The sequence below is a fragment of the Acinetobacter sp. X9 genome (genome assembly GCF_054889255.1).
The window spans coordinates 2,133,845-2,191,515 of record NZ_CM142679.1 but is presented as its reverse complement, the minus strand read 5'-3'; the positions used below and the strand labels follow the sequence as shown (position 1 = coordinate 2,191,515).

Here is a 57,671-nt window from a genome sequence, read left to right as displayed (position 1 = left end):
CCAAAAGATATCCCGCTTTTATTAAGTGGAAATATTTATCTTGATCATGCTCAGCAAAAACAAACGTTAGATGGTGAATTTGCGCAAAATATTTTTGATACGGCGAAATTCTTAAAAGGTCAGGGCAAAGTCGATCAACTTAAAGCCGATTATAAAGGCAATGTGAATTCTTCATTTTTGCAGCCTTAAGGAGTTGTCATGAGTGTATTAGAAGCCAAACATATTCATCTGACTTTTCCTAAACAGCAAAAGCCAGTTTTACAAGACATTAACCTAACGATTGAAGAAGGTTCTTTAACCGTAATTTTGGGCGAGTCTGGTTGTGGCAAAACAACCTTGCTTAATATCTTGGCAGGCTTTCAAAAGCCGAGTTCAGGTGATGTGCTTGTAAATCATGAAGTGGTAACTGGACCAGATGTAACTCGCGCTGTTGTATTTCAGGATCATGCCTTACTTCCTTGGTTGAATGTTGCAGATAATGTTGGCTTCGCTTTGCAGTTAAAAGGTTTAAAGCGTGCAGAGATCGAGAAACAAGTGAGTGCAATTTTAAAAATTGTGGGTTTAAGTCACGTTGAAAAAGCCAATATCTGGGAACTTTCCGGTGGTATGAAACAACGTGTTGGTATTGCCAGAGCTTTGATCAGTCACGCGCCGTTTATTTTATTAGATGAACCTTTTGCCGCATTAGATGCTTTTACGCGTGAAAACATGCAGCAGTTAGTGCTCGATTTATGGATTCAACAAAATAAAAGCTTCTTTTTGATTACTCATGACATTGAAGAAGCATTATTGCTCAGCAATCAGTTAGTACTGATGACAGCGCATCCGGGCAAAATTGTAGAAACTCTACATCTCGATTTTGCTAAACGATATCGTCAGGGCGAGTCTATTCGTTCGATTAAGTCGGACCCTCAATTTATTCAGCTCAGAGAACAGCTGTTTGAAAGTTTAAGGGCACAAAAACAAAACGGTAAGGAGGCGTTACCTACATGAATACTAAAGATAACGTCTATGAATATGACAAAGCAGAGCTAAAACTTAAGCCAGATGTACAAACAGAAAATGCTTCATTTCTATCGTCATTTTTTGAGAAGCATCGAACTTTGGCAGTCAGCATAATTAGTGTGGGAAGTGTGGTTGCACTCTGGTTGCTCATTACTGCTTTGCATGTCGTACCTGAACTGTTTTTACCGAGCCCACAGGCAGTCTGGCAAAAATTTATATCGGTCAGCCAAGAAGGCTTTATGAAGGCGACTTTGTGGCAACACTTGGCCGCTAGTATCTCGCGTGTGTTTTTAGCTTTGATTGCTGCCGTGGTGATTGGCGTTCCGCTAGGCTTATGGATGGGTCTGAACAAATGGGTTCGTGCTGTTCTAGATCCTTTAGTTGAATTATTACGTCCAATTCCGCCGTTAGCTTATTTACCCTTACTCGTAATTTGGTTCGGTATTGGCGAAACCACAAAAGTACTTTTGATTTTCTTCTCGATTTTGGCGCCTGTGATTATTAGTAGTGCGCATGGCGTGTTAAGTCATCAGTTGAATCGTGAACGTGCTGCATTGTCGCTAGGGGCAAGTCAGTCACAAGTCTTTTGGCATGTCATTTTGCCAACAGCTTTACCTCATATTATTACCGGTATTCGTATTGGTCTTGGGGTTGGTTGGTCAACATTGGTTGCAGCAGAGTTGGTTGCAGCGGACCGCGGTATTGGTTTTATGGTGCAATCGGCAGCGCAGTTCTTAATTACCGATACGGTGATTCTGGGCATTATTGTGATTGCGATTGTCGCAGTTAGTTTTGAGCTGTTTTTACGTTGGTTACAAAAACAGTTTTCTCCTTGGTATGGTCAGCAGTTGTAGTAAAGAAGATGAATACAGAAGTAGCAAACTTAAATATTGAAGTGATCAAGCCTACCATTGGCGCAATTATTCACGATATTGATTTGAATGCGTTAAATGAACAGACAACGCTACAAATCCAGCAGGCTTTGCTTGATCATCAGGTTATTTTTTTTCGAAAGCAACAATTAGCGCCGCAAGCACAAGCAGACTTGGCACGCAGTTTTGGTAGCTTACATGTGCATCCGATTTATCCGTCAATTGAGGATGTACCAGAAGTGATGGTACTCGACAGTTGGAAACAAGACTTACGTGACAATGAACTTTGGCACACAGACGTGACTTTTAGTAAAACCCCGCCTTTAGGTTGTGTATTGCAAGCCATTAAAATTCCACCTGTAGGAGGCGATACATTATGGTCGAGCAACACAGCAGCTTTTAAAGGACTGCCGCTTGAGTTACAGCAAAAACTACGTGGCTTAACTGCAACCCACGATATTCGTAAGTCTTTTCCACTTGAACGTTTTGCCCATAACGAAGAAGAGCGTGAAAAGCTGTTGCAAACCTTTAAGCGTAATCCTCCAGTGGTTCATCCAGTGGTGCGTACCCATCCGGTCACAGGCGAGCCTTTGTTGTTTGTAAGTGAGGGCTTTACCACTCGCATTAATGAGTTACCTGAACAAGAAAGTGAGCAATTACTTAATTTCTTGTTTGAGCATGCGACCCAAGAGCAGTTTCATTTACGCTGGAAATGGCAAGACGGTGACGTCGCGATTTGGGATAACCGTTGCACACAACATAAAGCATTATTTGATTATGGCGATGCCCATCGAATTATGCACCGTGCAACTATTAATGGCGATGTGCCATTTTATAAAGAAGAACAACAGCCAGAGTTAGCAGAGGCTTAATTCCTTTAATTATTCTTTGTTTCAATTCCAACGTAGCGTTTTGAGTTGGAATTGAAACAGTAAGTTATCTCTATTGTGTTCCAAAACCCGACAATATACCTGCGTAGTTTTTTACAGGAGGTGGGGCCCAATCACCGACTTTGCTGGTTTTTAAATTTAATTGAACTAGCATTTCAGCTTGTTTAACGGCTGCAGCAACGCCGTCAATAACGATTACGCCTAACTCGTTTTGTAGCTTTAGACACAAATCACTCATACCTGCACACCCTAAAACAATCGCATCGCTTTTATCTTCAGCGAGTGCTTTTTTGCATTCATCTCGTATGGTTCGATAAGCATCTGAGTCAGGAAGCTCCAATTTTTCAACGGCAATGTCACAAGCTCGAACATTTTTGCAAAATGGCGTAGCCCCATAGCGTTGAGCCAGATGCCAGCTCATATTCACTGTGCGTTGTAAGGTTGTCACCACACTAAAACCGGTACTGACATAACTTGCAGTTCGCATAGCTGCTTCGGCAATCCCAATCACAGGTGCCGAAGTGATTTCACGGGCGGCATAAAGCGCAGGGTCACCAAAACAGGCAATGATATAGGCATCTACATTTTGCTGTTCACCTTGGCGAATTTCCTCCAGCACACCTACAGCACTTAATACTTCATCATAATAACTTTCAATTGTTGCAGGGCCCATTTGAGGACTCATAGCAATAATTTGAGTATCAGAATTTGCGACTATCTTGGCTGATGCAGCAATTTTGTCAGTCATGCTTTGAGTAGTATTGGGATTAATAATTTTAATTTTCATTGTACTTTTACCTTAGTCATTGCCGATTTAGCATGGGCAAGCGGTTGGTTAAGAAATCGGTAAATGACAAAACCGAATCCCATCCCAATAAACCATGTGAAATTAGCAAGCCCCGACAGTTGTGGTAAAAGTACGCAGAGAATAGGAATTAATGAAGCAGGAATTAAGGCATAAAAGGCAGAGTGGTTATAACCATTTTTATACCAATACAAGCCTTGAGCATCTAAAGTATATAGATCATCTATCACGATTTTTTGTTTTTTAACGAGGTAAAAATCGGCGAGCAATACACCAAAAAGTGGACCGATAAATGCACCTAAAATATCAATGGTGTAATGGATCACTTGAGGGTTATTAAATAAATTCCATGGAGTAATGAAAATTGAACCTACTGCTGCAATCATTCCACCCATACGCCAACTAATTTTGCTCGGTGAAACATTAGAAAAATCAAAGGCAGGTGAAACAAAGTTAGCGACAATATTAATTCCAATAGTGGCAATCATTAAGGTCAAGCTGCCTAAAATCACCACAAAGGTGTTATCAAGTTTTCCAACCATCTCGACAGGGTCTGTAATGAGCTTACCGTAGACTGGAAGCGTTGCCGCAATACATACCACAGTAAGTAAAGAAAAGCCTAAGAAATTAATTGGTAGTCCAAGAAAGTTGCCCATTTTAATAGCATTAAAACTTTTGCCATAACGAGAGAAGTCACCAAAGTTCAGCATCGGACCTGAAAAATATGAAACAACAAGCGCAATAGCACCAATCATGACTGGTACAACCGCAAAACCGTCGTATTGAACACCGCTCAAGTTTAAATCAATATTTTGCCAGCCAGCTTTCCAGATGAGCCATACTGCCATCGCAAACATCACAACGTAGACAGCCGGACCTGCCCAGTCAATAAACTTACGAATGCTGTCCATACCAGACCAAAAAACAATCGCTTGAAGTAGCCAAAGCAGCATGAAGCCAACCCATCCTAAATAGGAAAGCCCGAGAAAGCCGTAATTTGAAACATTGGCATAGACTGACCATTCTGGAAAAAATTTTAAAATAACCAATAAGAAAGCACTTGAGGCCAAATAGGTCTGAATGCCATACCATGCAACAGCAATAAGACCACGAATAACGGCAGGTATGTTTGCACCAAGCACACCAAAGGTTGCACGGCAAATAACCGGATAGGGCGTGCCAGTTTGTTGGCTAGACTTGGCAATCAGATTTGTAAAAAACTGAACTATTGCAATGCCGATGAGTAAAGAGAGAAGTACCTGCCAGCTGTTCAGCCCAAGAGCAAAGAGACTTCCGGCCATGACATAGCCACCGACACTATGAACGTCCGACATCCAAAAGGCAAAAATATTATAAGCGCCCCAAGTTTGCTTTTTTAAAGGAGCTAGGTCTTGATTTGTTAGCTTTGCATCATAAGAAGGTTTAATTATTGCTTCGGTATTATTCATCTTGAACACTCACTTCCCTATGTTGGGCGGGCACATTCTTCAGCAGCTCGAAACTCTGGCTAAAGAATGAAGTTAAAATTGTGCACAATGTGTTATTTTAATTGTGCACAATTCTATTGAGCAAAAGTTGTGCCAAATTCGGGGGTAGCATTGATGAGATTGTTTAAACTGGTACGGAATTTGGATATAAAGAGACAGCTTTATAAAATGAGAAGAGATTAATTTTTATAAAAAGTACATAAACTTAGTTATATAAGCTGATATTTTAAGGTTTATTTTTGAATTGTTCAGTAGCACATAGATGCTGTGGAAATGAGAGTAATATTCCCAAAAGGTTAAGTTAAACTTACACTACAGTTATTAGATAAAGTTTTAAAAAGAGGAGGCGTTAATACAAATGGAGAAATCAATGCCATCGAATGCACTAAAAAAAACCGTAGAAATGAGCAATGATGAAATTGATGACCATATATATAACGCTATTGTTGATGCCATTTTAAATAGGCAACTTACACCTGGGGCGCGTTTGGTTGAAGCACCCCTATGTGAGGCATTCGGTGTAACGAGGGGAGTCTTAAGACGTGTTTTCGTAAAACTTGCCCATGATAAGGTCATCGAAATTCAGCCCAATCGTGGGGCACTCATCGCAAAACATAGTGCTCATGAAACAAAAGAAGTCTTTGAAGCACGCAGCATGCTTGAAATTGTCACTGTAAAAAAGTTAGCTCAAAAGTCTCATCACTTAGATTTTAGTGAGCTTCGCGCCTTAGTCGATCAAGAGTCGCAAGAGCGATTAGCTGGTAATTGGGCTGAGTGGATTAAGCTATCAGGACAATTTCATTTGAAATTGATTGAAGCAAATCAGAATACGATCATGACTAATTATTTGCAGACACTTATTGCGAGAACTTCGTTATTAATTGGGTTATATGAAATTCCAAAACATAATAATTGTTCTGCAGATGAACACCGTGCAATTTTAGATGCAATTGAGCAAGGTGATGAAAAACGAGCAACTCAATTGATGGAAGAGCATTTAGAACACTACGCGACGACATTTATTCAAGAAGACAGCACAGCGTCAGCAGAACAAAATTTATTAAATTTATTTAAAAATAAGAAGATCGAAACGATTCAAACTAACTGAAAACCATGGGCCAATTCCAATGGAAAAGGCCCAGACCACTTATTTTATAGGAACGATTTGACGTGTTAGAAAATCAATAAATAATTTTACTTTCTTCGATAAAATCTTACGGTTTGGCCATGTGACATATAAGTGAAGCGGCTGACTAGTGTAGTCCTCCAAACATTTCTGTAATTTACCTTCTTTGTAGTAAGGCTCTGCAATAAACTCTGGAAGAAAGACAATACCATGATCTTTTAGACACATATCTAATAATAATTCACCATTATTACAGGTCATCACAGGGAAGCAATTAAAAGACACTTCTTTTTGATCTTTTTGGAAAATCAATTTCTTATGTCGGCTATCCTGATAATAAATTAGAAACTTATGTTCTTTAAGTTCTTCTAATGAATCTGGTAATCCATGCTGATTAAAATACTCAGGTGTTGCATACAAATATCGTTGATAGGTATTTAATATTTTACTATTTGCCAAATTTGGAGGAGAGCCATCAACACGAATTGTTAAATCAAATTTATTATTATTCATGTCTAATAACTGATCTGTCATGAACAAATCAATTTTGATACTAGGGTATTTTTCAATAAAGTCTGAAATTATATTTTGAAGAAAAATATTGCTAAAAGACATGGGGGTATTGAGCTTGAGTTCACCTTCAGGGTACTGCTGATTGTAGTTAATTTCATAGGCAGCCCATTCAAACTCACTTAAAATGACTTTGCTATGTTGATAAAACTTTTCTCCACAAGAGGTGAGGTTCATCTGTCTTGTGGTTCTGGTTAATAGTGTAGTTTTTAGGTCATTTTCGAGGTAGCAAACGCGTTTAGCAACCAAGTCACGAGAGATATCGAGTGCTCTGGCTGCACTACTAAAATTACCATGTTCTACGACACTTACAAAAGTGGAAATACAGTCTAATCGATCCATGGATAAGCGAAAGTTAAAAAAATATATATCAATGATTAAACTATAAAAATTAAAAAGCAATCATTGTTTTTATTGTATTCATGCAGGATACAGATTCGTGCTGATTTGCTGTCTATGCTTTTACATTTTTATCTGTTTTGATAATGACCAGTAAGCAATTTTAATGCATTACTCATAAGGAATAATGGAGTTTACCCATGAATAAGTCACTTTTAGAACAACTTTCACCAACGAATTGTCAGGTTATTTTTATTGATCACCAGCCACAAATGGCTTTTGGTGTGCAGTCAATAGACCGCCAAGTATTAAAAAATAATACTGTAGGGTTAGCAAAAGCAGCTAAAACGTTCAATATTCCTGTCACCATTACTACGGTTGAAACTGAAAGCTTCTCTGGTCATACATATCCTGAGCTTTTAGATGTATTTCCTGATGCTCCATTATTAGAACGTACTTCAATGAATTCATGGGATGATCAAAAAGTACGTGATTCACTTGCAAAAAATAACCGTAAGAAAGTGATTGTTTCGGGTTTGTGGACTGAAGTGTGCAATAACACTTTTGCTTTTGGTGCCATGCTTGAAGGTGATTATGAAATTTATATGGTTGCGGATGCTTCTGGTGGTACATCGAAAGAAGCACATGACTATGCCATGCAACGTATGATTCAAGCGGGTGTCGTTCCTGTAACTTGGCAACAAGTGTTACTTGAATGGCAGCGTGATTGGGCACACCGTGATACTTATGATGCAGTTATGGCAATTGTACGTGAGCATTCTGGTGCTTATGGTATGGGCGTTGATTATGCTTATACGATGGTACATAAGGCTCCTGAACGTATCACATCAAAACACGAAGTACTTGCACCAGTTCCTGCAAAATAAAATAGTACTTATTTAGGTAAAGGCATATCTAGTATTCAATATTGAAGTGATATTAATACGGATATGCCTTTATTTTTTAGAACGATAATTCACAAGAATGGAGTTCAGAATGACCGAAATAAACCTCATACTTAAAAACGGTAAAATCACCACACTAGATCCTAAAAATCCAGAAGTACAAGCAATTGCCATAGCAGATGGTAAAGTCGTACGCACCGGCACAAATGATGAGATCATGAAGCTGGCATCAGCGACGAGCAAAGTTGTAGATTTAAATGGTCGTCGCGTTATACCAGGTCTAAATGACAGTCATCTACATATTATTCGTGGTGGCCTGAACTACAATATGGAACTGCGTTGGGAGGGTGTGCCATCTGTAGCGGATGCACTACGCTTACTCAAAGAACAAGCCGATAATACTCCAGCCCCACAATGGGTTCGCGTAGTAGGCGGTTGGACGGAATTCCAGTTTGCCGAAAAGCGTTTACCGACTTTAGAAGAAATTAATAAAGCTGCACCAGATACTCCTGTATTCGTCTTACATCTATATGCCAGTGCTTTGTTGAACCGAGCTGCACTTGATGTATTAGGCTTTAACAAAGATACACCTGACCCACCTGGCGGCAAGATTGTACGAAATGAAAAAGGTGAGCCAACAGGTCTTTTGCTCGCTACGCCATCGGCTATGATTTTGTATTCGACCTTAGGGAAAGCACCGAAATTGCCAGTTGAAGATCAAGTCAATTCAACTCGACATTTCATGCGTGAATTGAATCGGTTGGGTATTACTTCAGCAATTGATGCGGGCGGTGGCGGTCAAAACTATCCTGAAGATTATGATGTGATTAAGCAATTGCATGACCAAAACCAAATGACAGTGCGAATCGCTTACAACCTATTTGCTCAAAAGGCAGGCCAAGAGCTTGATGACTATCGCCGTTGGACTGAAATGACATTTCCGGGTGATGGTGATGAGCTGTTTAGAATGAATGGAGCAGGTGAGAACCTGACTTGGTCAGCGGGTGACTTTGAAGATTTCTATGAACCACGTCCAGATTTACCAGACAAAATGGAAGGTGAACTAGAAGCTATTGTAGAGCACTTGGCTGAAAAGAAATGGCCATTCCGTATTCATGCAACCTATGATGAAAGTATTAATCGTTTGCTCAATGTATTTGAGAAAGTAAATTCAAAACAGCCTTTTGCAACTCGATTTATTATTGACCATGCCGAAACTGTATCTGAGCGTAATATTGAACGTATAGGTGCGTTGGGTGGTGGTATCGCCATTCAACACCGTATGGCCTACCAAGGTGAGATTTTCGTAAAACGCTATGGTGCCGAGGCTGCTCAGGCAACGCCACCAGTTAAGAAAATGTTAGAACTTGGTGTTCCTGTTGGTGCGGGGACAGATGCGACTCGTGTTGCCTCTTACAATCCTTGGGTGTGTTTGTATTGGCTAAGTACTGGTAAAACAGTCGGTGGTTTACCACTCTATGATGAAAAAAATCTATTAGACCGTCAGACAGCACTCAAACTCTGGACTAAAGGTTCGGCTTGGTTCTCTGGTGAAAAAGATGTTAAAGGCTCATTAACAGCAGGAGAACTTGCTGATCTTGTGGTATTGTCCGATGACTACTTTAAAGTAGAAGCTGAAGATATCCAGTGGATTGAGTCTGTACTTACTGTCTTAGGTGGCAAAGTGGTCTATGCCGGGGCAGAGTTTAAGCACGACGATCCGCCGTTACCACCAGCTTCACCAACATGGTCACCAGTAAAGCGCTTCGGTGGTCAGTGGCGTTTATCTGAAAACCGTAATGCTCCTTCTAATCAATCATTACAGTCACAAAGTGCTTTGTGTGCATGTGCTAGCAGTTGTGGTATGCATGGGCATAGCCATGCTTGGATGCTTGATGTTCCTGTAAATGATAAGGACAAAAAATCTTTCTGGGGCGCACTTGGGTGCTCGTGTTTTGCATTTTAAATAAAACAGTATGGAAACCTGCTTCATTAAATGGCTTAATTCTCTAAGGTATGTACGATGAAAATGTACTTGTTATCTTTGGCTGTAGGGTTGCTTGTTGGTGTCTTATATTATGTTCTAAATGTTAAGTCACCAGCTCCACCTCTTGTTGCATTAGTCGGTTTATTGGGCATGGTGATAGGAGAGCAACTTCTTCCTTTCATTAAGTCTTATTTTTAACCTGTTTAATTCAAAAAAGCTAAATGGTGTTATGCCATTTAGCTTTTTATATTAATAAGTATCTTTAATTACTTTATACGATGACCTTGCTCATCAATGATCACTTCGCCATCTTCTTTTGCGAAATAGCCTAAGTTTTCTACATCTAAAATATCAAGGACAATTTCAGAAGGGCGGCAAAGTCGTGTTCCTTTTGGTGTAACCACGAAAGGACGATTAATTAAAATTGGATACTCCACCATAAAATCAATTAACTGTTCATCAGTCCAGTGACCTTGTTCCAACTCTAAATCTTTGTATGGATCAACATTTTTACGAATTGCTTCACGTACAGTTAAGTTTGAATCCTGAATGAGTTGTACCAGTTCAGCTTTCGTTGGAGGCGTTTGTAAATATTCAATAACGATAGGTTCAAGGCCTGCATGATGAATAAGCGCTAATGTATTACGTGAGGTTCCGCAAGCAGGGTTATGGTAAATCTTCACAGGATTTGTCATGACGAATTCACAATAAGTTGAGATATTGCATTTATATATGGATATGCGTATATTTGCAATAACAGATATTAAATGAGGAGCTGACATGGTCAACCAAGTTGATTTTTTTAAGTGTCTATCCGATTCAACACGACTAAACATTCTAAAACTTGTGTTAAATCAACAAAAAATTTGTGTTTGTGATTTGACCGAACAGCTTGATTTAAGCCAGCCGAAAATTTCAAGACATTTAGCATTGCTACGCACACATGGCATCTTACTTGATGCACGACAGGGACAATGGGTTTATTACAGTTTGAATCCCAATTTACCTGAGTGGGCTGTCGACGTTTTAAAAATTATAGGCGTGCAAGATGAAGATTCGATGAAACACCAATCTTCACAGTTTTCTTCTATTTCTACCTATTGTGAGTGAGGCCATGAAATTTTTATTTTTATGCACTGGAAACAGTTGCCGTAGCATTTTGTCAGAAGTTTTATTTAACAGCCGTGCACCAGAAGGTTGGAAAGCTTATAGCGCTGGTAGTAAACCATCAGGACAGGTACATCCATTAACCATTGAAACACTTGAAAACTTAAGTCTTTCCACAGATGGATTATGGAGTAAAACTATTGATGACTGTGAACAATATCAACCGGATGTTGTTATTACAGTCTGTGACTCCGCTGCACAAGAAGCATGCCCATTATATTTAGGTGGTGCGATCAAAGCACACTGGGGTTTAAGTGACCCATCTCACTTAGATTTGCCGAAAGAAGAAAAGCTTAAAGCATTCCAAGAGACCGTAGCTCATATTAATCGTCGTTTAGATGCATTGTTTGCACTTGATGTTGCGAATCTAAACCGTTCACATTTAATTGCTGAGATTAATGAAATCTCTCATATTGAGTAAGAGAGCAGACATGACTAAGCAAAAGCTTTCCTTTTTAGACCGAAATCTGACGCTTTGGATTTTTATAGCCATGGCCTTAGGCTTGGCTATTGGAGTTTTCTTTCCTCAGGCCTCGGTTTCTTTGAACCAGATGAGTGTGGATAACGTTAATATCCCAATCGCAATCGGCTTAATTTTGATGATGTATCCACCTTTAGCAAAGGTTGACTACGCTACGTTACCAGAAGTATTTAAAGATAAGAAAACTTTAACTTTGTCATTGGTTCAAAATTGGTTGATAGCTCCAGTTTTAATGTTCGCACTTGCGATTGTTTTTCTGCATAGTTATCCAGAGTATATGACTGGTCTTATTTTAATTGGTTTGGCACGTTGTATTGCAATGGTTTTAGTTTGGAATGGTCTTGCTTGTGGTGATAACCAATATGTTGCAGCGTTGGTTGCATTTAACAGTATTTTCCAAATCTTATTTTTCAGTACCTATGCATGGTTATTCTTAACCTTTTTGCCGCCTTATTTTGGTGTGGCAGGGCAAGTCATTGATGTGAATTTCTGGACTATTACACATGCGGTTTTGGTGTACTTGGGTATTCCATTTTTGATGGGGTTCTTGACGCGTTTGATTTTAGTCAAGTCGAAAGGTTTGGAATGGTATCAAACTAAATTTTTACCAAAAATTAGTCCGATTAGTTTAATTGCTTTACTTTTTACCATCGTGGCGATGTTTAGCCTAAAAGGTGGTGATGTAGTGAGCTTACCTTTAGATGTATTACGTATTGCAATCCCACTGACGATTTACTTTGTGGTGATGTTCTTCATTAGCTTCTTTATGAGTAAACGTATGGGGAATAACTATCCACGTACCACTGCTATTTCGTTTACTGCGGCTGGTAACAATTTTGAGTTAGCTTTAGCGGTTGCCATTGCAACATTTGGTTTGGCATCACCTGTGGCATTTACCACAGTGATTGGACCATTGGTTGAAGTTCCCGTTTTAATTTCACTCGTTACCGTTTCTCTTTGGTTAAAGAAAAAGTATTTCTCAGATGAACAGTCTTAATAATGATTTATCAAATGTAGCATTAGATCTTCTTGATAAGCCTACATTTGAGCAAGTGCAAGCACAGCAGCTTGAGCATCCACCTCGCATTTTATTGCTATATGGTTCTAATCGTGAACGTTCTTATAGTCGTTTTGCTGTGCTGACTGCTGGTCGAATCCTTGAATACCTAGGTGCTGAAGTCAAAATCTTTCATCCTAAAGGTTTACCTTTACCTGAGGATGCAGGAACTGATCATCCGAAAGTTCAAGAATTACATGCGCTTTTGGCTTGGGCAGAAGGTATGGTCTGGTGCTCACCTGAACGTCATGGTGCAATGAGTTCAATTTTAAAAGCCCAGATTGACTGGATTCCTTTGGCAGCCGGAGCAATCCGTGCAACTCAAGGTAAAACCTTAGCAGTCATGCAAGTTAGTGGTGGTTCGCAGTCATTTAATGCGGTCAATCAAATGCGTATTTTAGGGCGTTGGATGCGCATGATTACCATCCCAAATCAGTCTTCGGTTGCTAAAGCTTTTTTAGAGTTTGAAGAAGATGGCAGTATGAAACCATCCTCTTACTATGACCGAATCGTTGATGTTATGGAAGAATTGTATAAGTTCACTTTATTAACACGTGGGCAAAAACAGTATTTGACAGATCGCTATTCTGAGCGCAAAGAGTCGGCAGAAGAGCTGTCAAAACGAGTAAATCAAAAATAAACAGTTTCATAAAAAAGTGCTCCACTCGGGGCACTTTTTATTGCTTAGCTTTTACACTCAGGCCATTGTGGGCAAAAGTTTTTGTAATAGTTCAATAAAATTTGAAACTTTGGCAGAGCTTTCATTTTCTCTTGTAATCAAGTAAATAGGCGCATTCATTTTTATTGAATCATCAAAATCGCGATACACAATTTCATGTTCCCAAAAGTTATGCATTGAGGCTGGCACAATCGTTATACCAATTCCAGCAGCAACTAAATTTAATGTTGCAGTTGGCCGAGGTGCTTCCTGAATAATGCGTGGACTAAAACCTGCTTGGTAGCAACTATATAAAATATTGTCATATAGACCTTGTCCTGAAGAACGACGGTATAAAACAAAATTTTCATTTGATAAGTCATTTGAGCTAATTTTTTCTTTTTGTGTAAGTGGATGGCCTATAGGCAATGCCACCATCATTGGCTCATCTAATATATGAAGATGTTTTAATCCGATGTCACGGCTGATCGGTGCTCTTAAAAAAGCAATATCAAGTTTCTCAGAGATTAAACGATCTAATTGTTTTTGACTGCCTGCTTCTTCAAGTTTGGTTTGTACCTTGGGATATATTTCTCGATATGAGCGCAATACTAATGAAATGAGCGGATGCAAGCCCGCAGAACTTGTAAAACCAATATTGAGTTGACCAGTTTTACCTTGGCTAACATCTTGGACTAATTTCGGAATATGTCTGGCATGTTCTAATAAAAGTTGTGCTTCTTTAAATAAGGCTAAACCAGCCTCAGTTGGTTCAATTCCTCGAGGCTGGCGAATAAGTAATTGTGTGCCAAGTTCTTCTTCGAGTTTTTTAAGTAAACGCGTTAGAGGAGGCTGTTGAATAAACAATCGGTTTGCGGCATGCGTAATATTCCTTTCTTCAACTACCACAACAAAGGCATGGAGCTTATGTAAATCGAGCATAGGAATACCTTTATGGTATGGTTAATGAAAATAAAAGCATTTGTAGATATATCACAAAAGTATCATTCTATCTTGGTCAGATAAAGTGAAAAGTAACGAAAATGAACCATGTTGAGATTGCTGTACAGAAGGAGAGTGTCCCGACCTGCACAGAGTTATTTTTAGGTTTTTTAACATTAGGTTTAATTGGATTCGGTGGCGTGCTGCCTTTAGCCCGTAAAGTTATTGTAGAGCAGAGACAGTGGTTAAGCCCTGAAAAATTCACTGAGTTACTTGGTCTGTGTCAATTTTTACCAGGCGGCAATATTATTAATTTATCGGTTGCGATTGGCATGGAGTTTCGCGGTGTTCGTGGGGCAGTGAGCTCACTCATTGGTCTGATCCTTGCACCTACGATAATTGTTGTACTTTTACATTATGTTTATGAGCAGTTCCAAGACAATTTAATGGTTAAGCATCTTTTTGAAGGTTTAGCTGCTGCGGCGGCTGGGCTACTAGTTGCAACAGGTTTAAAAATGCTTAAGCCATTGTTACGTAATCCATTAGCGATTTGCGTAGTGGTTGCTGCAATTATCAGTATTGCTTTTCTAAAAATCTCTTTACTAGTGACTATGCTGATTTTGTTGGCATTTTACTCGGCAATCATTTGGAGACGTGTGTAATGGGCGCAGTTCTACTTACTTTAGCGATCATTTTTACTCAATTGTCTCTTATTGCATTTGGTGGTGGAAATACGATTTTGCCTGAGATGCAACGCCAAGTGGTTGATATTCACCACTGGATGACGGCACAAGAATTCAGTGCATTGTTCGCCATGGCCCAAGCTGCACCCGGTCCGAACATGATGATTGTACCGTTGGTGGGATGGCATGTAGCAGGGTTGTCAGGTCTACTTGTAACATCTACCGCTAAATTTTTACCTTCATCTCTTATTACTGTATTTGTGATGAGAGGCTGGTCAAAATTTAAAGATAAAAAATGGAGACGTGTTTTACAGCTTGCTTTACAACCTGTCACTGTGGGAACTGTACTTGCTAGTGCTTGGATTATTTCTGAGGCAGCGGCAATAAATACGTTACTCATTATTATGGTAGTCATTGCGACTTTATTATCTTTAATTAAAAAGGTTCATCCTTTACATGTCTTGATTGCTGGGGCTGTATTTGGTGTGGTCTTACTCTAGTTTAACCAGTTTGCCGACCTGCGCTGGATGAGTTCAGGTTGGTTTTTTTTAATGAAGTAAATAATTGAATCTAAAAAACCGATCAAATATATAAAAACATACTGTTTTACCTATTTTATGTTTTCACGTACTATGCATCTATTGAAAGAATTTGGATGCATTGGAGTAAAAACAGATGTTAGATCAAAACATTAAAACTCAATTAAAAGCTTACTTAGAACGTCTAGAAAGTCCAATCGAATTAGTTGCTGCCTTAGATGAATCAGATAAAGCTGCTCAAATTAAAGAGCTGGTGAGTGAAATCGCTGAGCTTTCTGACAAAGTGACTGCCCGTTTTGACGGTAACAATACACGTCGTCCAAGCTTTGGTGTGGCTAAAGCAGGTGAACAACCTCGTGTGTTCTTTGCTGGTTTACCGATGGGCCATGAGTTTACATCTTTGATCTTGGCGTTGTTACAGGTGTCTGGATATGCACCTAAAGTGTCAAATGAAGTGCTTAACCAGATTAAAGGTTTAAACCTTAAAGCAAACTTTGATGTGTTTGTATCACTCAGCTGTCATAACTGTCCGGATGTGGTACAGGCGCTTAACCTGATTGCGATTTATAACCCGAACACTACAGCAACCATGATTGACGGTTCATTCTTCCAAGACGAAGTGGAACAACGCAAAATCATGGCTGTACCAATGGTATTCCAAGACAATGAACACATTGGTCAAGGTCGTATGACCCTTGAAGAGATTGTGGCAAAACTTGATACCAACTCAGCTGAAAAAGATGCAGCAGCACTGAATGCCAAAGATGCTTTTGATGTGTTGGTGATTGGTGGTGGCCCTGCAGGTGCAACAGCTGCAATCTATGCTGCACGTAAAGGTATTAACACGGGTATCGTGGCTGAACGCTTCGGTGGTCAGGTGATGGACACCATGGACATTGAAAACTTCACGTCTGTGCAAAAGACTCAAGGTCCTAAGTTTGCTGCCGAGATGGAAGCACATGTCCGTGAATACGATGTCGATATCATGAATCTGCAACGTGTCAGCAAAATCACGGGTGCCAACCAGACTGCAAATGGCTTGGTTGAAGTTGAACTTGAAAACGGTGCCAAACTTGAATCGAAAACTGTGATCCTTTCAACAGGTGCACGTTGGAGAGAGATGAATGTACCGGGTGAGCAAGAATACCGTACCCGTGGTGTTGCGTACTGCCCACACTGTGATGGTCCGTTGTTCAAAGGCAAACGTGTTGCTGTGATTGGTGGCGGTAACTCAGGCGTAGAAGCTGCAATTGATCTTGCAGGGATTGTTGAGCATGTAACTCTGGTTGAGTTCGATACCAAACTTCGTGCAGACCAAGTCTTGCAAAACAAATTGCATAGCTTGCCAAACACAACTGTGATTATGAATGCCTTAAGTACAGAAGTGTTAGGTGATGGCTCACAAGTGACTGGTCTTAAATATAAAGACCGTGCGACTGATGAAGAGCATGTGGTCGAGCTTGCTGGGATCTTTGTCCAGATTGGTTTATTGCCAAACACTGACTTCTTGAAAGACAGTGAAGTTGAGTTAACCAACCGTGGCGAGATTATTGTGAATGACCGCAACGAAACCAATGTTCAAGGTGTATTTGCTGCCGGTGACTGTACGACTGTACCTTACAAGCAAATCATTATTGCTACAGGTGAAGGTGCTAAAGCATCACTCTCTGCGTTTGATTACATCATCCGTTCTGGGCAATAAAATTTAAGTCCAAAACGAAAGAGCCAAAGGATAACCTTTGGCTCTTTTTCTTTTTATGGTTTATATAAACCGTGTTCGACTAAATGCTCTCGTAAAATACGACGTAACTCTAATACAGCTTGTGGTGTCAGTTGGATTGAATGACCACCTGGAAGAACTTTCTCAGATTTTGCACCTTCTAAGTGAGCACTCTTAAAAGGGACAATACCATCGGTAATCACATTTGGATCATCACTCTTGGTGATGTTACCCATAATAGAGTGGAAAACTAATCCTTGGTGTGGATTAATATTTTTAGTCAGCTCCATAAATTTAGATTGATGACTTAAATCGCTTGGTCCATTTTGAATCAAACCATTATCAATATTACTCAAGAAATCCTTAACATCTAAATTTTCGGTTGTTAGTGACGTGGCAACAGCCGACAAAAATGCACCGGGTAAACGAATAATTTTACGCGCTGCTAAAGTAAACCAGCGATCAGCATAATCTGTACCGCGATGAGGGGAAGCCAAGAAGATCGCACGATCAAAATTATTGATCGAATGCATTTGCAATCGTTCAGTGACCATTGGATGTTTTTTAAAGCGGTTTTGCTGACGGATCGTCATTAACTCTAAGGCAGGTTTAGTAATATCTCCATCACTGACCAGTAAACGGCTGATAATGCCTCCCATGCTATGTCCAACAAGAACAGCATCATGTGCGGCAGAGTCACTTGGGTTTAGTGAACTAAAAGCTTGTTTAAGCAGAGCATAAATCTGGAAACGGCTTTCTAAAATTGGCATGTTAGTCGAATAAAAAACTTGCCAAACTTGATAATTATCTCTTAAAACCGTATCGCCCATAACATCATTGGTGAGTGCAATCCACGCTTCGGGACTACTGGCTAAGCCATGTACTAACACAATAATTTTCTTATTGGGATTGTATGGTTCAAGCATGTAGAGATGCGGCATAGTTAAATGCTGATCGCGGTCAATCAGAGTTAAATAAGCTGCGACCCCTAAATTATTTTCGGCCAACCATAGACCGTAAGGCGCAGAAAAGTTAGCAGCTAGAGGATATTGTTTCCCCGCTACATTAATATTATCTGTTCGATAAGGATCATAAACTCGGATCACGAATTCTGGATTATTAATGATTTCTTCGATGGTAGTCGCATGTTTGGGTTCAGCGACAATAGTCGCAGCTAAGTAGCGTGCATGATGAATATTTGGATTAACACCATTTTTATAATTGTATTTAAGTGGATCTAAAATATATTCATTAATATCTTCTTTTCCTGAGCTAGGAAAAACAGCAACAAATTCAGATCCAAAACCATCACGGCGGTTAATGGTTCTTAAGCCTGAAAAATTTAAGTTATAACTCGAAATTAATTTTTCTAATTTTTGGCCTGATAGTTGTTTATGAAATTCAAAATCAATTGAGTAAACACTTTTACCAATATGAATTTGTGGTTCAACAACATTTTTCTTTGGATGTCTTAAGTCATAAACACCGACCATTTTGGCGATTGCTTGATTATAGAAATCGCGAATTTGAACTTGTCTATTATCGAAAATACGGTCATTAGGCTTACGTTTTGTGGAAAATAGATAGGCATAGCTATAGCGAATACTTTTATCTAATAGGCTCAATTGCTGGTCTAAGCAATCATCATATCTATTTAGAATATTCTTTTGTTCTTCTTCAGATTTATGTTTAGTAAATCTACTTACTTTACAGTCAGATGTATCTGATAAAGCCATTGCTTTTGCGAGATACATTTCGCTTGCTGCTGATAAGAACTGTTCATCTAAAATTTGAGGAAGGTTTTTGAGTTGATTTACACAGGTTTCAGGTGTATCTGTACAAACTTTAGCTTCCTGACCAGACATTGATAAAACATTCAGACTCGCTTCGCTGAGTTTATCTTGGGTAAGAATACTATTACGTTCATTTGCAATCGTTACATTCAAAGCTTGCTGTTTAACATTTACGACCTGACAACCACTCAGAATTGAACCGAGTAGTATGACCGTCAACAGTGTTTTGCTTCTTTTTATTGAAAACATTATGGTCAAAATATAGTGGGTCAATGGTAGGTAGATCATACAAATTTTAAAATGTTTTTCAAATGATCAAATATAAAAAAGGGCTGTCAAAACAGCCCTTTTTTATAGAATTAAGCTTATTTTTTAGGTGCAGCAGGAGTAGTTGCTGACATTGCTGGGTTAGTTAAAACTTGCCATACGTTCCAACGACCTTGTTTTTCAATTTCTTGAATTAAACGGTCAGCAATTTCCGCTTCGTCTGGATATTTAACTTTATAGTTCTTTAACGTCTGGATCGCGTTTTTCTTTTGCTCCATTGCAATATAGTTATTTGCAGCAGCTAAATATGCTTCTTGAACATTACCTTTAATGGCTTTGTCTAAGTATGGAATCGCTTCACGTTGACCGCCACCTTCAGATAAACCAAAACCGAACCAGAAATTTGTTTCCGCATCATCTGGATTAATTTTTAAAAGTCTTTGAGCATATTCTAAAGATTTAGTGGTATGAACAGTACCTAAATCAAGGTTACGCGCAAGAACACTTGCTTTAAAAGCACGAATTAAAATATCAAATGATGCATTTGGATTTGCAGCAAGTGTATCAAGTTGTTGTGTTACTTCTTTAAGTTTACTTTCAAAGCCTTTACGTTCTTGACGGTCAGTAAAGCGAGGTGGGTAGTGACGTGCTTTACCTTCTACTAACTGTAAAAAGTCATCAATAGTAGTCACGTCAATTTCATTTTCACCTGCTAAAACTGCGTATTTCATTGAACGTTGTGAATTATTGACAGTCGGGACGATCAGTTTATTGACGTCGAGAGTAAGCTGTTTGGTTGGATCATCTTGACGATTAACGACCATTTTGGTTACAGGCTGTGCAGCAGCGTCTTTTAATGCAACTTCAAATGCCGGTGGCTGATCATAGTTAAAAGGGTTTAGCGCATAAAAAGGAGGAGTAAGCTCTGGTTCCTTGAAAACAAAAGGCTCAATTTTTTGTTGTTTTACGGGTGCCATTGTACAAGCGGTTAAACTTGAGGTCGCAAGGATTATATATGCCAAAGGCTTAAAATTCATAGGATCTTCCGTTCATTTTAGTAAAGTCAGATTTGGTACAGGTAAGTCTAGAAAAAGCTAAACAGACATGCAAGGGTAAGCGTGTTACATTATGAATCAAGAATATTACGTTTTTGATGTCTTATCTTGCGCACCGCATTCGCGACGGACTTCTTCAATAATTTTCAGTTCTTCATCACTAAAAGGCTGTTCATCCTGACTTTCTTTTTTGAAGCTCGGATCTAGCTCTGATAAACGCTGGCATAAATTATTCATACGCGTTTCATTATGCTGAATACGATCAAGTAAAACGCGCATACCCTCTAAAATAGGGTCTGACTGATCAGCAGTTGTCGCATATGGAGCGAAACCAATACTTTGCGCATAATCACGGCGACGTTCTTCATCTTTATTCTTGTCAGGTGCATCTTTATAAATATAGCGGGCAGGGTTTCCTACAGCGGTCACGCCAGCAGGGACAGCTTTAGTCACTACAGCATTTGAACCGACTTTAGCGCCTTTGCCTATGGTAAATGGACCTAAAATTTTTGCACCCGCACCAACAACAACGCCATCTTCTAAAGTTGGATGTCGCTTACCTTTATTCCATGTTGTGCCCCCGAGGGTAACACCATGATAAAGCGTAACATCATCACCAATTTCAGCAGTTTCACCAATCACAACACCCATACCGTGATCAATAAAAAAACGTTTACCGATTTTGGCACCTGGATGAATTTCAATTCCTGTTGCAAAACGGCTAAATGAAGAAAGAAGGCGAGCCGCTCCTTTACAATCTTTTTGCCATAATTCATGTGCGACACGATGCATCATAATCGCATGAATGCCAGGGTAGGTCGTGAGAACTTCGAGTGTATTGCGGGCAGCAGGATCTCGCGCAAATACAGCCTTTATATCTTCTTTCAGCTGTTTAAGCATTGGGTTGATCCTCCTTTTCAGATAATGCTTTTTTCCATTTACCACTGGTTAGGGCTTGTACACGACTAAAAATACCGCGAAGTAAATGATATTCCATACGATCTAATTGTATACGACCAAATAAACGACGCAAGCGTAAAGGTAACAAACGTGGATTATCTGGATCTAAAAATTCAATTTCAGTCAGCATTTTCTCTAGATGAGGATAAAACTCTTCCATTTGTTGTTGAGTCACCAATGGTTCATCCCATTGCATGCTTTGACCTTGGACTAATGGCATTTCATCTGTATCTTGATCCACGTTTTGTTGTTCTAGAGCAGACATGCGAAGTTCGTAACATACGACTTGAATTGCTTGCGCAACATTTAATACGCCATAGTCCGGATTTACAGGAATTGTTAAATGATAATTTGCCAGTGCTAATTCTTCGTTGGTTAAACCACGATCTTCACGGCCAAAAACAATCGCAATTTGTTGTCCTTGAGTAGTGGCTTTAATGGCTTCTTTAGCTGCAGGTCGTACATCAAGTAGAGGCCAAGGAATAGTACGGCTGCGTGCACTTGTTCCAAATACTAAATGGCAATCTTTAATAGCATCTTCTAAGGTGTCGACAATCTCAAGATGTTCAAATAAATCCTGGGCACCAGCAGCAAGCGCTTGTATGTCTGGGTGAGGATATGTTTTAGGTGCAACAAGAACTAATTTAATTAGCCCCATTGTTTTCATGGCACGTAAAGCACTGCCAATATTGGCAGGCAAGGTAGTGTTTACCATGACAATACGCACTTGTGCTAATTGTTTTGACACAGTGTTGTGATCAAACGAACTCATAAGATTTCCAGAAATTACGAATATTGAGAAACTTCGCTTTGGTATAAATCCAATGCATCGTCCATAGTCATGTCCGCGGGAGGGGAAGCAACAGTTTGCGGACGAGCAGGTTCTGCTGCTTTAGCTGCTTTCGACTTTACTTGATATTCAATATAAATATTATCTTTACCAAAATAATCTCTGAGTTTAGCAAGTAATTCATCGAGAGGAGCAACTTTCCATTGCGGACCAAGTTGAAGCTCAGCTTGAGCATAAGGTTGATCAATCTGTAGCTGTAGAGTGATATGCTGATGCATATCTACATTGCAAAATGGCAAGATTATGTTTTGTAAATCTTTTGCCAAAGTGGCTTGCATAAACTCTTCTGCTAATTTGATCTGAATACTGTTAGCACGTTTTTGTCGTATTTCATTTAAAGTAAAAGCCTTGGTTAAACGGCCCATTGGACGTTCAAAGCCTTCTCTTTCATAAATTTCGCCTTCAAAGACGACAACACGCTCAACTTGGATAATATCTTTAAAACGTTGGAAACGTTCATGGTTGCAACTTACTTCAATACGAGCTGTACCATCATCTAGTACAATAACTACGCGATTTGGGAAATTTGCGACGTCAATGACTAAACCTGCATAGACTGTTGTAACACCGCGACGTGTAGCCGTAATTTCATTAAGTTTTACAGGAATAAAAGCTTTAAGCTCTTGGCGGTAAACATCAATTGGGTGACCAGTGAGATATAGACCAAGCGTATCTTTTTCGCCTTTTAGACGAACTTCATCACTCCACGGTTTAACGGGTTTAGCTGGCTTACGCTGAACTTCTTCAACCTCACCAAATAAATCCATAATACCGCTTTCACGGTTACTGCGCGCTTGTTCAGCAGCTTGAACAGCTTCAGGCAATTGTGCCATTAAGCTTGCACGTTCAATTCCCAAGCAATCGAGTGCACCCGCACGAATTAAAGCTTCAAGAGTACGCTTATTGATTTTCTTCAAATCAATACGATGGCAAAAATCGAATAGATCTGTATAAGGACCAAATTGTCGACGAGAGTCAATAACTGACTGCATTGCTTGTTCGCCAACGCCTTTAATTGCACCTAAACCATACACAATAGTTTTATCATCGCTCGCATGGAAATGATAAGTCGACATATTGACGGATGGTGGTAAAACTTCTAGGCCATTATTTCGGCAGTCATCAATTAAAAATACAACACTGTCAGTGTTCTGCATTTCCGATGACATTACTGCTGCCATAAACTCAGCAGGATAATGTGCTTTTAACCATGCAGTATGGTAGGCAACGAGGGCATAAGCGGCGGCGTGAGATTTGTTGAAACCATAGCCTGCGAACTTCTCCATATAGTCAAAGATATGGTTGGCTGTACTTTCATCAATTCCTTTTTCAGCAGCACCTGCCAAGAAGATTTGGCGTTGCTTAACCATCTCCTCAGGTTTCTTTTTACCCATTGCACGACGTAGTAAGTCCGCGCCACCGAGCGTATAACCCGCACAGATCTGTGCTGTCTGCATCACCTGTTCTTGGTAAACCATAATCCCGTAAGTTGGCTCTAATACACCTTCAAGAAGTGGGTGAAGATATTCAAAATCTCCACCATGCATACGGTGAATAAAGTCAGGAATAAGATCCATTGGACCAGGACGGTACAATGATACGAACGCAATAATCTCTTCAAATTTACTTGGACGTGCTTCTTTAAGCATTCGTTTCATGCCGACGGATTCAAACTGGAATACCGCTGTTGTATTTGCATCGGCAAAGACAGAATATGCTTTAGCATCATCAAGTGGAACATGCGAAATAATGAGCGGATCATTACTATCGCGATTTTTATTAATATTTTGAATTGCGTCTTCAATAACGGTTAAGTTACGTAAACCCAAGAAGTCGAATTTGACGAGACCTGCTGCTTCTACATCGTCTTTATCATATTGAGCAACACGGCTAGTTCCATCTTCATCACAAAGTACAGCCGAGAAATCGGTAATCTTACCGGGTGCAATAACAACACCACCGGCATGTTTACCAGTATTTCGGGTGATACCTTCTAGTTTTAATGCCATTTCCCAGATTTCACTCGCATCATCATTATCTGGGTTAGATGGATTGGTAACGATATCTTTAAGCTGGGGTTCCATCTCGATAGCAGTGGCTAAGTCCACACCGAGTGGTTTCGTAGGCACCATTTTTGAGATACGGTCAGCTAAACCGTAAGATTTACCTAAAACACGCGCAACGTCACGAATTGCACCTTTTGCTGCCATCGTACCGAAAGTTGCAATTTGTGATACGGCTTCACGTCCATAGGTACGGGAAACATAATCAATGACGCGGTCACGTCCGGCAATACAGAAGTCGACATCAAAGTCAGGCATCGAAACACGTTCTGGGTTTAAGAAACGTTCGAAAAGTAGATCGTAACGAAGAGGATCAAGGTCAGTAATTTTTAAACTATATGCAACGAGTGAACCCGCACCTGAACCACGACCAGGCCCGACAGGAACGCCATTATTTTTTGCCCACTGAATGAAGTCCATGACGATAAGGAAGTAACCCGGGAATCCCATTTTGAGGATAATACCAACTTCGTAATCAATTCGTTCATCATAAGGTTTACGAATCTCCGGCCAGTCTTCGCCACGTTTTTCGAGAGGGTAGAGATAATCTAAACGTTCTTCTAGACCTATTTTTGACAAATGCTCAAAGTAGGTGTCGATGGTAAAGCCATCTGGAATTGGATAGTCAGGTAAAAAGTAGGTGCCTAGTTGTAAGCTAACATTACAGCGTTTTGCAATGTTATAGGTGTTTTCGATAGCACTTGGGATATCTGAAAACAACTCAATCATTTCATCGGAGGTTTTAAAATGTTGCTCAGGACTATATAAGCGTGGACGACGGTCATCTGCTAATACATAGCCATCAGCAATACAAACACGTGCTTCGTGGGCCTCAAAATCTTCCTTTTCTACAAAGTGCACATCATTATGCGCAACTACACCGACATTATATTGGGCAGCAAGTTTAGCGGCTTCTTGAATAAAGTCTTCTTCACCAGGACGATCGGTGCGTGTTAAAGCCAGATAAACACGGTTACCAAATTTTTCGATCCATGCTTCTAAAAGCGGAGCTGCTTTTTGAGGGTTAGATGAGCAAAGCATCTGACCCACATCACTATGTTGGCCGAGTAAAACAATAATATCTTGATGCTGTTCAAGTACCCATTCTTTTTTTACACATGGAATACTGAGTTGTTGACCTTCAATAAAACCGCGTGAAACGATTTCGGTAAGACTTTTCCAGCCTACATTACTCATTGCAAGTAAAGTTGCACGATGTTGAGCATCGTCAAGGCGAATTGTGCTACCTAAAAGCGGTTTAATCCCTTTTTTTAAACAAGAATTATAAAATTTTACCGCAGCATGAAGGTTTGATAGATCGGTTAATGCCAGCGCAGGCATTTGGTCTTTAACCGCAGCGTTGACCAAGTCAGGTATGCGAACTATCGACTCTGTAATCGAAAATTCTGTATAAATACCGAGATGAACAAACTGCATAAACCAATCCTTAATACGACTGCAGCATAGTTTAGCACGCAAAGTTAAAACGAAATGCTTAATATTTTGGCAAACTGTTAAGGATTTTATTATTTAAGAAGAATGATTTGAATATCTATTGTACAGATTTAATATAAAAGAGCTTATTTTTAAGAAATAGGACCAACCCAAACTTTGTGTTTGGGCTGGTTGAAAAACTTAGTACTGCCAGAACATGCGCTGAATTTCTTTCGTGTCATTAGTCTTAGTAAGAGCTAAAGCTGCAAGAAGACGCGCTTTTTGAGGGTTTAAATCATGTGCTGCTACCCAACCATATTTAGAGTCAGGTTGTTCTGCATCACGTAATACGAAACCTTGTGCGACACGTGATGAACGGATAATTTGAATACCGTTTTTGTCGTGAAGATTTTGTAAGGTTGGTACGATATATTTTGGTACAGAACCGTTACCAGTACCTGCATTAATGATCGCTTTAGCACCAGCTTTTGCATACGCTTCATATGCATCTGGAAGCATAGAGTCCGAACCATAAACGATCTGTACAGTTGGAAGTGCATCGCCTTTAATATTTTCAATATTAAACTCTGAAGCATTTGTATGACGCTTTACAGATTGTCTGAACCAGTAAGGCTTGCCTTCAACCAATGTACCTAAAGCGCCCCATTGGCTAACAAAAGCATTGGTATGAATGTTAATGCCTTTAGTTACATCACGTGCAGCAAAAATAGAGTCGTTCATGAGAACCATAACGCCTTTATTTTTCGCATCATCAGAAGCTGCTAAAGCAACTGCACTATAAAGGTTAAGTGGACCATCAGCTGAAAGAGCAGTTGAAGGACGCATTGAGCCAACAAGTACAATCGGTTTATCAGTATGAACAACCAAATTTAAGAAAAATGCTGTTTCTTCTAAAGTATCTGTACCGTGTGTAATTACGACACCATTAACAGATGGCTTTTTAACAAGCTCATTCACTTGACGAGCAATTTCTAATAATTCCTTGTCAGTAATACTCTCAGAAGCGATTTGTAATGCTTGAATACCAGTTACATTTGCCAAATCTTTGATTTGTGGAACTGCGTTAATTAGCGTATCAACAGGAACTTTTGCAGCAGTATAAGTTGCACTATTTGCCGAGCTTGCGCCAGCACCAGCGATAGTACCGCCAGTCGCAACTACAACAACATTATTTTTTGCATAAAGTGGGAGAGAGCAGGCTAATAAGCCCATCGCTAAACCTAAAGATTTAACAGTTTTAGTCAACATCGAAAATATCCTTATGAAGTGACGAAGTAAAAGTTTGTTGAATATGACTGCTTTTCCTAAGCAAAATACATACCATGTAAAACATATTCATAACTTGTTTGAATAAGAAGCATCCTTGAATAGCATTTTGTTTCATCAACAATTGCTTAGTCATTGCTTTTATTTAGCGCTAATAAATAACATGAATAAAATAAAAAATCTATTAAGTTTTTCTAATTTATCTTGATTTGTTTACTTTTTAATATAAATAAAACAAATGATTTTTTTATCTGTATAAAATTAAAAAATAATAGAGATGTTTAAGTAATTTTTTGACATTTGATATTTTTATATTGTTGATTTTTATTGTTATAATTTAATATTAAGATGATTTTAAATTTTTCAGTATGAATTGAAAAATAATTCCATTAATTTAATATAATTTAATTGTTGTAAATTGAATTAAAATTTAATCACTTGGTATTTATTTTTAAAAATATAAAATTTGTTTGAGCAATTTTTATTCTATTTTTAAGGTTTGATTTAAGAAAATTTAATAGCAGTTTAAAGTCATTATTTAATATAAAAATATAGGTGAATTTCTGCCAGTAATTTTAAAATAAAAAAAGAGCAATTTTATAAGGTCATATAAAATTGCTCTTAAGTTGGGAGAGTGGGAGAAAAGAGAAACTTAAGCGGTCGTTTGTTCTTGAGTTGATTTAATTAATACTGGTTCTGGTAGTTCTTCAGTATCAGCCACTTTATCGCCTTCAAGCTTGGCAACAACTGCGGTAGCAATACTGTTACCTACTACGTTTGTTGCGGTACGGCCCATATCAAGGAACTGATCGATACCGAGCAATAAAAGGATGCCAGCTTCAGGTAAGTGGAACATAGTGAGCGTCGCTGAAATAACTACAATAGAAGCTCGAGAAACACCTGCAATACCTTTACTTGTTACCATTAGAGTTAACAAAATTAAGATTTGTTGAGTGAAACTAAGGTCAATATTGTAGGCCTGAGCAATAAAGAGTACTGCAAACGTGGTGTACATCATTGAACCATCAAGGTTGAATGAATAACCTAAAGGTAATACAAAGCTCGTTACTTTTTTAGGCACACCAAATTTATTTAGTGCATCCATTACTTTAGGATAGGCTGATTCACTTGAAGCTGTAGCAAAAGCAAGCGTTACAGGTTCACGAATTAATTTACCTAAACGGAAAATATCTTTTTTAAGTACGATTGCACCTACGGAGAATAAGATGATCCACAGTAATAAAAGACCAAAGTAGAACTCCGCGATTAAAATGCCATAGTCAACAATCAAGCCTAAACCTTGTACTGTAATTGCTGAAGCGATTGCTGCAAATACTGCAACAGGTGCAAACATCATGACGTAATCAGTAATACGGAACATGATTTTGCTGAGTTCATCAGTCAAACGAATGATAACTGAATCTTTTTCTTTGCCTTGATTTACAAAAGCAAGGGCTGAGCCAAAGAAAATAGAGAAAACAAGGACTTGCAAAATATCGTTATTTGCCATTGCTTCGGCAATACTGCGTGGGAAAACATGGCTTAAAAATGATTGTAGAGTGAAGCCTGTAGTCGCTGGAGCAGAAGAGCTACTCAATTGTTGCGCAGTTGGTAATACTAAATCTAAAGCTGCACCTGGTTGGAAAAAGTTTGCCAGACCCATACCGATAGCAAGCGATACGAACGAAGCAGTAATAAACCAAGTCATTGATTTAAGGGTGATACTGCCGATTGATGTCGATTTCCCCATTGATACAATGCCTGAAACAATAGTGGCAAATACCAATGGAGCAATAATCATTTTGATAAGGCGTAAAAAGATATCTGTAGGTATGTTGAGATAAGAAGCGATTTGCTTCAATTGTTCACCCTCATTAAAGAAGTGGTGACAAATCCAACCTGTCAGTATGCCAAGTAAAATAGCAACAACAATATACTTGAGCAATTTCTTTTGCTTCATATGAACCTCTATCCATTTGATTCAATCATCCTTTGATGGGATTTGAATGATTGAAAGCTTTCCTTGTTAGTTCAGTTCGGTCGTTCTAACGATGTTATCTTCCTAGATCTGTATCTGTTTTAACCGAATCGAATATGGCGATGTTGTTATGGAGATGGATTGTTGCTCGATTTTGAAGCAGTGTGAAATGCAAAAAAATATTGATTCATGCATTTTTTGCATAATAAAGGTTAAGTAGATTGAAGGAAATCAAGTAATTTAAAACGTATGGTAAAAAATATATAAATCAAAAAATTAACTAATTCTTGAAGTCGAAAGAATCATAAAATTTATAAAAATAATTTAAATACAATAATTTATTTTTTGTTGGTAACGTTGTTATGTGGTTAGGAGATTCTTCTTTTATAAAAATGAAAAAAATAGAATTATAAAAAAGGCACCTATTTAGAGATGCCTTTTTTGTTATGCATTTTTTTAACGACGATTGGCTAAGAAACGACCTAGACGGGTAATTGCTTCACGTAATTCATTTTCAGCAGGTAAGAAAACCACGCGGAAATGATCAGGTGTTGGCCAGTTAAAGCCTGTACCTTGCACCAATAACACTTTTTCTGCACGTAGCAAATCAAGCATTAACTTTTCATCATCTTCAATTGGGTAGATGTTCGGGTCAAGGCGCGGGAAACAGTACATTGCTCCATCTGGTTTTACACAACTTACGCCTGGAATTTCATTAAGCATTTCCCAAGCAATATTACGCTGTTCATATAAACGGCCACCAGGACGGATCAAGTCATTAATTGATTGATAACCGCCTAGGGCAGTTTGAATCGCATATTGAGCTTGAACGTTTGCACATAAGCGCATTGACGCTAACATGTCTAATCCTTCGATATAGTCGGCAGCACGGCTTTTATCACCCGTAATTGCCATCCAACCTGAACGGAAGCCTGCAATACGATAAGCTTTTGATAAACCATTAAAAGATACACAAAGCTGGTCGCCCGCTAATGACGCTACTGAAACATGTTCAATACCGTCATAAATAATTTTGTCGTAAATTTCATCAGCAAATAAAATTAGATCATATTTTTTTGCAATCGCTACTATCTGTTCAAGGATATGGCGCGGATATACAGAACCCGTAGGATTGTTCGGGTTAATGATGACAATACCGCGAGTATTCGGAGTAATCTTGCTTTCAATATCAGCAATATCTGGATACCAGCTATTTTCTTCATCACATTTATAATGAATTGCTGTGCCGCCTGAAAGATTAACTGCTGCTGTCCAAAGCGGATAATCCGGCATTGGAATCAGCATTTCGTCTCCATCATCTAATAGGCCTTGCATAGCCATTACGATGAGTTCAGATACGCCATTACCAATATACACGTCATTGACATGCATATTGAGAATTCCTTTTTGCTGGTAATACTGACAAATTGCTTTACGAGCAGGGAAGATACCTTTTGAGTCAACATAACCAATTGCATTTGGTAAGTTTAAAGCAACATCATTAATAATTTCTTGTGGTGCTTCAAATCCAAAAGGAGCTGGGTTACCAATATTCAACTTGATAATCTTATGTCCTTGCTCTTCCATTTCATTGGCGGCTCGTAAAACTGGCCCACGGATGTCATAACAAACATGCTCAAGCTTCGATGATTTTTTGATTTCTCGAGTAGATGGCATGGAATGGATGGTAGCAGTATTTTTAGACATAACGGGATTCACTTTTGCATATCGGTATAAATAACTTTTAAATGTTTTAACTGTTACCAAATTTAGATCATGTTGATCTTTCAATAGTTCAACAATTTTTTCATGGGTAAAACCCGATTGTTGATATTGTTTGATAATTGGTAGTAGTTGTTGGAAAACCACACTTTTTTTCTGAGACATGTTCTGTCCTATACAACCGTGCGCACTTAGAATAGCACTATGTTTGCTTGCTTTAAAGAAGATTAGTAATAAATTTGCTTACTTTTGATTTTATATTTTGCTTACTTTTTGCTTTTTGTTCTTTATATGTTTAAATTCCAACAAATTTTACGTTCAGAGACTAGTGTTTTTGTGATGAATGGCGTAAATATAAAACTCGATCATCAGAAATGTTTACTTCAGAATAAAAGGTGTATGTCATGGGAAAAGTCAATAAAACAGACCGGGAATGGCAAAGAGAGTTATCACCAGAAGAGTATCGGATTACACGACAAAAGGGCACTGAACCTGCATTTACGGGGCAATACTGGAATACTAAGCAACATGGTACCTATGTTTGCCGTTGCTGCGGCGCAGAGTTGTTCTCATCAGATACCAAATATGATAGCGGTTGTGGTTGGCCAAGTTTCTTCCGTCCTATCAATGGTACAGTCATTGATGAACATGAAGATTTAACGCATGGTATGGTCAGAACTGAAATTGTTTGTCATGATTGCGAGGCTCATTTAGGGCATGTATTTGAAGATGGACCACAGCCGACTGGTTTGCGCTATTGCGTAAACTCGGCATCATTACAACTTAAAACAGAAGAAAAAAATGATGAGGAAACCTATCCATGAGTAATATTTATCAGTTTGAAGCTGAGCTGTTAGAGGGTGAAGTTAAGCAGTTCGCTGATTACAAAGGTAAAGTTTTATTAATTGTAAACACTGCGAGTAAATGTGGTTTTACCCCACAATTTGCTGGTCTCGAAAAACTTTATGAAAAATATAAAGATCAAGGGTTGGAAGTTTTAGGTTTTCCCTGCAACCAGTTTGGTGGGCAAGATCCAGGAAGCAATAAAGAAATTGGTAGCTTCTGTCAGCGTAACTATGGGGTGAAATTTCCTATGTTTGCTAAAGTTGATGTAAAAGGTCCGGAAGCCCATGTAATTTTTAGATATTTAACACGTGAAGCTAAAGGTATTTTGGGCAGCAGTAGCATTAAATGGAACTTTACTAAATTCTTGGTAGGTAAGGATGGCGCTGTTTTAAACCGCTATGCGCCTACAACTAAACCTGAAGCTTTAGAAGCTGATATTGAAAAAGCTTTAGCGAGTTAATTGTTTAAATGAACGCTATTCCTCAACCTTTTGAGTTTTGGCAAGATGTGCGAATGCCGTATGTTGAAACCAGAAGGTCCTGTTTTAGCCGAACATGTTATAAATCTCATAGTCATCCAACGTTTTCTATCGGGGCTATAGACGAGGGGAATAGCGTTTTTCAAAGTTCATTTGGTACGCCCCAAAAAATTGATGCTGGTACTTTGGTGATCGTACCCGCACATATTGAGCATTCATGTAACCCTTTGCCAGATCAGGCTTGGAGCTACCAGATGCTACATTTGGACATAAGGTGGTTAAATCAGCTGTATTCAGAATTTCGACAACATGGTTTGGATTTGCTTCTGCCTCAGCATAAGCCGCTCATAATAAAAGAAGAAACTTTATATCAGGCTTTTTCTGATATGAATGAAACTTTATTTGATCCTGAAAAATTAATTATTGAAAAAGAACAGTCGCTGATCTATTGCCTTACCCAGCTATTACTCCCTCATTTCGTATTAGAAGAAATACAAAAAACTGAATATTTGTATGAAGATTTTTTGGACTTAATTCATATTATTAAATCGTCAGAACAATTTATTTCTCTTGAAGAGCTTGCAGAGCAGGTTGGTCTTAGTCGATATGCAATCATTCGTTTATTCAAGGCCAATGTCGGTTTAACCCCACATGCATTTCAAATTAATTTAAAGATTAATCAAGCCAGAGCTCAATTAAAACAAGGGATTTCACTTGCAGAGCTAGCTGTCAATTTAGGCTTTAGTGATCAAAGTCATTTTCATAAAGCTTTTAAGGCACATACAGGAATTACTCCTCGACAGTTTCAACTTGCAGCCGCGCAATAATTTACAAGAAATTATTTTTCTCTATTTTTAAGTTACTCCATACAGTTTTAAAGATGAAATCGTTATGGAAGTTTTTTGGGTTATCGCCTTTACTCACTTTTTAGCACTACTTTCTCCGGGTCCAGATTTTTTTCTTATTCTGACCAGTCTTTTGCAAAAAGGAGCGCGTTATACCTATGGCGTTATTCTGGGAATTACTTTGGGTAATGCTCTTATCTTAATGGTATGTATATTTGGATTTATGGTGCTTGGCAATTTAAGTACAACGATTCTTTTAGTACTTAAATGGCTGGGGGCTGGATATTTAGCTTATTTGAGTTTTCTTTGTTTTAGAGCCACTCAAGGAACAAACTTAAATATTACTGTTGCTGAAAATAGTTTGGTTGAACAAGAGTCTAGTTATAAAAGTAAAGTTAAAAGCTTAGCTCTGGGTTTGCAATCCAGTCTTCTTAATCCTAAAAATATTATGTTTTATAGTAGTTTAATGCTGCTTATTCAACACGAATTTAGCTTATTTCAAAAATTACTAATGAGTATATGGATGACAGGAGTGGTTCTTGGATGGAATTTATTATTAGTTCATTTATTACGTCAAGAGCGGGTATTAGCACAGATTAAACGTTCTGCTAGAGGAATATATTATTGCTCTAGTCTGGCTTTCATTTTTTTCGCAGTGTTATTGGTTGTCTATAGTTAATATACATTGCATAGCCTTCTAAATAATACTGAAGGCTATGCAATTTTGCTGGGTTTAAAGAATCGCTTTTAAACGTTTAACGACTTCTTCACATTGTGCCAAATCTGCTACTAAAGCCATACGTACATGGTTGGCACCAGGATTACCTTGTTCGGTATCACGAGATAGGTAACGACCTGGTAAAACCTTAATATGTGCTTTTTCCATCAGCATCTTGGCAAAAGTTTCATCATTATCTACTTTTAACCAGTAATAAAAACCGGCATCAGGTTTTTGTAATGGCAGTAAATGACCTAGCTCAGATTGGAATAAATCAAACTTTGCACGGTATTGCTTACGGTTTTCTTCAACATGGTTTTCATCATTCCATGCTGCGATTGAAGCAAGCTGGTGTTGTACTGGCATTGCAGCGCCGTGATAGGTGCGGTATTGCAAATATGGCTTTAACAGATCGGCATCACCCGCTACAAAACCTGAGCGCAAACCCGGCAAGTTTGAGCGTTTTGAAAGTGAATGAAATACGATACAGTTTTTGTAGTCATCACGACCAAGCTCAGCACAAACTTCTAATAGACCAGTAGGTGCTTGATCAAACCAAAGCTCTGAATAGCATTCATCAGAAGCAATAACAAAATTATATTGATCAGATAAGGCAATTAGCTTTTTAAATTGTTCTTTAGAAAGCACAGTACCTGTTGGGTTACCTGGTGTACATACAAAAAGAAGGGCTGTCTTTTCCCAAACTTCTGCTGGTACAGCATCAAAATCACCTAAATAGCCATTTTCTTCCGTGCAATTAATGAAGTATGGCTTTGCACCTGCAAGTAAAGCTGCACCTTCATAAATTTGATAAAATGGATTCGGCATCACCACATAAGGTGCATCTTCACGATTAATTAATGCCTGTACAAAAGAGAAAATGCCTTCACGTGTACCAGAGACAGGCAAGATGTGGTTTTCAGCACTAATGCTATTAAGTTTAAAGCGCTTAGTTAACCAATCTGCAATGCTTTGGCGAAGCTCTGGTAAGCCTTTACTGTTTGGATAAGTTGATAAATGGTTAAAGTTATCAATAATAGCCTGTTTAACAAACTCTGGTGCTGGATGCTTAGGTTCGCCAATTGATAGAGGAATCAAGGGAAGGTTAGCAGGAGTAGTATCCTTAAAAAGTTGGTTTAACTTTTCAAATGGATACGGGTGTAATAACGACAAGCTAGAGTTCATTAAACAGTTACCAAGTAGTTGAGTTTCAGTGCTGACAAATTTGATTAGATGCTTCATCTAATGCAGCTTTCAGTTTTTCCGAGAAGAGTTTGACCTCTTCGTTATTCAGCGGTTTTCCATCTTTTTTGGTGACAAAGAAAATATCTTCGGCACGTTCACCTAAAGTTGCGATTCGGGCTGAATGGATGTCTAAACCTTGCATCATAAATAAACCACCCACGCGTGCAAGTAGACCGGGGTGATCGAGTGTTGAAATTTCGACCATATTTTGCTGTAAGGCTTCATTTAATGTTACGTCGACTGTATTTTCAATATCGAAATGACGTAATTGACGTGGAATACGACGTTGCATGAGTCCCGGATATTGGTCTGGTTGGCTAAGGGCTTTCACTAATGCATTTTTAACGGTTTCTTCACGTTCTGGGTCGGTAAGCAATGTCCCGAAACGATCAAGTACAACATAAGTGTCTAAGCTAAATGCTGTACTTGCCGTGATAATTTTTGCATCCTGAACGTCTAAGTTCATTCGGTCTAAAACGGCAACAGTGGTGGCAAATAGGTTAGGTTGATCGCGAGTATAAATAAAGATTTGCACCGCATCTTGAGCTGCTTTACGGTGAGCACGCAAGAGGACTAATGGTTCTGGATTATCACCGTGTTTTAAAATTGCTTGTGTATGCCACGCAATTTCATCCGCTGATTCTTTAATGAAGTATTCATCACCTAGTTCTTGCCATACTTTTTCGACATCTGCCAATGCGAAGTTATTTACCAGCAATTCACTTGCTGCAAACTTGGTGTCTTCAATCAGCATTTGGTAGTCAACAGGACGGCCTAAACCTGTACGGATTACATCACGAGCATGCGTATAAAGCTGACGCATGAGAGAAGCGCGCCATGTGTTCCATAGTTTTGGATTTGTCGCGTTAATATCGGCAACCGTTAAGGTATATAGATAATCAAGATGCTCCATATCGCCCAGTTTTTCAGCGAAATCTTTAACAACATCAGGATCAGAAATATCTTTTTTCTGAGCGGTCAAAGACATGAGCAAATGGTTTTGAATAAGCCATGCAATTAATTTACATTCACGCTCTGTAAAGCCATGTGCACGGCCAAACTCAATCGCGTCTTCTGCGCCAAGTTCGCTATGGTCACCACCGCGACCTTTTGCAATGTCATGGAATAAAGCAGCAATAAAGACAATATCTTGACGAGCAAGACGTTGGAAAACTGAACTTACTACAGGGAATTCTTTGGCAAATTCAGGTTCTCTAAAACGATTTAAATTACGCAGCAATAATAATGTGTGAGCATCGACCGTATAGATATGGAATAGGTCATATTGCATAAGGCCCATAATTTGGCCAAAAGCAGGTATATAGTTTCCTAAAACCCCATAACGTTTCATCGCAACCAAGGTATCGTATAAACGATATGGTGAACGAATAATCGACATAAACAGTGCTTGATGCTCTGGATTATCGCGATAACTTTGGTTGATTCGTTTTGCAGCAAGAATAAGTAAGCGTAAAGTCCGAGCGCGGATTCCTTCAATATCTGGTCGATTGGCTAGAATATAGAACAACTCTAAAATCGCGCTTGGATGCTCTGCGAATATTTTATGATGTTGTACGGCAAGTTTATTATCGACAATTTTAAAGTGATCGTTAACAACTTCAATTTTGCGTTCATAGTTGGGCAGTCGAGGAGTAATCACTGACTCGCTAAAATACGCAAGCAACATTTCATTGAGTGTTGAAACTTGCTGCGCCGTACGGTAGTAGCGTTTCATGAACTGCTCAACACCATAATTTACAGGTTGGCCTTCTTGACGAACATAACCAAATTTAGCGGCAATTTCCCTTTGGTGGTCAAAGAGTAAACGGTTTTCATCACGTTTAGCTAAACGGTGTAAATGATGTCGAATTTCCCAAAGAAAACTTTCAGCTTCTTCTAAAACTGCCAATTCAAACTCTGAAATGAAACCTAAATGCACTAAGTCATAAATACGATTTACGCGAAAGTGACGTTTGGCTATCCAGCCAATTTGGTTAATGTCACGTATACCACCCGGTGCATTTTTAATGTCGGGTTCTAAATTACTTTCAGTATTGTTGTGTTGATGGTAACGCTTGGCTTGTTCGGCCATTTTTGCGTCATAGAATGTTTTGTCAGTCCATGTCTGCGAAACAATACGGCGAGGCCATTTCGCAAGCTGACTATTGCCAGTAATTAACCGCGCTTCAATTAAAGTTGTTGCAACGGTTAAATCGGTAGCAGCCTGTTCAACACAGCTTTGAATCGTGCGAACACTAATGCCGGGTTTAAAGTTTCCAACGTCCCATAAAGAAGAAATAAATGTAGAGATACGTTTTTCGTTTTCTTCGTTAATTTCATGCTCCGATAGGATCATGATATCGACATCGGAATAGGGCAACATTTCACGGCGCCCATAACCGCCTACAGCAAAAAGGCCCAGTTCTGTCTGATCGAGTTCAGCATGTTTCCATAAAAAGATCAGTGCTTCATCTACTAAATCTGAACGGGCTTTAATGATTTCACGAATAGATTGCCCATTTTCATATGAATCTTGCAACTGTTTTTCTACATCCGTTCGCCACTGATTAATGGCTTTAATATCATGATGACTTGAGACATAGTTCAACAATGGCGATATATTGATCATGAAAATGGGTCTACCAATAAGTAAAAATTAAGAGTTTGTTTGAACGCTTACTTGATCAGCGGTTTCTTTCGCTAAAGTACGAGCAAGATCAGTATTTTCAGCACGAGCGGTTGCTACCCCCATACGACGACGTTTGAAACCTTCTGGTTTGCCAAACAGGCGTAAATCGGTGTCTGGGTGTGTTAAAGCTACATTGAGATTGCTATAACTTAAATTGCTGGCATCAACTCCAGCATAAATTACCGCACTTGCTGCAACACTGTGGCGTGCTGTGTTTACAGGTAAACCTACAATTGCACGTGCATGCAGTTCAAATTCACTTTGAAACTGAGATGCTAAAGTTACGAGTCCTGTATCGTGTGGGCGAGGTGAGACTTCACTAAACCAAACCTTGTCGCCTTTAATAAACAGTTCTACACCAAAAATACCACAGCCACCAAGTGCAGTTGTCACTTTATTTGCAATACGTTTTGCTTCTTCAAGTGCCGCCGCCGTCATTGGTTGAGGTTGCCAGCTTTCTACATAATCCCCGGCATCTTGGCGGTGACCAATTGGGTCACAGTAATGAGTTTCGATTTCACCAGTTTCAGGGTTTTTAGCGCGAACGGTAAGTAATGTAATTTCAAAATCAAAATCAATTTGAGATTCAATAATAACCGTGCCTTGGTTAACACGGCCACCTTGCAATGCATATTCCCATGCAGCATCGACTTCATCGAAACTTTTTACACGAGACTGACCTTTACCTGAAGATGACATGACTGGTTTTACAAAGTTTGGATAACCAATGTCATCGCAAGCGGCGCGGAAGCTTTCGAGCGTATCAGCAAAGCGATATGCAGAAGTAGGTAGGCCAAGTTCTTCAGCCGCAAGACGGCGGATGCCTTCACGGTTCATTGTGAGGTTTACAGCTTTAGCAGAAGGGATGACAGTTGCTACTTTGCTCGCTTCAATTTCAAGTAAAACTTCTGTCGCAATTGCTTCAATTTCTGGAACAATTAAATTTGGTTTAATTTTCTCGATGAGTTGTTTTAATTGGGCAGGATCTGCCATGTTTAATACATAAGAAAAATGTGCAACTTGCATTGCTGGTGCGTGATCATAACGGTCGGCTGCATGTACTTCTACACCAAGGCGTTGTAAGGAAATTACAACTTCTTTGCCAAGCTCTCCTGAACCTAACAATAAAACTTTAAATGCAGAAGATTGAAGTGGGGTACCGAGTGTCACGCTCATGCGAATCATCCTGACAAAATTATTTTTTTAAGCATAGCAGAACTTATGGTGGAGTTAAGCCTTATCATGCATAAAAAAAGTAATTTTGTCGGACAATTAAAAAAGTGGTTTTTAGATATTAACCTGATAGTTTAAAAGCAATTCATCCGCATTTTTACCACGGATGCCCCAATTTTCTTTAGGTGTTTCAAAAATAGTAATTTCAATGTCTTGTGGAGAAATTCTACATTGTTCTTGAATATTACGAAATAAGGTTTGGATAAGCTGCTTTTTAGTGGATGCACTGCGGCCTGCAAACATTGAAAGTTCAATAATAATGTAATGCTGGCTTCTGTCAGAAGGGTAAATGAAATTTTCTGGTTTAAGGCTAATAAAACGTTGAAATCTTTTCTCAACAGGATATTTCAATTCTTCAATAAGCGCCTGATGGATTGCATGAGAAAGTAATTCTCGGTACTGCATAATGGTTTGTTCATTTGCATAAATTTTAACTTGTGACATTTTTATCTCTATTAAGTAGCTAAGGTTATCTTTTTAATCAATTCAAAAATTAAATTTTCCAAGCCAGAAGTTTCAATCTTAAACGCCTCTGGCCAGATTTTATTTTATATAAGGAAGATAAGTTTATCTATTTATAAAGGTAAATAAGTATAGATCAGACCATAAACAATTGCGGCAGTTAAAGTTGCTGGTACGATTTTCTTAAATTTAAAATAAAGACCTGCTAAAACTAAAAAACCGATAAGCATTGCGAAACTCTTATTGGGAGTTTCAAGGAGAGGTGGAAGAGTAGCAACTACAAGCATGGCACTAATCGCAGATATTCCAATACTTCCCAAAGCAATTTTGATCCAGATTGAGCCGCGTCTTTGTTGGTTGCCCTGTAGTTTTTGTATTACGAAAAAAGGTCCAAAGCGTGAAGCAAAATTGGCTATGCCTACAATAATGCCGACCAAAATAATTTCTAGGTTCATATTAAGCCTCAACCTCATCATGTTGTTTCAGCACATAATGTTTAAATAGACCAGCTAAAATGCCTGAAAAAATACCAATAAAAATAGCAGCTGATAAGTTAATCCAATAACAAGCCAAGGCTGAAACCAATAATGATACAGCAACAACAAGGCTATGCTTTCGCTCAAAGGCCGCTAATAAAAAACTTAAAAATAAAGCAGGTAATAAGAAGTCTAAAGCTGCTTGTAAAAACTTTGGTAAATGGGCAACTTGATCGGCAAATAATCCACCTAACAAAGAGCCAGTTGCCCAAGCCATCCAACTAAATAGGCTTAAGCCAAGCATCCAAGACTCGGACCATTGTTGTCTGCGCTGTGAAAGTTGGATCATTCCACTGGCAAAAACTTCATCGGTTAAGCCCCAAGCCCATACTGCCGTTTTCTTAAGATTTAATTTGTTTGGAATCAGGTTGTATAGAGCAGGTCCATAAAGGACATGTCGAATATCTAGTGCAATAACTGTTAATGCTGTTAGCCAGATGGATGAACCGCTAGCCAAAAGAGCGACAACCAAGAATTGGCTAGCGCCAGCATACATTGAACAAGATAGAAAAAAAGCTTCCCATGGTGTAAAACCAAACTGGGATGCAGAAACGCCAAAGGCAAAAGAAACGGGTAAATAGGTGAGTACGATAGCTTGGCTATCTTTGGCGCCTTGCCAAAAAGTTGCTGTTTGGGCAGGCATCAATTGTTGTTCGGACACAATACACCTTGGCAATAAACCAAATGATAAAAATACTTGAAAGATTGAGTATTGTAGCCGAATTTAATAGCATAGTGCCGAAATGTTTAATCGGCAGTTTGATATGTTCAAGGCAAAGATTCGTTTAGTTTATATCGCCATGATGAGTGCAGGTATTTTTACATTGCAGGGCTGTGATAATGGTAATCAAGGTGCAGAAAAAAAAGTAGAAATTAAGCCAGCACCGAAACTAACCAATGATGCAACTGTTTATGCTCAAAAAGCATGGACATTAATTAACACGGTTGAGCATTTAGTTTATGAAAAACAACTCAGCCAAATTGATGACAAAGTTCGTAAACCTTTACGTCAATTGAGTACAGATTGGCGCATTAATGTAAAAATGACGGATTCAGTTACAGAAGGGAAATATGCACTCTGCCGTAAGGCCCTGACAAGTTTAGATATATGGGCACGCGAAACACTAGAAAACAATAGTTCAGTTGCCCAAAAACAAGCGGACTATGAGCGAGATAAAGCGCAATGTAAGGATGCGATCGATATGCCAAATCTTGGAAATACGTCGCCAAAATAAAACTAATGAATCTAAAAAAAGCGAGATGATCAATCTCGCTTTTTTTGCTTTTAAACGATAATGAGTGAATGTGAATTACGGTTTTGTGGCAGCTTTAGCAGTGTTTGCAGTTTTCACAGTATCTTGTTTCATTTGATGAGTCATTTGCTGTGATTCATGTTGAGCATGAGTCGCGCTGGTCATTGCATCATGTTTTTGAGTGCTTAAGTCTTTTTTAACATCCTGTTTAGTTTTAGTTACCTCTTTCTTGGCTTTTTGAGCGGTAGCTTTTCCATGTACCGCTACACATTTTCCACCTTTGTGATTTGGTCCTGTACCGCCTTGTAGTTGAGTCCCTTTTGGACATGCAAATGCCGAAACACTTAACATAGCCAATACGCCTGCTGTCAGAATTGTTGATAATTTTTTCATGTTAATCAGCGCCTTGTTGAGTATTATTGCTCAGCTTGAGTGTAGGGTGAAAATATCTGCTTTAACACATTTATTTTGTGGAAATAGAGTTTGAACAATGTTTTGATTTGCAGTGTTATCTAATTTTTTAATTTAATTTTAAGTTTTTATTATTTAGCCGCTTTTAAAAAATTAGGATTGTGCTTTAGCAACTACTTTCAATTTCTCAATATCTAGAATCTCAATTTTTCTAAAAGCAATTTTAATGATTTTCTGTTTTTCGAGCAGGCTCAGTTCATGATTGATCGTCTGTCTAGATGTGGTCAGCATATTTGCCAACTGTTCTTGAGAAATATGAATTTGACGATCTTGAATAAGAATATGATTCCCATATCCTTCTAAAATGAATAGAAGACGTTGAGCAAGCCTTTGAGAAATACTACGTGTTTGGATAGCAATCTGTTCTAAGAAAACATACCTGAGTTTTTGGCTCGTTAAACGTGCAAAATAGTACCAATAATATGGATTTTCCTTGAGTAGATCATTTAATGGTTTTGCAGGAATATGCAGAACGGTACTTTTTTTCAATGCGATCGCATCGTGTGAGCGCGGTTCATGGTCAATCAGGGATATTTCACCAAACCACATAATTGGCTCAGCAATTGCAGAAAGAGCTTCGTTACCATTTACATCGACATAACCCAAACTAATTGAGCCTTCAAGCACAGTATAAATGCCATCAAATAGATCTTGGGCACGGAACACATAACTATTTTTTTCAAATGTTATTTGCTTGCCGTGCTCTAGAATAAAGTTTTGGAATGCTTTTGGAAGCAGACTAAACCATGTGTTTTCTTTTAGTCGATTAATATAAATTAGGTCCAATATTCGGTCATCCATGAAAAAATTCATTACTTTGTCAAATAGCTGACAACTTTACGTTTTCCTTATATGTACAGTATGACTATATGTAAGCGAATAGGGAATAACTCATGTCAAATCTGGAGCAAGAGCTTAGCAAATATGCGGCTTATCATTTAAATCATAAAAATATATTGACGCATTTTATTGGTATTCCGCTGATCGTGTTTTCAATTTTATGTTTAACCGCAAGAGCTGGAGTCGATATTGGTAGTTTTAAACTGACTTTAGCCATAGTCCTGATTGCAGCTAGTACGATCTATTATTTTATTTTAGATAAAGTATTTGGCTTACTCATGCTCGTTCTTTTAGCTGCTGTGTATCCACTGGCGAGCCAAATTGCTCAATTGTCTTTAGGAGAATGGTTAGCAGCAAGTATTGGATTCTTTGTTGTCGGTTGGGCCTTTCAGTTTGTGGGACATTATTTTGAAAAGAAAAAACCGGCTTTTGTTGATGATGTGATAGGACTTGCGATAGGACCATTATTTGTATTGGCTGAATTTATATTTATACTAGGTTTTAGAAAGTCACTGCATGAACGTATTTTACAAGAGGCGCGTAGTAAACGAGAGACGATGGATTTAAGTCATTAAATATAAAAAAAGCCCCAACATATTGGGGCTTTTTTAGCTTTAACTTAAACGTTAAAACGGAAGTGCATTACATCGCCGTCTTGAACAACGTAAGTTTTACCTTCTAAACGCCATTTACCAGCTTCTTTAGCGCCGTTTTCACCGTTGTATTGTACGAAGTCATCATATGCAACAACTTCAGCACGGATGAAGCCTTTTTCGAAGTCGGTATGAATCACACCAGCGGCTTGAGGAGCGGTTGCGCCAACTTTTACTGTCCATGCACGAACTTCTTGTACACCAGCAGTGAAATAAGTCTGTAAACCTAAAAGCGCATAACCTGCACGAATAACCACATTTAAACCTGGTTCTTCCATGCCCATTGCTTCTAAAAACTCAGCACGATCTTCATCTTCTAATAATGAAATTTCAGCTTCGATTTGATTGCAAAGAGGAACAACAATTGCATTTTCTTCAGCCGCAAGTTTTTTAACTGCTTCTAAGTGCGGGTTGTTTTCAAAACCATCTTCTGCAACGTTTGCAATATACATAGTTGGTTTTAAAGTCATTAAACCAAAGCCACGCACTAATTTGCGTTCGTCATCAGATAAATCAGCTGCACGCGCTGGTTTACCTTCGTCAAGTAATGGTTGGATTTTTTCTAAAACTGCTTTAGTTGCTACAGCTTCTTTGTCACCACCTTTAGCAACTTTAGTTAAACGTAAAATTGCTTTAGCAACAGTTTCAAGATCGGCAAGCGCAAGTTCAGTATTAATAGTTGCGATGTCGTCTAATGGATCAATTTTACCATTTACGTGAATCACGTTTTCGTCTTCGAAACAACGTACAACATGAGCGATTGCATCAGTTTCACGGATGTTAGCAAGGAATTGGTTACCTAAGCCTTCACCTTTTGATGCACCAGCAACAAGACCTGCAATGTCCACAAATTCCATTGTAGTTGGCAAAATACGCTGTGGTTTAACAATCGCAGCAAGTTTGTCTAAACGTGGATCTGGTACAGGAACAATACCTGTGTTTGGTTCAATGGTACAGAAAGGGAAGTTTTCCGCTGCAATCGCTGCTTTCGTTAATGCATTGAAAAGGGTAGATTTCCCTACGTTTGGCAGACCAACAATACCGCAATTAAAACCCATGAAAACCACTCACAAATGTGTAAATTAAAAATTGTCGCTGATTTTACATGAAAGCCATGACAAAGTCATGGCTAGAGCGGGGTTGTATCGCGTTTAAACTTTACGTTTATCAAGTTGCTGGGCTAATGCATCGCCAGTCGCTTGTACTAACATGACTAAAACAATGAGCACTAAAATTACAGCCAACATAATTTGCATATCAAAACGTTGATAGCCATAACGATAAGCAATGTCCCCTAGGCCACCTGCACCAATAGCACCAGCAATCGCAGAAGAGTTAATCATAGTCACAATAGTCACGGTAAAACCCGCCACAATACCTGGCAAAGCCTCTGGTAAAAGTACATGCCAGATAATTTGTTTACGGTTACAACCCATGGCCTGTGCAGCTTCAATTAAGCCTTGGTCGACTTCGCGTAAGCTGACTTCCGCAATACGAGCAAAGAAGGGAATTGCAGCAATAGTCAGCGGAACAACCGCCGCCCAAACCCCATAACTTGTGCCTACGATCCAGCGAGTAAGTGGAATAAGCGCAACCATTAAAATAAGAAAGGGTACAGAGCGAGTAATGTTGATGACCCAACCTAAAGCTTGATTAATCTTTTGTGACGGGTGAATGCCGTGCTCAGAAGTGCTGACTAAAACAACAGCAATCGGTAAGCCAATTAAAAAAGCAATAAACGCAGATGCACCTACCATGAGTAAGGTATCTACAGTTCCAGTAATTAATAAATCAATGAGCTGGTCGTGCATAGCCAAGTACCTCAAATTGTGCAATTGCAGTTAATGCATCTTGTCGTATAGATGAAATATCAATTTCTACGTTAGGAATACCGACTAAAAGTGAACCAATAATATGCCCTTGAATGGTATCGACCTGACTTTGATATAAATTGACAGGTGCTTTAAATCTAGCTAGTAGTTCTTGAATATCCGGAACCTGATGTGCTTCAGCCTCATATTTCAGTTTTACAATAATATGAGTCGAATCTTCATCGGGTAGAGGACTGATTTTAAAAGGCAGGGTAATTTGCTCAAGGTTTAACAATTCTTGAGTAATTTGTTGTTCTGGTCGTGAAAATACAGACCAGACTTGTCCAGCCTCTACTATCTCACCTTGATCAATCACCACCACTTGATCACAAATTTCTCGAATGACCTGCATTTCATGAGTGATGAGTACAATCGTTAGACCCAGTTCCTGATTAATCTTTTTAAGTAAAGCCAAAATAGTCGCGGTACTTTCAGGGTCAAGTGCCGAGGTGGCTTCATCACAAAGTAAAATTTCTGGGTGGTGAACAAGTGCACGTGCAATACCGACACGTTGCTTTTGTCCGCCTGAAAGTTGCGATGGGTAGTAGCCAGACTTATCTGCAAGACCTACGAGTGCCAAAACTTCATTTACACGTTGGTCGATATCTGCTTTGTTGTAATTGGAAACTTTTAAAGGCAATGCCACATTTTCCCAGACTGTTTTTGCAGACATTAAATTGAAATGTTGAAAAATCATTCCAATTCGTTGGCGAGTTTGAATAAGCTCGGCATGACTCAATTCAGCAATGTTTTGTTGATGAATATGAATACTGCCTGTATTAACTTGTTCTAAGCCATTTAAAGTGCGGAGTAGGGAAGATTTTCCCGCACCACTTTTACCAATAATGCCTAAAATCTTACCTTGAGGAACATCAAGGTTAATTTCCTTTAACGCATGCAGTTTTTGACCCTGCGATTGGTAAAACTTATTTAAACCACGAATTTTGATATGGGGCAGAGAAAAATCAACTTGCGATCCAAAACTCACCATCATCATTCTCCTTATTTCCAGCCTTGAAACCACATACCTTTACCAAAGTCTTTATCCAGAATGTCTTGTGCTTGTTTTGAGTTCTGGAATGCTTTAACAAAGGTTGCAAGTTTTTGGTTTTTGTCTTGGTAATCGCGACGGGTCACAAACAAAATTGCATATTTTTTATCGATTGGATCTAAAAATAATGCGCTAAGTGGGTCGGTTACTTTTGCCATTTTTAAGTAGTGGGGGAAGCCGAAAATTAAATCGACATCGTTATATGCATGTGCGGTTTGAGGACCTTCAACTTCAACAAAGCTCAGCTGTTTCGGATTAGCAATAATGTCTTGAGTGGTCGCAAGCTCATTATTAATGTCTTTAAGCTGAATTAAACCTGCACGGTGCAATAAAATTAAAGCACGGGCTAAATTGACCGGATCGTTTGGAATAGCTACACGTGCTTCTGAAGGTAATTCTTCAAGTGATTTATATTTTTTTGAATATAAACCCACATGACTTCCTGAACCCACACCAAATGCGTGTAAGTCATAACCCGTTTCTTTAACAGCATTACGTAGAAATACGCTTTGCTGGAAAAAGTTTGCATCAATATCACCGTTTTGTACGGCAACATTGGGTGCTCGCCAATCAGAAAATTCAACGAGTTTGACATGAACACCTTGCTTTTCTACTTCATTGGCAACGCTTTGTAATAGCTCAGCATAAGGCGGGCTAATCCCGATCGTTAAAACATCATCGGCTTGTTTATTTTTAATATAACGGTAACCTACGAGGCCCAGAACTACGATTAAAATCGTAATTCCGAGTAACCAAGGTTTATGCTGTTTGAACTGAATCGCCATAATCTTTCCGTTATTACTTCCAGCCAGGGAACCAAAGTGTTGGCCCAATCTCAGCATCTAACACAGCTTTAACTTTTGGCGAATTTTGATAGATCTCAACAAATTTCTTTAATTTGTCGCCCTTATCTTGGTAGTCATCACGCACTACAAACAAAATTGCATAACGTTTATTGGTGTTGTCATCAAGTAAAAGTGCACTTTCAGGGTCAGCTGTTTTTGCTAAGCGTAGGTAATGCGGATAGCCAAAAGCCAAGTCAACATCATCAATTGCACGAGCAGTTTGTGGTCCTTCAACCTCTACGAATTGCAAATTTTTAGGGTTTGAAACTACATCTTTAAGTGCAGATAAATGATTATTTGAATCTTTAAGCGTAATTAATTTAGCTTGCTGTAAGAGTAGCAGGGCACGACCTTGGTTCACTGGATCATTTGGAATGACTACACGTGCGTTTTGCGGCAATTCATCAAGGCTTTTATATTTCTTTGAATAAAGTCCCACATGTGATGCTGCACCCACTGCAAATGCCTTTAATTTAAAGCCTGTTTCTTTAATTGCATTGTCTAAGAAAGGTTGGTGCTGGAAAAAGTTCGCATCAATATCCCCGTGATTTAAAGTAATGTTTGGTGTATTCCAGTCAGAAAATTCGACCAGTTTTACATTTAAACCCTGTTTCTTTGCTTCATCGGCAGCAGCTTGTAAAGTTTTTGCAAATGGTGGGCTAATACCAATCACAAGTTCATTTGAGCCACTTTGGCGATGTTTATTCCAAAAGAATAAAGCAACAATAAGGACTACAACGACTAAGCCTACGCCTAGCCATTTTTTTGAGGCTGTTTGAGCCATGTCTATCTCCAAATTTAAGCGGTTATTTCTTCAATTGTTGTTAGGTTTTTGCTGTTGTTATAGGGACTACATCGGAACGCTTGAACAGGGTGTTGTTTTGGTAATTGATCACCCCGATTAAAAATTTTGTTCCGCAGTGAACCCGTTTTATATGCAGTTTTATAGCGACCACGCTGTTGTAGCTCAGGAATAACCAAGCGAATAAAGTCGTGGTGAGACTCAGGTGCAACAGTACGTGTCAAATTAAAGCCATCAATATCAGTCTCATCTAAAAGATGAATTAAATATTCAGCAACTTCTTCGCCACTGCCCACAATGAGGGGATAACGACCACCTAAAACATGCTGAGCTTTTAAGTCATTTTTCGTGATTTGTTGCTCTTTAAACTTTTCGGTAATCGAAACAATACTGTTACTTTTTTGGTAAGGAATCGCTTCATCGTCGGCAAATTTACTTAAGTCGATACCAGTTGAACTCGCGTAATGCGCTAAGCCTGCTTCAGGACTTGCATATTGACGATATTCATTCAGTTTCTGTACAGCGAGATCATGTGTTTCTGCAACAACAACAGTTATACCGACAAAGACTTTAATGTCATCTGCTGAACGGCCTTGCTGTTCGGCAAGAGCACGAATCTTTTTCACTTGTTCGCGTATTTTGTCGGGTTTGTCGCCGCCAATAAATACGCACTCAGCATGACGAGTCGCAAAGTGCATGCCTTTTGGTGAAGCACCTGCTTGAAACAGTGTTGGGGTGCGTTGAACAGAAGGAGATACCTGAAACACACCTTCACTTTGGTAATATTTTCCGTGGTGGTGAATGGTGTGAACTTTAGACGGGTCTGTAAAAACACGCTGTACTTTATCTTTTTTAACGGCGTCGTTTTCCCATGAACCTTCCCAATATTTATAGCAAAGCTCTAAAAATTCTTCAGCTTGTTCATAGCGAGCATCGTGGTCTTTTAAACCTTTTTGACCAATTAAGCGTTCCGCACTATCTAGATAACCTGTCACGATATTCCAGCCAATACGACCTTGAGTTAAATGGTCGAGACTCGCAAAGCGGCGTGCAAATTGATATGGATGTTCATAGCTTAAGTTCACAGTGACCCCAAAACTTAAGTTTTGAGTGACTGCCGCCATTGCTGAAATGAGTGTAGACGGGTCATGGCTCGGAAGCTGAATGGACTCTTTTAAAGTCAGATCAATACCGTTTTGATAGACGTCATACACACCTGTAATGTCCGCAATAAATAAACCATCAAATAAACCACTTTCTAAGGTCTTGGCTTGTTCTGTCCAATAACTGAGTTCGTTAAAACGATGTGATTCATCACGTGGATGTGTCCATAAGCCATGATTGATATGACCAACACAGTTCATGTCAAAGGCATTGAGTAAAATTTCTTTCGCTTTGAAATCTGCCATTACAATGTCCCCCGGCGAGGTGGAAGCACACCGTTAAGAACGTAGTTCCCAATAAAGTAATATTTCCATCGTGCGGCATCATGCAACGTATGTACACGCGCATTACGCCAGAAACGGTCTAGGCCATCTTGAGACTGACTACCACGGCTACCAGCAAGTTCAATCAGCTTAGACGATGCTTTGAGTGCGATATCTGTACTATGAGCACGTACTTTGGCAACATCGATGGATGCTTTAGCAATGCTTTCAGGTGTGGTTTCAATTTTTGCGGCATCAATTGATTGCGCAGCTTGTTTTAATAACACTTCACTTGCTCGTACATCTACAGCAATGCGTCCTAGCTCATAAATCGTTAATGGATCTTGGTTGGCTATTTCTACATTTGAGTCAATCCATGGGCGGGCTTGATGCACTCTTTGCAAGCTTTCTTCAAAGGCCGCACGTGCAATGCCTACCTCAATCGATGCATGCATAATTTGCGCAAAAGGACCCACTAAGGTTGGCTGTAAAAATGCAGTATCAAAAGGAATAACATCATCTGCATCGACAAAAACCTGATCAAACTTGACCGTGCCGCTGCCTGTGGTTTTTTGCCCAAAGCCAGACCAGTCATCAACAAGTTTCAATCCTTGTGAACCACTTTTTACAAAGGCTAAATACTCTCGGCCTGCATCATCTAAAACTAAGGTTGGAATACGGTGAGCAAATAAACTTCCTGTGCAGTAAAACTTTTCACCCTGAATCAAATACCCATTTTCATGCGGACGGATATTGGTTTGTTTATGGGTTGAAGTTTTAGTTTTAAACTCAGCAAGAGCATTACCGAAGCGAGTGCCACTTAATACTTCGCCATATAAACGTTGTTTTTGAGCTTCTGTGCCTGTATTGCGCAATACTTCTAAAGCGTAAAAATGGTTTTGTGGAATTTGTCCGATTGAGCCATCTGCACCACTTAAAAGAGCAATCACTTTAGCAACAGTATGACTTGAAACTTCGGCACCGCCATATTGCTTTGGCACTGTAATTGCCCAAAGACCAGATTGGCTCAATGCATCAATTTCGGTATACGGTAAAATTCGCTTAGTGTCTCGCTCAACTGCGGTTTTTTTAAATTGCTCAGCAAATTGTTTTGCAATTTCTAAAGCTTCAGCATCATTTTGAATAATGTGTGCTTGGCCAGATGCCGAGGTTTGTTTTGTTTGAACCGATTGATATGAAGTCATGACAATTTCTCCTTAAATCCAAGCATGGCGGGCAGGGAAATGACCATTAAGGTAATAATTGCCAATGGCATGTAATTTCCAACGAACAGGGTCGTGTAAGGTATGTACACGGGCATTTCGCCAATGTTGATCTAAATTGTGTTGGCTTAAGCTTGAACGGCTACCACCTAGTTCCAGCAATTTTTCAGAGATTTGTAGAGCCGCATCATTGGCATAGACTTTCGCTTCTGCGACCAAAATTGAAGCTTTAGCTACTTGTTCATCAGTCACAGTTTGAAGTTGGTCAAGTTCATCTAAATATTCAGCAGCTTCATCAAGCAGTAAAATTGCAGCATCGAGCAAAATATTTAACTTACCTACTTCTTGCAGGGTGTAATGTTCAAAGCTGGCTTTTTCAACCTTTGCATCAATAATCGGGCGTGCTTTATGAATAGTCGATAAAGTATCGTCAAATGCAGCTTCTGCAATCCCCACATCAATGGCAACTTGTAATAACTGAGAATAAGCACCGCGATAAGTAGGGGTTTTAGTTAATAAGCGTTCATCAAAAATGAGTTCTGGATTAACTTCAACATGATTTAATTTAACCGTACCACTCGCTGTCGTACGTTGCCCAAATCCATTCCAGTCATTAATGACTTCAATGCCTTGAGCATCTCGGTTAACAATCACTAAAACCACATGACTATCAGGATGAATTGCTTTAATCGCGAGCCAGTGCGCAAAGCTCGTACCTGTCGAATAAAACTTTTCGCCGTTTAAAATATATTTGCCGTTTTCAACAGTAAGAGTGGTTTTTAGTGTTTTTGAATCATGGGTATTACGTTCTGGCCCACCGTTGGCAAGACGTTTACCTGCTAAAATTTCTGAAAAGATAAATTGTTTTTGTTGTTCTGTACCCATGATTTCGATCAGGTTTAACAGGCTAATCTGATTTTGTGGAATCTGACCAACATTCGCGTCACCTTTACTCAAAATACGGAAAACTTGAGCCAAAGTTTTATTGGAAACAAAAGCACCACCGTATTTTTTTGCAATGCGAATACCACCTAGGCCTTTTTGGCTAAAGTTTTCGATTTGCTCATGCGGTAATAAGCGTTGTTGATCACGTGTATTACGACCCTCTAAAGCATAATCCGCCACTTGATAAGCAGCATTAATCGCTTGTTGATCATTTTGAATGATTTGGACGTATGCAGTCGTTTTTGATAGAGAATTAGACATAATGACACCTTGTATTGCTGTCATTACCTTACAAAAGAAATATTTTTCCACTAAACGAGGACTTATGCTCAGCTTATGAAATAAAGTGCAAAGCATTTTTTTTGCTTTTTAATGAAAAAATAGAGATATTGAAAGATTATAAAAAACAATAGTTTAAGTTTGTTATGTGGAAAAATAATAATAGAATTGGTTTTAATATGAAAAAGAGCAATAAGTACGGTAAAAAAAGATATAAAAAAAATAGACTTAAGTGTCAGTGAAAAATGAGCACAATATCCATTGTTTTAAATAAAAATAGCTTCTAAAGTATCTACTTACCATCGACCATTTTTGTACAAATAGTCAAATAAAAATAAACGTGGAGATTTTATGCGGGTTTTGTATCAGTTTCCTTTGTCCCATTATTGTGAAAAAGCTCGCTGGTTGTTAGACCATAAAGAACTTGATTATGTGGCTCATAACTTAATTCCAGGCTTTCATCGTGCTTTTGCACAACTCAAAACAGGCCAAAATTTACTGCCTATTTTGAAAGATGATCATCAATGGATCGCTGAATCGACTAAAATTGCACTTTATCTGGATGATACTTATCCGGAGCATTCACTGTTACGTCGTGATGAACAATTAAGACAGCAAACATTAAAAATAGATAGCTTGGCTGATGAGCTGGGTATTCATGTCCGTCGTTGGGCTCTAGCTCATACGTTGGCGCAAGGAGACCATGCTTTAGAAATTATGATGGGTGAACAAGGCTATTTACGCCAATTTGAAAAAATATCGAAGCCATTCCTCAAAACACTGGTAAAGAAGAACTATAAACTTGAAGAAGAGCTAGTCAACCAGTCAAAAGAACGTATGGATGAACTCATAAATGAACTAAATAACTGCTTAATCGAAAATCAGGCACGTTATATGGTAGGCGATCGCTTAAGTCTTGCTGATATTTCTGTATGTTCTATGCTTGCTCCTTTATTAGAAATAAAGGGTACGCCGTGGGAGAGGGAAGAGGCTGAAGGTGTTTCGGAAGAATGGAATAACTATCAACAAAATTTACTCGATTTACCTCTAGGTCAGTATGTTTTAAGAATATATCAAACTGAGCGTAATGCGCGAGTAGATTGGCGCGGAATTTAAAATTATAAAATGCCCTGAGAAAATCGGGGCTTATTTTTATCTTTGCTAGTTATTTTATTAATGTAGATATTACTATCAATTTTCTAAATGATTTTTATTAAGCCATTTGTTTATATTATTTTGATGCCAAGATTACTTTTTACAATATAAATTCCATTTTATCTAAATGACTAATAACTTTAATTTTTATGATTTTTTGGAAAATACAATTTTTCTAAATACTATTTTTAGCCAAAGTTAAGCCACTTTATTGTGCATGTGTTTACAATGTAATCAATAATTGCCACATTTAAGTGTAAATAGATGAGCTTAATAATAGACAGAAGATTAAAACATAGATTAAAGTAGAAACATGTGAGCAGTTTTAAAGGTATTAATTCTGCAAAACAGATTGAATAGAATAAGTGAAGCAAATGGATGGGTCCGACTTGGAAAAGTTGGCTCGATAATTGCAATTTAATAAAAAATCACTCTATTGCTCTATATGAATGATTCTATAGATAAATAGAGAGAATGATCATCAAGGAGTTCTTATGAAACGTTCTGCAACCTCTCTCATTATTTCAACAGTTATGCTTTGTACGGTTGGCGCTACTTCTCAAATTCAAGCAGCAGATACATTAGCTAAAATTAAAAGTACCGGAAAAATCGTAATTGGTCATCGAGAATCCTCAGATCCAATTTCATATGTTGTTGCAGGTAAACCAGTAGGTTATGCAGTCGATATCTGTAACCAGTTTGCAAATGACATTAAAAAAGAATTGAAAATGCCTGGCTTAAAAGTTGAGTACAAGGCAGTAACTTCATCAACACGTATTCCTGAGCTTTTGGCAGGCAATATCGATATGGAATGTGGTACCACTACAAACTCTAAACAACGTCAGCAACAAGTTGGTTTCTCAACTAACTACTATGCAACAGAAGTGCGCATGGCTGTTAAAGCAAACTCTGGCATTAAGAGTTTGGCGGACTTAAATGGTAAAGCAGTTGTTACTACTCAAGGCACTACATCTGACAAATACATCAAGATGAATGAAAAAGGTCAGGCAGTTAATGTTCAAAATATTTATGGTAAAGATCATGCTGACTCTTTTGCCATGATGGCATCTGGCCGTGCTGCTGCATTTGTAATGGATGATAATATTTTAGCAGGCTTGATTGCGAAGTCTTCTACACCTAAAGCTTTCGCAATTGTAGGTCCGGTACTTTCATCTGAACCTTATGGAATTATGCTTGCTAAAGATGATCCAAAATTTAAAGCGGTTGCAGACCGTACTGTAAATAACTTGTGGAAAACTGGTAAAATGGACACTTTATATAAGAAGTGGTTCTTATCTCCAATTCCACCAAAAAACACAAATTTGAACATGCAACAAAGTTCATCTTATAAGAAATTAAAAGCTAACCCAACAGATGCAGGAATCTAACTGGATCTTTTTGTCCTAAATTTACTTGTGTAAGTGTAAAGATTCATTTGCACAAGTGGTCTATTTTCTAAAGATATTAATTTAAGGGGCAAACATGTCAGTCGGCTCGCTAAACTGGACTATATTCTGTGCGGAGTCTAATGAATATGGTGTCGATAAAGCCGCATGGGCAGAATCAGTTTGTAAAGCTATTGGTAGCTCAAGCTACAATGCTTATGCTGAGGCACCCACATGGTTACAAATGTTAGGTTCAGGCGTGTTCACTATGGTTTGGACAGCTATTATAGCCTTTCTTATCGCATTTTTATTAGGTTCTCTCCTAGGGGTAATTCGTACATTACCCAACAAACCTCTCGCATTTATCGGCAATTGTTACGTTGAAATTTTCCGTAATATTCCACTTATTGTGCAACTATTCTTCTGGGCTTTTGTTTTTCCCGAGTTTTTACCGGATAGCTTAAGTGCAGGTAGTGGGGATGTAGTTGCTGGTGGTTGGTGGAAAAATATTTTAAATCAGCAACCGGCGGTTATTGGTGTTTTTGCATTAGGTCTCTACACGGCTGCCCGTGTATCTGAGCACATACGTGCCGGAATTAATACCGTTTCTCGTGGACAGAAGTTCGCAGCTTCCGCTATGGGTTTTACTACTGCACAAAGCTATCGTTATGTCATTTTACCGGTTGCATATCGTACCGTATGGCCAACGATTACATCTGAAGCAATGAACGTTTTTAAAAACTCAGCTGTTTTATATGCGTTGAGTGTGTTGAATTTCTTTGCTTACACGAAAACCATGCGTGAAGAAACTTCTCAGGACATTATCATTCTTATTCTCTCTACGCCTGTTTATTTGATTATCACTTATAGCATTAAGTTTGTGATGGCATGGATTGAGAAACGAATGGCTGTACCTGGCTTAGGTTCAGGAGGGAAGTAATCATGGATTTTTCTTTATTACAAAACCCTGATGTGATCGCGGCACTCAAAGAAGGTTTCATTTTTACGCTTACCGTAACGGTATTAGCAATGATGGGCGGTATCCTAATTGGAACCCCATTGGCAATGATGCGTTTATCTAGTAATGCCATCGCAAGTAATTTTGCAAAATTTTATGTTGATCTGTTTCGTGGTATTCCACTGATTCAGGTGATCTTTATCTTCTACTTTTTGTTGCCGAAAATATTTGAGTTTCAATCTGATACCTATTGGGGACCATTATTTTCGAGTGTCGTGACCTTTGCTATTTTTGAAGCAGCTTTTTTCTCGGAAATTGTACGTTCTGGAATTCAGTCTATTTCAAAAGGTCAGGTACATGCAGGCTATGCGCTAGGTTTTACCTACGGTCAATCAATGCGGTACGTGGTATTACCTCAAGCCTTTCGTAACATGCTCCCAGTATTGTTAACTCAAACAATCATTCTATTTCAGGACATCTCTTTAGTTTATGTGATTAGTGCACCTGACTTTTTAGGTCGTGCAGATACATTGGCTAATACTTATGGACCTGAAACAAAAGCAACATTCTATTTAATCGTCGCTGTAGTGTATTTCTGTAGCTCGTTTGTGCTGTCGCATTTAGTCAAACGCTTACAGCAAAAAATTGCCATCATTCGCTAATTGGAGATTTTAAATGCCAATGATAGACATCCAACATATCTCTAAATGGTATGGTGATTTTCAGGTTTTAACAGATTGCACGACGAGTATTGAAAAAGGTGATGTCGTTGTTGTTTGCGGACCATCTGGTTCAGGAAAATCAACACTCATCAAAACAGTAAATGCTTTAGAACCATTTCAACAAGGTGACATTATTGTTGATGGAATTTCGCTTAAAGATCCAAAAACAGATCTTGCTAAATTTCGTTCAAGAGTAGGAATGGTCTTTCAGCACTTTGAACTTTTTCCGCATATGACTGTTTTGGAAAATTTGACGATTGCTCAAGTTAAAGTGTTAAAGCGTTCAGTTGCAGATGCTCGTGCAAAAGGTCTGAAATATTTAGAGCGTGTAGGCTTACTTGCTCATAAAGATAAATTTCCGGGCCAGTTATCGGGTGGTCAGCAGCAACGTGTAGCAATTGCACGTGGTTTATCTATGGACCCAATCTGTATGTTGTTTGATGAACCAACTTCTGCACTTGATCCTGAAATGGTCGGTGAGGTTCTTGAAGTTATGGTACAGCTCGCACATGAAGGTATGACCATGATGTGTGTTACGCATGAAATGGGCTTTGCTAAAAGAGTATCTAACCGTTTAATTTTTATGGATGAAGGTAAAATTTTAGAAGACTGCCCAACCCATGAATTCTTTGACAATTTAGAAGCTCGTCATGAGCGTGCTAAACTTTTCTTAGAAAAAATTCAGGCGATGCACTAATAACCCTAGTAAAAAAAGAGCCATTAAAGGCTCTTTTTTTTATATCTAATTTTTAGAAGCTATACTTTGCTAGCAGGTTGATACGTGAATAATCACCCTTGTCACCTGCAAAAGTTTCACGTTGACCGTAAGTATATTCTGCTCCTAAATCAATATTTTTAGTTGGGTTCCAGATTAAATTGACTAAAGCGTTATAAATTTCTTTGTTATAGCTGGTATTGGTTAAATTGCTATTTGCATAGACATTATCATCTTTATATTGAATACCACCTACAGCAAAAGTAGAACGCAGAATAGGGCTCCATTTACGTTGATATCCAATTACTGCGCTATCGAATTCTCCTAAATTAATATCTTGTGTTGTTGTGTCATAGCTATAAGCCGAATTGCTATAAAGTAAATAACGGCCATCACCTTTAACATGATAGTAGTTAGCAACCACGCTATCTTGAGGCGTTAAATCATATTTACCACCAACACCGACACCCCAGCCAAATTTCTCTTCAGAAGTGCTATCTTTTGGAGCCACACGGTTTTCATGGGCAAGACCATGTAACTGTAATAGGCCTTTGTTATCCGTAGTTTTGAAATCATATCGTGCTGTTAAAGCAGGAAAACGGCTTCCACCGGCAGCATTACCAGCTTTTTCAACATCACCGCCTTCTAAGGCAACTAATATTTTTTGTTGTGCATTAATTGGCTGGGTGTAACGAACCTGTACTGTACGTGTAGTACCTGTACCAATAGCACCATTAAAATCTACTGTTTCTGGTGATGTATCTGTGTTTACAAAAGGTGAGGTCGTTTGACCAGCTAACCATTTTTCTAAAGACATATAGGCATGACGAACACGGAAAGTACCATTGCCATTATCTCCATTGCCACCCATGAAATCGGCTTCAATTTTACCTGTTAAATCTCCATATTGAGTTGGACGAGTAATATCTAAGCCAATTCGTGAAGTTGCTGCAGATACATTTAGTGAGTCTTGTTTTGGATCATCTTTATTGAGTGGATAATTGGCACCATTTGAAATACTGCCATTTGAACCTTTAAAGTCATAGGTTGCATCTGCGCGAACACTACCATAAAGCTTGACTTGAGTTTGCCCATCGGCCATAGCCATCCAACCCGGTTTTGATGCAGGAGGTGTAGGGGTAACTGGTGCTGCGGGAATTGTTGCTGGAGCAGTGACAGTTAAAGCTGTTTTTTGTTGATCAGATAGTTTCTGAACAAGTTGTTTTAACTCCTTTACTTCATCACGTAAGGCGTTAACTTCAGCATCTGTAGCGGCATGCACAGGCATCGTCACGCTCATTGCACCTAAAGAACTCATTGCTAATACTAGTGTTTTGATCTTATTCACAGGAACTCCCCCGACATGGATAAAAATTTTCCTG

The 57,671-nt window shown here is 38.8% G+C and carries 56 protein-coding genes (1 of these 56 cut by a window edge); 26 read left to right on the top strand and 30 right to left on the bottom strand.

All coding sequences use genetic code 11. The annotated features are described in order from the left end of the window. The 4 genes in view from tauA to tauD are tightly spaced (at most 9 nt apart) and all read left to right on the top strand, a layout consistent with a single transcriptional unit that may run on beyond the window. On the top strand, positions 1–189 hold the 3' portion of the coding sequence (gene tauA, locus ACYU0V_RS10450; protein WP_025469831.1) for a taurine ABC transporter substrate-binding protein. Its footprint begins 852 nt before the window's first position; 189 of the gene's 1,041 nt are visible here — the last part of the coding sequence; its start codon lies beyond the left edge, outside the window; the stop codon is at positions 187–189. A 9-nt stretch (positions 190–198) separates the two neighbouring features. Next, complete coding sequence (locus ACYU0V_RS10445; RefSeq protein ID WP_005069761.1) at positions 199–993, top strand: taurine ABC transporter ATP-binding protein; 795 nt, start codon at positions 199–201, stop codon at positions 991–993. Next, positions 990–1,859, top strand: coding sequence for a taurine ABC transporter permease TauC (gene tauC, locus ACYU0V_RS10440; protein WP_005069758.1), 870 nt, complete (start codon positions 990–992; stop codon positions 1,857–1,859). Before ACYU0V_RS10445 ends, tauC begins: the two co-directional genes overlap by 4 nt. Positions 1,860–1,867: 8 nt before the next feature. Further along, a complete protein-coding gene (gene tauD / locus ACYU0V_RS10435; RefSeq protein ID WP_005069756.1) occupies positions 1,868–2,749 on the top strand; it encodes a taurine dioxygenase in 882 nt (293 codons plus the stop codon). A 70-nt stretch (positions 2,750–2,819) separates the two neighbouring features. On the opposite strand, the gene ACYU0V_RS10430 is transcribed toward tauD, so the two are convergent. Beyond that, positions 2,820–3,554 (bottom strand): aspartate/glutamate racemase family protein, encoded by a 735-nt coding sequence (locus tag ACYU0V_RS10430; RefSeq protein WP_461847345.1) that lies wholly within the window; start codon positions 3,552–3,554, stop codon positions 2,820–2,822. After that, positions 3,551–5,020: an NCS1 family nucleobase:cation symporter-1 gene (locus ACYU0V_RS10425; protein ID WP_461847344.1), complete on the bottom strand. Its 1,470-nt coding sequence runs from the start codon at positions 5,018–5,020 to the stop codon at positions 3,551–3,553. The genes ACYU0V_RS10430 and ACYU0V_RS10425 overlap by 4 nt, the downstream gene beginning before the upstream one ends. Before the next feature lie 397 nt (positions 5,021–5,417). Here ACYU0V_RS10425 and ACYU0V_RS10420 point away from each other — a divergent pair, with 397 nt between their 5' ends. After that, positions 5,418–6,167 (top strand): GntR family transcriptional regulator, encoded by a 750-nt coding sequence (locus tag ACYU0V_RS10420; protein ID WP_461847343.1) that lies wholly within the window; start codon positions 5,418–5,420, stop codon positions 6,165–6,167. A 39-nt stretch (positions 6,168–6,206) separates the two neighbouring features. Here ACYU0V_RS10420 and ACYU0V_RS10415 read toward each other — a convergent pair whose 3' ends face one another. Then, on the bottom strand, positions 6,207–7,097 hold the full coding sequence (locus ACYU0V_RS10415; RefSeq protein WP_461847342.1) for a LysR family transcriptional regulator: 891 nt from the start codon (positions 7,095–7,097) through the stop codon (positions 6,207–6,209). Positions 7,098–7,294: 197 nt separating this feature from the next. Here ACYU0V_RS10415 and ACYU0V_RS10410 point away from each other — a divergent pair, with 197 nt between their 5' ends. From ACYU0V_RS10410 to ACYU0V_RS10400, 3 genes are all read left to right on the top strand, one after another. Beyond that, positions 7,295–7,981 carry a hydrolase gene (locus ACYU0V_RS10410; RefSeq protein ID WP_071210368.1) on the top strand — a complete coding sequence of 229 codons (687 nt, stop codon included), beginning with the start codon at positions 7,295–7,297 and terminating at the stop codon, positions 7,979–7,981. A gap of 109 nt (positions 7,982–8,090) precedes the next feature. After that, positions 8,091–9,965, top strand: coding sequence for an amidohydrolase (locus ACYU0V_RS10405; RefSeq protein WP_461847341.1), 1,875 nt, complete (start codon positions 8,091–8,093; stop codon positions 9,963–9,965). Positions 9,966–10,022: 57 nt separating this feature from the next. After that, on the top strand, positions 10,023–10,184 hold the full coding sequence (locus ACYU0V_RS10400; RefSeq protein ID WP_000784879.1) for a DUF1427 family protein: 162 nt from the start codon (positions 10,023–10,025) through the stop codon (positions 10,182–10,184). 68 nt (positions 10,185–10,252) lie between these two features. Here ACYU0V_RS10400 and arsC read toward each other — a convergent pair whose 3' ends face one another. Then, positions 10,253–10,681: an arsenate reductase (glutaredoxin) gene (gene arsC, locus ACYU0V_RS10395; RefSeq protein WP_262441202.1), complete on the bottom strand. Its 429-nt coding sequence runs from the start codon at positions 10,679–10,681 to the stop codon at positions 10,253–10,255. An 85-nt stretch (positions 10,682–10,766) separates the two neighbouring features. On the opposite strand from arsC, the gene ACYU0V_RS10390 reads away from it, so the two are divergent. The 4 genes from ACYU0V_RS10390 to arsH are packed head-to-tail and all read left to right on the top strand — an operon-like array spanning position 10,767 to position 13,331. After that, positions 10,767–11,096 carry a metalloregulator ArsR/SmtB family transcription factor gene (locus tag ACYU0V_RS10390; RefSeq protein ID WP_005069740.1) on the top strand — a complete coding sequence of 110 codons (330 nt, stop codon included), beginning with the start codon at positions 10,767–10,769 and terminating at the stop codon, positions 11,094–11,096. Positions 11,097–11,100: 4 nt separating this feature from the next. Next, a complete protein-coding gene (locus tag ACYU0V_RS10385) occupies positions 11,101–11,574 on the top strand; it encodes an arsenate reductase ArsC (RefSeq protein WP_282463068.1) in 474 nt (157 codons plus the stop codon). Between the two features lie 10 nt (positions 11,575–11,584). Then, entirely contained in the window at positions 11,585–12,631 is a 1,047-nt protein-coding gene (gene arsB, locus ACYU0V_RS10380) for an ACR3 family arsenite efflux transporter (protein ID WP_086266135.1), read from the top strand. Then, positions 12,618–13,331 (top strand): arsenical resistance protein ArsH, encoded by a 714-nt coding sequence (gene arsH / locus ACYU0V_RS10375; RefSeq protein ID WP_005069734.1) that lies wholly within the window; start codon positions 12,618–12,620, stop codon positions 13,329–13,331. Before arsB ends, arsH begins: the two co-directional genes overlap by 14 nt. 57 nt (positions 13,332–13,388) lie before the next feature. On the opposite strand, the gene ACYU0V_RS10370 is transcribed toward arsH, so the two are convergent. Then, complete coding sequence (locus tag ACYU0V_RS10370; protein WP_068564295.1) at positions 13,389–14,291, bottom strand: LysR family transcriptional regulator; 903 nt, start codon at positions 14,289–14,291, stop codon at positions 13,389–13,391. 101 nt (positions 14,292–14,392) lie between these two features. Between ACYU0V_RS10370 and ACYU0V_RS10365 the strand changes: the two genes are divergently transcribed. From ACYU0V_RS10365 to ahpF, 3 genes are all read left to right on the top strand, one after another. After that, positions 14,393–14,953 carry a chromate transporter gene (locus ACYU0V_RS10365; protein ID WP_001017026.1) on the top strand — a complete coding sequence of 187 codons (561 nt, stop codon included), beginning with the start codon at positions 14,393–14,395 and terminating at the stop codon, positions 14,951–14,953. Then, positions 14,953–15,474: a chromate transporter gene (locus ACYU0V_RS10360; RefSeq protein WP_000501457.1), complete on the top strand. Its 522-nt coding sequence runs from the start codon at positions 14,953–14,955 to the stop codon at positions 15,472–15,474. The genes ACYU0V_RS10365 and ACYU0V_RS10360 overlap by 1 nt, the downstream gene beginning before the upstream one ends. Before the next feature lie 175 nt (positions 15,475–15,649). After that, the gene (ahpF, locus tag ACYU0V_RS10355) at positions 15,650–17,215 is read left to right on the top strand and encodes an alkyl hydroperoxide reductase subunit F (protein WP_032003458.1); all 1,566 of its coding nucleotides are present in this window, start codon (positions 15,650–15,652) and stop codon (positions 17,213–17,215) included. A gap of 53 nt (positions 17,216–17,268) precedes the next feature. Here ahpF and ACYU0V_RS10350 read toward each other — a convergent pair whose 3' ends face one another. The 8 genes from ACYU0V_RS10350 to ACYU0V_RS10315 form a co-directional block, all read right to left on the bottom strand. Beyond that, entirely contained in the window at positions 17,269–19,275 is a 2,007-nt protein-coding gene (locus ACYU0V_RS10350; protein WP_461847323.1) for an esterase/lipase family protein, read from the bottom strand. 116 nt (positions 19,276–19,391) lie between these two features. Next, complete coding sequence (locus ACYU0V_RS10345) at positions 19,392–20,330, bottom strand: ABUW_2363 family tetratricopeptide repeat lipoprotein (RefSeq protein ID WP_032062442.1); 939 nt, start codon at positions 20,328–20,330, stop codon at positions 19,392–19,394. Between the two features lie 105 nt (positions 20,331–20,435). Continuing rightward, positions 20,436–21,248 carry a serine O-acetyltransferase gene (gene cysE / locus ACYU0V_RS10340; protein WP_017403186.1) on the bottom strand — a complete coding sequence of 271 codons (813 nt, stop codon included), beginning with the start codon at positions 21,246–21,248 and terminating at the stop codon, positions 20,436–20,438. Continuing rightward, positions 21,241–22,080, bottom strand: coding sequence for an RNA methyltransferase (locus ACYU0V_RS10335; RefSeq protein ID WP_461847320.1), 840 nt, complete (start codon positions 22,078–22,080; stop codon positions 21,241–21,243). The genes cysE and ACYU0V_RS10335 overlap by 8 nt, the downstream gene beginning before the upstream one ends. Positions 22,081–22,094: 14 nt before the next feature. Next, on the bottom strand, positions 22,095–25,658 hold the full coding sequence (dnaE, locus tag ACYU0V_RS10330) for a DNA polymerase III subunit alpha (protein WP_461847318.1): 3,564 nt from the start codon (positions 25,656–25,658) through the stop codon (positions 22,095–22,097). Between the two features lie 198 nt (positions 25,659–25,856). After that, the gene (locus ACYU0V_RS10325; RefSeq protein ID WP_014206524.1) at positions 25,857–26,924 is read right to left on the bottom strand and encodes a type II asparaginase; all 1,068 of its coding nucleotides are present in this window, start codon (positions 26,922–26,924) and stop codon (positions 25,857–25,859) included. A 670-nt stretch (positions 26,925–27,594) separates the two neighbouring features. Then, positions 27,595–28,902: a dicarboxylate/amino acid:cation symporter gene (locus ACYU0V_RS10320; RefSeq protein WP_002114420.1), complete on the bottom strand. Its 1,308-nt coding sequence runs from the start codon at positions 28,900–28,902 to the stop codon at positions 27,595–27,597. A 474-nt stretch (positions 28,903–29,376) separates the two neighbouring features. Beyond that, positions 29,377–30,807 (bottom strand): pyridoxal phosphate-dependent aminotransferase, encoded by a 1,431-nt coding sequence (locus ACYU0V_RS10315; RefSeq protein WP_014206525.1) that lies wholly within the window; start codon positions 30,805–30,807, stop codon positions 29,377–29,379. 239 nt (positions 30,808–31,046) lie between these two features. On the opposite strand from ACYU0V_RS10315, the gene msrB reads away from it, so the two are divergent. From msrB to ACYU0V_RS10295, 4 genes are all read left to right on the top strand, one after another. Next, the gene (gene msrB / locus ACYU0V_RS10310) at positions 31,047–31,466 is read left to right on the top strand and encodes a peptide-methionine (R)-S-oxide reductase MsrB (protein ID WP_057085714.1); all 420 of its coding nucleotides are present in this window, start codon (positions 31,047–31,049) and stop codon (positions 31,464–31,466) included. Continuing rightward, positions 31,463–31,948, top strand: a complete 486-nt coding sequence (locus ACYU0V_RS10305) for a glutathione peroxidase (protein WP_005069704.1) — start codon at positions 31,463–31,465, stop codon at positions 31,946–31,948. Before msrB ends, ACYU0V_RS10305 begins: the two co-directional genes overlap by 4 nt. An 8-nt stretch (positions 31,949–31,956) precedes the next feature. Then, entirely contained in the window at positions 31,957–32,793 is an 837-nt protein-coding gene (locus tag ACYU0V_RS10300; protein ID WP_005069700.1) for an AraC family transcriptional regulator, read from the top strand. A 64-nt stretch (positions 32,794–32,857) separates the two neighbouring features. Then, positions 32,858–33,490, top strand: a complete 633-nt coding sequence (locus ACYU0V_RS10295; protein WP_461847314.1) for a LysE family translocator — start codon at positions 32,858–32,860, stop codon at positions 33,488–33,490. A gap of 54 nt (positions 33,491–33,544) precedes the next feature. Here ACYU0V_RS10295 and dapC read toward each other — a convergent pair whose 3' ends face one another. From dapC to ACYU0V_RS10265, 6 genes are all read right to left on the bottom strand, one after another. Beyond that, positions 33,545–34,714, bottom strand: coding sequence for a succinyldiaminopimelate transaminase (gene dapC, locus ACYU0V_RS10290; RefSeq protein WP_025469676.1), 1,170 nt, complete (start codon positions 34,712–34,714; stop codon positions 33,545–33,547). Between the two features lie 25 nt (positions 34,715–34,739). Beyond that, a complete protein-coding gene (gene glnD / locus ACYU0V_RS10285) occupies positions 34,740–37,403 on the bottom strand; it encodes a [protein-PII] uridylyltransferase (protein WP_000608324.1) in 2,664 nt (887 codons plus the stop codon). Between the two features lie 27 nt (positions 37,404–37,430). Then, positions 37,431–38,648 (bottom strand): formate-dependent phosphoribosylglycinamide formyltransferase, encoded by a 1,218-nt coding sequence (purT, locus tag ACYU0V_RS10280; protein WP_461847311.1) that lies wholly within the window; start codon positions 38,646–38,648, stop codon positions 37,431–37,433. A 102-nt stretch (positions 38,649–38,750) separates the two neighbouring features. Beyond that, positions 38,751–39,140, bottom strand: a complete 390-nt coding sequence (locus tag ACYU0V_RS10275; protein WP_461847309.1) for a tautomerase family protein — start codon at positions 39,138–39,140, stop codon at positions 38,751–38,753. Between the two features lie 131 nt (positions 39,141–39,271). Then, complete coding sequence (gene ygaH / locus ACYU0V_RS10270) at positions 39,272–39,613, bottom strand: L-valine transporter subunit YgaH (RefSeq protein ID WP_001047275.1); 342 nt, start codon at positions 39,611–39,613, stop codon at positions 39,272–39,274. A 1-nt stretch (position 39,614) separates the two neighbouring features. Further along, the gene (locus tag ACYU0V_RS10265) at positions 39,615–40,337 is read right to left on the bottom strand and encodes an AzlC family ABC transporter permease (RefSeq protein ID WP_016802817.1); all 723 of its coding nucleotides are present in this window, start codon (positions 40,335–40,337) and stop codon (positions 39,615–39,617) included. 121 nt (positions 40,338–40,458) lie between these two features. On the opposite strand from ACYU0V_RS10265, the gene ACYU0V_RS10260 reads away from it, so the two are divergent. Continuing rightward, on the top strand, positions 40,459–40,929 hold the full coding sequence (locus ACYU0V_RS10260) for a hypothetical protein (protein WP_461847307.1): 471 nt from the start codon (positions 40,459–40,461) through the stop codon (positions 40,927–40,929). A 75-nt stretch (positions 40,930–41,004) separates the two neighbouring features. Here ACYU0V_RS10260 and ACYU0V_RS10255 read toward each other — a convergent pair whose 3' ends face one another. Continuing rightward, positions 41,005–41,340, bottom strand: a complete 336-nt coding sequence (locus ACYU0V_RS10255; RefSeq protein ID WP_069140348.1) for a hypothetical protein — start codon at positions 41,338–41,340, stop codon at positions 41,005–41,007. Between the two features lie 171 nt (positions 41,341–41,511). Then, positions 41,512–42,219, bottom strand: coding sequence for a Crp/Fnr family transcriptional regulator (locus ACYU0V_RS10250; RefSeq protein WP_461847302.1), 708 nt, complete (start codon positions 42,217–42,219; stop codon positions 41,512–41,514). Positions 42,220–42,311: 92 nt separating this feature from the next. Between ACYU0V_RS10250 and ACYU0V_RS10245 the strand changes: the two genes are divergently transcribed. Further along, a complete protein-coding gene (locus tag ACYU0V_RS10245) occupies positions 42,312–42,833 on the top strand; it encodes an Mpo1 family 2-hydroxy fatty acid dioxygenase (protein WP_461847300.1) in 522 nt (173 codons plus the stop codon). 44 nt (positions 42,834–42,877) lie between these two features. On the opposite strand, the gene ychF is transcribed toward ACYU0V_RS10245, so the two are convergent. The 8 genes from ychF to ACYU0V_RS10205 all read right to left on the bottom strand — a co-directional run bounded on the left by ychF (position 42,878) and on the right by ACYU0V_RS10205 (position 51,360). After that, positions 42,878–43,969 carry a redox-regulated ATPase YchF gene (gene ychF, locus ACYU0V_RS10240; RefSeq protein ID WP_002050104.1) on the bottom strand — a complete coding sequence of 364 codons (1,092 nt, stop codon included), beginning with the start codon at positions 43,967–43,969 and terminating at the stop codon, positions 42,878–42,880. 93 nt (positions 43,970–44,062) lie between these two features. Beyond that, a complete protein-coding gene (locus ACYU0V_RS10235) occupies positions 44,063–44,722 on the bottom strand; it encodes a methionine ABC transporter permease (protein ID WP_005069679.1) in 660 nt (219 codons plus the stop codon). After that, positions 44,703–45,779, bottom strand: coding sequence for a methionine ABC transporter ATP-binding protein (locus ACYU0V_RS10230; protein WP_080759643.1), 1,077 nt, complete (start codon positions 45,777–45,779; stop codon positions 44,703–44,705). The genes ACYU0V_RS10235 and ACYU0V_RS10230 overlap by 20 nt, the downstream gene beginning before the upstream one ends. A 5-nt stretch (positions 45,780–45,784) precedes the next feature. After that, a complete protein-coding gene (locus ACYU0V_RS10225; RefSeq protein WP_461847298.1) occupies positions 45,785–46,618 on the bottom strand; it encodes a MetQ/NlpA family ABC transporter substrate-binding protein in 834 nt (277 codons plus the stop codon). Positions 46,619–46,631: 13 nt separating this feature from the next. Beyond that, a complete protein-coding gene (locus ACYU0V_RS10220; RefSeq protein ID WP_039760684.1) occupies positions 46,632–47,462 on the bottom strand; it encodes a MetQ/NlpA family ABC transporter substrate-binding protein in 831 nt (276 codons plus the stop codon). 14 nt (positions 47,463–47,476) lie between these two features. Next, the gene (locus ACYU0V_RS10215; protein ID WP_461847296.1) at positions 47,477–48,889 is read right to left on the bottom strand and encodes an LLM class flavin-dependent oxidoreductase; all 1,413 of its coding nucleotides are present in this window, start codon (positions 48,887–48,889) and stop codon (positions 47,477–47,479) included. After that, positions 48,889–50,112 carry an SfnB family sulfur acquisition oxidoreductase gene (locus tag ACYU0V_RS10210; protein ID WP_064784047.1) on the bottom strand — a complete coding sequence of 408 codons (1,224 nt, stop codon included), beginning with the start codon at positions 50,110–50,112 and terminating at the stop codon, positions 48,889–48,891. The genes ACYU0V_RS10215 and ACYU0V_RS10210 overlap by 1 nt, the downstream gene beginning before the upstream one ends. Before the next feature lie 12 nt (positions 50,113–50,124). Continuing rightward, a complete protein-coding gene (locus ACYU0V_RS10205) occupies positions 50,125–51,360 on the bottom strand; it encodes an SfnB family sulfur acquisition oxidoreductase (RefSeq protein WP_461847294.1) in 1,236 nt (411 codons plus the stop codon). A 345-nt stretch (positions 51,361–51,705) separates the two neighbouring features. Between ACYU0V_RS10205 and ACYU0V_RS10200 the strand changes: the two genes are divergently transcribed. From ACYU0V_RS10200 to ACYU0V_RS10180, 5 genes are all read left to right on the top strand, one after another. After that, entirely contained in the window at positions 51,706–52,470 is a 765-nt protein-coding gene (locus ACYU0V_RS10200) for a glutathione S-transferase family protein (RefSeq protein WP_017386781.1), read from the top strand. A gap of 533 nt (positions 52,471–53,003) precedes the next feature. Continuing rightward, on the top strand, positions 53,004–53,897 hold the full coding sequence (locus ACYU0V_RS10195) for an amino acid ABC transporter substrate-binding protein (RefSeq protein WP_199112388.1): 894 nt from the start codon (positions 53,004–53,006) through the stop codon (positions 53,895–53,897). Between the two features lie 94 nt (positions 53,898–53,991). Further along, a complete protein-coding gene (locus ACYU0V_RS10190; protein ID WP_002114400.1) occupies positions 53,992–54,834 on the top strand; it encodes an amino acid ABC transporter permease in 843 nt (280 codons plus the stop codon). 2 nt (positions 54,835–54,836) lie between these two features. Beyond that, positions 54,837–55,514 carry an amino acid ABC transporter permease gene (locus tag ACYU0V_RS10185; protein WP_016145033.1) on the top strand — a complete coding sequence of 226 codons (678 nt, stop codon included), beginning with the start codon at positions 54,837–54,839 and terminating at the stop codon, positions 55,512–55,514. Positions 55,515–55,527: 13 nt separating this feature from the next. Then, positions 55,528–56,271, top strand: coding sequence for an amino acid ABC transporter ATP-binding protein (locus tag ACYU0V_RS10180; protein ID WP_002114298.1), 744 nt, complete (start codon positions 55,528–55,530; stop codon positions 56,269–56,271). A 52-nt stretch (positions 56,272–56,323) separates the two neighbouring features. Here the strand turns inward: ACYU0V_RS10180 and ACYU0V_RS10175 are convergent, their stop codons facing one another. Next, positions 56,324–57,637 (bottom strand): DcaP family trimeric outer membrane transporter, encoded by a 1,314-nt coding sequence (locus ACYU0V_RS10175; RefSeq protein WP_461847290.1) that lies wholly within the window; start codon positions 57,635–57,637, stop codon positions 56,324–56,326. Positions 57,638–57,671 lie beyond the last annotated feature (34 nt).

Bases quoted from the DNA above. Each gene is read 5' to 3' on its own strand.
- ACYU0V_RS10230 (WP_080759643.1), bottom strand. From the start codon at position 45,779: ATGATGATGGTGAGTTTTGGATCGCAAGTTGATTTTTCTCTGCCCCAT.
- cysE (WP_017403186.1), bottom strand. From the start codon at position 21,248: ATGCTTAAACAGCTGAAAGAAGATATAAAGGCTGTATTTGCGCGAGAT.
- ACYU0V_RS10200 (WP_017386781.1), top strand. From the start codon at position 51,706: ATGCGGGTTTTGTATCAGTTTCCTTTGTCCCATTATTGTGAAAAAGCT.
- ACYU0V_RS10425 (WP_461847344.1), bottom strand. From the start codon at position 5,020: ATGAATAATACCGAAGCAATAATTAAACCTTCTTATGATGCAAAGCTA.
- ACYU0V_RS10320 (WP_002114420.1), bottom strand. From the start codon at position 28,902: ATGAAGCAAAAGAAATTGCTCAAGTATATTGTTGTTGCTATTTTACTT.
- arsH (WP_005069734.1), top strand. From the start codon at position 12,618: ATGAACAGTCTTAATAATGATTTATCAAATGTAGCATTAGATCTTCTT.
- ACYU0V_RS10345 (WP_032062442.1), bottom strand. From the start codon at position 20,330: ATGAATTTTAAGCCTTTGGCATATATAATCCTTGCGACCTCAAGTTTA.
- ACYU0V_RS10245 (WP_461847300.1), top strand. From the start codon at position 42,312: ATGTCAAATCTGGAGCAAGAGCTTAGCAAATATGCGGCTTATCATTTA.
- ACYU0V_RS10415 (WP_461847342.1), bottom strand. From the start codon at position 7,097: ATGGATCGATTAGACTGTATTTCCACTTTTGTAAGTGTCGTAGAACAT.
- ACYU0V_RS10185 (WP_016145033.1), top strand. From the start codon at position 54,837: ATGGATTTTTCTTTATTACAAAACCCTGATGTGATCGCGGCACTCAAA.
- tauD (WP_005069756.1), top strand. From the start codon at position 1,868: ATGAATACAGAAGTAGCAAACTTAAATATTGAAGTGATCAAGCCTACC.
- ACYU0V_RS10205 (WP_461847294.1), bottom strand. From the start codon at position 51,360: ATGACAGCAATACAAGGTGTCATTATGTCTAATTCTCTATCAAAAACG.
- dapC (WP_025469676.1), bottom strand. From the start codon at position 34,714: ATGAACTCTAGCTTGTCGTTATTACACCCGTATCCATTTGAAAAGTTA.
- tauC (WP_005069758.1), top strand. From the start codon at position 990: ATGAATACTAAAGATAACGTCTATGAATATGACAAAGCAGAGCTAAAA.
- ACYU0V_RS10265 (WP_016802817.1), bottom strand. From the start codon at position 40,337: ATGCCTGCCCAAACAGCAACTTTTTGGCAAGGCGCCAAAGATAGCCAA.
- glnD (WP_000608324.1), bottom strand. From the start codon at position 37,403: ATGATCAATATATCGCCATTGTTGAACTATGTCTCAAGTCATCATGAT.
- arsB (WP_086266135.1), top strand. From the start codon at position 11,585: ATGACTAAGCAAAAGCTTTCCTTTTTAGACCGAAATCTGACGCTTTGG.
- ychF (WP_002050104.1), bottom strand. From the start codon at position 43,969: ATGGGTTTTAATTGCGGTATTGTTGGTCTGCCAAACGTAGGGAAATCT.
- ACYU0V_RS10180 (WP_002114298.1), top strand. From the start codon at position 55,528: ATGCCAATGATAGACATCCAACATATCTCTAAATGGTATGGTGATTTT.
- ACYU0V_RS10300 (WP_005069700.1), top strand. From the start codon at position 31,957: ATGAACGCTATTCCTCAACCTTTTGAGTTTTGGCAAGATGTGCGAATG.
- ACYU0V_RS10365 (WP_001017026.1), top strand. From the start codon at position 14,393: ATGAACCATGTTGAGATTGCTGTACAGAAGGAGAGTGTCCCGACCTGC.
- ACYU0V_RS10210 (WP_064784047.1), bottom strand. From the start codon at position 50,112: ATGACTTCATATCAATCGGTTCAAACAAAACAAACCTCGGCATCTGGC.
- ACYU0V_RS10360 (WP_000501457.1), top strand. From the start codon at position 14,953: ATGGGCGCAGTTCTACTTACTTTAGCGATCATTTTTACTCAATTGTCT.
- dnaE (WP_461847318.1), bottom strand. From the start codon at position 25,658: ATGCAGTTTGTTCATCTCGGTATTTATACAGAATTTTCGATTACAGAG.
- ACYU0V_RS10350 (WP_461847323.1), bottom strand. From the start codon at position 19,275: ATGTTTTCAATAAAAAGAAGCAAAACACTGTTGACGGTCATACTACTC.
- ACYU0V_RS10225 (WP_461847298.1), bottom strand. From the start codon at position 46,618: ATGGCGATTCAGTTCAAACAGCATAAACCTTGGTTACTCGGAATTACG.
- ACYU0V_RS10295 (WP_461847314.1), top strand. From the start codon at position 32,858: ATGGAAGTTTTTTGGGTTATCGCCTTTACTCACTTTTTAGCACTACTT.
- purT (WP_461847311.1), bottom strand. From the start codon at position 38,648: ATGATTCGCATGAGCGTGACACTCGGTACCCCACTTCAATCTTCTGCA.
- ACYU0V_RS10190 (WP_002114400.1), top strand. From the start codon at position 53,992: ATGTCAGTCGGCTCGCTAAACTGGACTATATTCTGTGCGGAGTCTAAT.
- ACYU0V_RS10335 (WP_461847320.1), bottom strand. From the start codon at position 22,080: ATGAGTTCGTTTGATCACAACACTGTGTCAAAACAATTAGCACAAGTG.
- ACYU0V_RS10215 (WP_461847296.1), bottom strand. From the start codon at position 48,889: ATGGCAGATTTCAAAGCGAAAGAAATTTTACTCAATGCCTTTGACATG.
- ACYU0V_RS10385 (WP_282463068.1), top strand. From the start codon at position 11,101: ATGAAATTTTTATTTTTATGCACTGGAAACAGTTGCCGTAGCATTTTG.
- ACYU0V_RS10250 (WP_461847302.1), bottom strand. From the start codon at position 42,219: ATGGATGACCGAATATTGGACCTAATTTATATTAATCGACTAAAAGAA.
- ACYU0V_RS10325 (WP_014206524.1), bottom strand. From the start codon at position 26,924: ATGTTGACTAAAACTGTTAAATCTTTAGGTTTAGCGATGGGCTTATTA.
- ACYU0V_RS10420 (WP_461847343.1), top strand. From the start codon at position 5,418: ATGGAGAAATCAATGCCATCGAATGCACTAAAAAAAACCGTAGAAATG.
- ACYU0V_RS10430 (WP_461847345.1), bottom strand. From the start codon at position 3,554: ATGAAAATTAAAATTATTAATCCCAATACTACTCAAAGCATGACTGAC.
- ACYU0V_RS10235 (WP_005069679.1), bottom strand. From the start codon at position 44,722: ATGCACGACCAGCTCATTGATTTATTAATTACTGGAACTGTAGATACC.
- ACYU0V_RS10315 (WP_014206525.1), bottom strand. From the start codon at position 30,807: ATGTCTCAGAAAAAAAGTGTGGTTTTCCAACAACTACTACCAATTATC.
- ahpF (WP_032003458.1), top strand. From the start codon at position 15,650: ATGTTAGATCAAAACATTAAAACTCAATTAAAAGCTTACTTAGAACGT.
- ACYU0V_RS10410 (WP_071210368.1), top strand. From the start codon at position 7,295: ATGAATAAGTCACTTTTAGAACAACTTTCACCAACGAATTGTCAGGTT.
- ACYU0V_RS10400 (WP_000784879.1), top strand. From the start codon at position 10,023: ATGAAAATGTACTTGTTATCTTTGGCTGTAGGGTTGCTTGTTGGTGTC.
- msrB (WP_057085714.1), top strand. From the start codon at position 31,047: ATGGGAAAAGTCAATAAAACAGACCGGGAATGGCAAAGAGAGTTATCA.
- ACYU0V_RS10445 (WP_005069761.1), top strand. From the start codon at position 199: ATGAGTGTATTAGAAGCCAAACATATTCATCTGACTTTTCCTAAACAG.
- ACYU0V_RS10220 (WP_039760684.1), bottom strand. From the start codon at position 47,462: ATGGCTCAAACAGCCTCAAAAAAATGGCTAGGCGTAGGCTTAGTCGTT.
- ygaH (WP_001047275.1), bottom strand. From the start codon at position 39,613: ATGAACCTAGAAATTATTTTGGTCGGCATTATTGTAGGCATAGCCAAT.
- ACYU0V_RS10405 (WP_461847341.1), top strand. From the start codon at position 8,091: ATGACCGAAATAAACCTCATACTTAAAAACGGTAAAATCACCACACTA.
- ACYU0V_RS10275 (WP_461847309.1), bottom strand. From the start codon at position 39,140: ATGTCACAAGTTAAAATTTATGCAAATGAACAAACCATTATGCAGTAC.
- ACYU0V_RS10255 (WP_069140348.1), bottom strand. From the start codon at position 41,340: ATGAAAAAATTATCAACAATTCTGACAGCAGGCGTATTGGCTATGTTA.
- ACYU0V_RS10370 (WP_068564295.1), bottom strand. From the start codon at position 14,291: ATGCTCGATTTACATAAGCTCCATGCCTTTGTTGTGGTAGTTGAAGAA.
- ACYU0V_RS10305 (WP_005069704.1), top strand. From the start codon at position 31,463: ATGAGTAATATTTATCAGTTTGAAGCTGAGCTGTTAGAGGGTGAAGTT.
- arsC (WP_262441202.1), bottom strand. From the start codon at position 10,681: ATGACAAATCCTGTGAAGATTTACCATAACCCTGCTTGCGGAACCTCA.
- ACYU0V_RS10195 (WP_199112388.1), top strand. From the start codon at position 53,004: ATGAAACGTTCTGCAACCTCTCTCATTATTTCAACAGTTATGCTTTGT.
- ACYU0V_RS10390 (WP_005069740.1), top strand. From the start codon at position 10,767: ATGGTCAACCAAGTTGATTTTTTTAAGTGTCTATCCGATTCAACACGA.
- ACYU0V_RS10260 (WP_461847307.1), top strand. From the start codon at position 40,459: ATGTTCAAGGCAAAGATTCGTTTAGTTTATATCGCCATGATGAGTGCA.